The organism is Mesorhizobium sp. LHD-90 (assembly GCF_030929505.1).
Taxonomy (GTDB): domain Bacteria; phylum Pseudomonadota; class Alphaproteobacteria; order Rhizobiales; family Rhizobiaceae; genus Kumtagia.
The window spans coordinates 55,406-110,830 of sequence record NZ_JAVFVV010000015.1; the positions used below are offsets into that span (position 1 = coordinate 55,406).

At 64.0% G+C, this 55,425-nt stretch carries 55 protein-coding genes (2 of these 55 only partly in view); 34 read left to right on the forward strand and 21 right to left on the reverse strand.

Translation table 11 applies throughout. From position 1 onward, the window contains the following. Positions 1–658: the 5' portion of an EAL domain-containing protein gene (locus RB623_RS20650; RefSeq protein WP_308058844.1), read on the reverse strand. Its footprint begins 251 nt before the window's first position; the window shows 658 of its 909 coding nt (coding positions 1–658); it begins with the start codon at positions 656–658; its stop codon lies off the left edge, out of view. Between the two features lie 227 nt (positions 659–885). Here RB623_RS20650 and RB623_RS20655 point away from each other — a divergent pair, with 227 nt between their 5' ends. After that, a complete protein-coding gene (locus RB623_RS20655; protein WP_308058845.1) occupies positions 886–2,088 on the forward strand; it encodes a pyridoxal phosphate-dependent aminotransferase in 1,203 nt (400 codons plus the stop codon). 130 nt (positions 2,089–2,218) lie between these two features. Then, entirely contained in the window at positions 2,219–2,725 is a 507-nt protein-coding gene (locus RB623_RS20660) for an ion channel (RefSeq protein ID WP_308058846.1), read from the forward strand. Positions 2,726–2,790: 65 nt separating this feature from the next. On the opposite strand, the gene RB623_RS20665 is transcribed toward RB623_RS20660, so the two are convergent. Further along, the gene (locus RB623_RS20665) at positions 2,791–3,678 is read right to left on the reverse strand and encodes a LysR family transcriptional regulator (RefSeq protein WP_308058847.1); all 888 of its coding nucleotides are present in this window, start codon (positions 3,676–3,678) and stop codon (positions 2,791–2,793) included. 98 nt (positions 3,679–3,776) lie between these two features. Here RB623_RS20665 and RB623_RS20670 point away from each other — a divergent pair, with 98 nt between their 5' ends. The 6 genes from RB623_RS20670 (at position 3,777) to RB623_RS20695 (ending at position 8,074) form a co-directional block, all read left to right on the forward strand. Next, entirely contained in the window at positions 3,777–4,499 is a 723-nt protein-coding gene (locus RB623_RS20670) for an SDR family oxidoreductase (protein WP_308058848.1), read from the forward strand. 97 nt (positions 4,500–4,596) lie between these two features. Next, on the forward strand, positions 4,597–5,094 hold the full coding sequence (locus RB623_RS20675) for a nuclear transport factor 2 family protein (protein ID WP_308058849.1): 498 nt from the start codon (positions 4,597–4,599) through the stop codon (positions 5,092–5,094). A 92-nt stretch (positions 5,095–5,186) separates the two neighbouring features. Then, on the forward strand, positions 5,187–5,468 hold the full coding sequence (locus RB623_RS20680) for an Atu4866 domain-containing protein (RefSeq protein WP_374121722.1): 282 nt from the start codon (positions 5,187–5,189) through the stop codon (positions 5,466–5,468). 186 nt (positions 5,469–5,654) lie between these two features. Next, on the forward strand, positions 5,655–6,050 hold the full coding sequence (locus RB623_RS20685) for a GFA family protein (protein WP_308058851.1): 396 nt from the start codon (positions 5,655–5,657) through the stop codon (positions 6,048–6,050). 73 nt (positions 6,051–6,123) lie between these two features. Further along, positions 6,124–6,579, forward strand: coding sequence for a cupin domain-containing protein (locus RB623_RS20690; RefSeq protein ID WP_308058852.1), 456 nt, complete (start codon positions 6,124–6,126; stop codon positions 6,577–6,579). A gap of 265 nt (positions 6,580–6,844) precedes the next feature. Next, the gene (locus RB623_RS20695; protein ID WP_308058853.1) at positions 6,845–8,074 is read left to right on the forward strand and encodes an NAD(P)/FAD-dependent oxidoreductase; all 1,230 of its coding nucleotides are present in this window, start codon (positions 6,845–6,847) and stop codon (positions 8,072–8,074) included. Between the two features lie 30 nt (positions 8,075–8,104). Here the strand turns inward: RB623_RS20695 and RB623_RS20700 are convergent, their stop codons facing one another. Further along, complete coding sequence (locus RB623_RS20700) at positions 8,105–8,500, reverse strand: cupin domain-containing protein (RefSeq protein WP_308058854.1); 396 nt, start codon at positions 8,498–8,500, stop codon at positions 8,105–8,107. Between the two features lie 227 nt (positions 8,501–8,727). Here RB623_RS20700 and RB623_RS20705 point away from each other — a divergent pair, with 227 nt between their 5' ends. After that, positions 8,728–9,867 carry a PAAR domain-containing protein gene (locus RB623_RS20705; protein WP_308058855.1) on the forward strand — a complete coding sequence of 380 codons (1,140 nt, stop codon included), beginning with the start codon at positions 8,728–8,730 and terminating at the stop codon, positions 9,865–9,867. A 99-nt stretch (positions 9,868–9,966) separates the two neighbouring features. On the opposite strand, the gene RB623_RS20710 is transcribed toward RB623_RS20705, so the two are convergent. The 3 genes from RB623_RS20710 to RB623_RS20720 all read right to left on the reverse strand — a co-directional run bounded on the left by RB623_RS20710 (position 9,967) and on the right by RB623_RS20720 (position 12,913). Beyond that, positions 9,967–11,853, reverse strand: a complete 1,887-nt coding sequence (locus tag RB623_RS20710) for an MFS transporter (protein WP_308058856.1) — start codon at positions 11,851–11,853, stop codon at positions 9,967–9,969. 338 nt (positions 11,854–12,191) lie between these two features. After that, positions 12,192–12,380, reverse strand: coding sequence for a hypothetical protein (locus tag RB623_RS20715; RefSeq protein WP_308058857.1), 189 nt, complete (start codon positions 12,378–12,380; stop codon positions 12,192–12,194). Between the two features lie 119 nt (positions 12,381–12,499). Next, positions 12,500–12,913 carry a hypothetical protein gene (locus RB623_RS20720; protein ID WP_308058858.1) on the reverse strand — a complete coding sequence of 138 codons (414 nt, stop codon included), beginning with the start codon at positions 12,911–12,913 and terminating at the stop codon, positions 12,500–12,502. Positions 12,914–13,188: 275 nt separating this feature from the next. Here RB623_RS20720 and RB623_RS20725 point away from each other — a divergent pair, with 275 nt between their 5' ends. After that, the gene (locus RB623_RS20725) at positions 13,189–15,240 is read left to right on the forward strand and encodes an elongation factor G (protein ID WP_308058859.1); all 2,052 of its coding nucleotides are present in this window, start codon (positions 13,189–13,191) and stop codon (positions 15,238–15,240) included. Between the two features lie 121 nt (positions 15,241–15,361). Here RB623_RS20725 and RB623_RS20730 read toward each other — a convergent pair whose 3' ends face one another. Beyond that, the gene (locus tag RB623_RS20730; protein ID WP_308058860.1) at positions 15,362–17,089 is read right to left on the reverse strand and encodes a winged helix-turn-helix domain-containing protein; all 1,728 of its coding nucleotides are present in this window, start codon (positions 17,087–17,089) and stop codon (positions 15,362–15,364) included. Positions 17,090–17,304: 215 nt separating this feature from the next. Here RB623_RS20730 and RB623_RS20735 point away from each other — a divergent pair, with 215 nt between their 5' ends. From RB623_RS20735 to RB623_RS20745, 3 genes are all read left to right on the forward strand, one after another. Next, positions 17,305–17,508 (forward strand): hypothetical protein, encoded by a 204-nt coding sequence (locus tag RB623_RS20735; protein WP_308058861.1) that lies wholly within the window; start codon positions 17,305–17,307, stop codon positions 17,506–17,508. A 282-nt stretch (positions 17,509–17,790) separates the two neighbouring features. Continuing rightward, positions 17,791–18,759: a protein-methionine-sulfoxide reductase catalytic subunit MsrP gene (gene msrP, locus RB623_RS20740; RefSeq protein ID WP_308058863.1), complete on the forward strand. Its 969-nt coding sequence runs from the start codon at positions 17,791–17,793 to the stop codon at positions 18,757–18,759. Between the two features lie 718 nt (positions 18,760–19,477). Then, entirely contained in the window at positions 19,478–19,990 is a 513-nt protein-coding gene (locus tag RB623_RS20745) for an isoprenylcysteine carboxylmethyltransferase family protein (RefSeq protein ID WP_308058864.1), read from the forward strand. 140 nt (positions 19,991–20,130) lie between these two features. Here the strand turns inward: RB623_RS20745 and RB623_RS20750 are convergent, their stop codons facing one another. Together RB623_RS20750 and trxB are read right to left on the reverse strand one after the other, a co-directional pair. Then, the gene (locus RB623_RS20750; protein WP_308058865.1) at positions 20,131–21,027 is read right to left on the reverse strand and encodes a LysR family transcriptional regulator; all 897 of its coding nucleotides are present in this window, start codon (positions 21,025–21,027) and stop codon (positions 20,131–20,133) included. A gap of 179 nt (positions 21,028–21,206) precedes the next feature. Further along, positions 21,207–22,181 (reverse strand): thioredoxin-disulfide reductase, encoded by a 975-nt coding sequence (trxB, locus tag RB623_RS20755; RefSeq protein ID WP_308058866.1) that lies wholly within the window; start codon positions 22,179–22,181, stop codon positions 21,207–21,209. A 245-nt stretch (positions 22,182–22,426) separates the two neighbouring features. On the opposite strand from trxB, the gene RB623_RS20760 reads away from it, so the two are divergent. The 4 genes from RB623_RS20760 to RB623_RS20775 all read left to right on the forward strand — a co-directional run bounded on the left by RB623_RS20760 (position 22,427) and on the right by RB623_RS20775 (position 25,795). Next, entirely contained in the window at positions 22,427–22,897 is a 471-nt protein-coding gene (locus RB623_RS20760) for an Lrp/AsnC family transcriptional regulator (protein WP_308058868.1), read from the forward strand. A 265-nt stretch (positions 22,898–23,162) separates the two neighbouring features. Next, positions 23,163–24,011, forward strand: coding sequence for a hypothetical protein (locus RB623_RS20765; protein WP_308058869.1), 849 nt, complete (start codon positions 23,163–23,165; stop codon positions 24,009–24,011). Positions 24,012–24,105: 94 nt separating this feature from the next. After that, positions 24,106–25,092, forward strand: a complete 987-nt coding sequence (locus tag RB623_RS20770; RefSeq protein ID WP_308058870.1) for a mitochondrial fission ELM1 family protein — start codon at positions 24,106–24,108, stop codon at positions 25,090–25,092. A gap of 16 nt (positions 25,093–25,108) precedes the next feature. Then, on the forward strand, positions 25,109–25,795 hold the full coding sequence (locus RB623_RS20775; RefSeq protein ID WP_308058871.1) for a hypothetical protein: 687 nt from the start codon (positions 25,109–25,111) through the stop codon (positions 25,793–25,795). 65 nt (positions 25,796–25,860) lie between these two features. Here the strand turns inward: RB623_RS20775 and RB623_RS20780 are convergent, their stop codons facing one another. From RB623_RS20780 to RB623_RS20790, 3 genes are all read right to left on the reverse strand, one after another. Next, on the reverse strand, positions 25,861–26,532 hold the full coding sequence (locus tag RB623_RS20780; protein ID WP_308058872.1) for a hypothetical protein: 672 nt from the start codon (positions 26,530–26,532) through the stop codon (positions 25,861–25,863). A gap of 130 nt (positions 26,533–26,662) precedes the next feature. Continuing rightward, positions 26,663–27,418: a TylF/MycF/NovP-related O-methyltransferase gene (locus RB623_RS20785; RefSeq protein ID WP_308058873.1), complete on the reverse strand. Its 756-nt coding sequence runs from the start codon at positions 27,416–27,418 to the stop codon at positions 26,663–26,665. A gap of 72 nt (positions 27,419–27,490) precedes the next feature. Beyond that, positions 27,491–28,141, reverse strand: a complete 651-nt coding sequence (locus tag RB623_RS20790) for a glycosyltransferase family 29 protein (protein WP_308058874.1) — start codon at positions 28,139–28,141, stop codon at positions 27,491–27,493. A 110-nt stretch (positions 28,142–28,251) separates the two neighbouring features. On the opposite strand from RB623_RS20790, the gene RB623_RS20795 reads away from it, so the two are divergent. Then, a complete protein-coding gene (locus RB623_RS20795; protein ID WP_308058875.1) occupies positions 28,252–28,953 on the forward strand; it encodes a glycosyltransferase in 702 nt (233 codons plus the stop codon). Between the two features lie 29 nt (positions 28,954–28,982). Here the strand turns inward: RB623_RS20795 and RB623_RS20800 are convergent, their stop codons facing one another. From RB623_RS20800 to greA, 3 genes are read right to left on the reverse strand one after another with little or no spacing between them, the layout of a single operon-like run. Next, positions 28,983–29,723: a glycosyltransferase family 25 protein gene (locus RB623_RS20800; protein ID WP_308058876.1), complete on the reverse strand. Its 741-nt coding sequence runs from the start codon at positions 29,721–29,723 to the stop codon at positions 28,983–28,985. Next, on the reverse strand, positions 29,720–30,811 hold the full coding sequence (locus RB623_RS20805) for a glycosyltransferase family 4 protein (RefSeq protein ID WP_308058877.1): 1,092 nt from the start codon (positions 30,809–30,811) through the stop codon (positions 29,720–29,722). The genes RB623_RS20800 and RB623_RS20805 overlap by 4 nt, the downstream gene beginning before the upstream one ends. Before the next feature lie 19 nt (positions 30,812–30,830). Then, the gene (gene greA, locus RB623_RS20810) at positions 30,831–31,304 is read right to left on the reverse strand and encodes a transcription elongation factor GreA (protein WP_308058878.1); all 474 of its coding nucleotides are present in this window, start codon (positions 31,302–31,304) and stop codon (positions 30,831–30,833) included. Between the two features lie 292 nt (positions 31,305–31,596). Here greA and RB623_RS20815 point away from each other — a divergent pair, with 292 nt between their 5' ends. After that, the gene (locus RB623_RS20815) at positions 31,597–32,712 is read left to right on the forward strand and encodes a PQQ-dependent sugar dehydrogenase (RefSeq protein ID WP_308058880.1); all 1,116 of its coding nucleotides are present in this window, start codon (positions 31,597–31,599) and stop codon (positions 32,710–32,712) included. 45 nt (positions 32,713–32,757) lie between these two features. Here the strand turns inward: RB623_RS20815 and RB623_RS20820 are convergent, their stop codons facing one another. Then, on the reverse strand, positions 32,758–33,297 hold the full coding sequence (locus RB623_RS20820; RefSeq protein ID WP_308058881.1) for a tetratricopeptide repeat protein: 540 nt from the start codon (positions 33,295–33,297) through the stop codon (positions 32,758–32,760). A gap of 91 nt (positions 33,298–33,388) precedes the next feature. Continuing rightward, positions 33,389–33,739, reverse strand: coding sequence for a DMT family protein (locus RB623_RS20825; RefSeq protein ID WP_308058882.1), 351 nt, complete (start codon positions 33,737–33,739; stop codon positions 33,389–33,391). A 146-nt stretch (positions 33,740–33,885) separates the two neighbouring features. Here RB623_RS20825 and RB623_RS20830 point away from each other — a divergent pair, with 146 nt between their 5' ends. The 9 genes from RB623_RS20830 (at position 33,886) to RB623_RS20870 (ending at position 43,251) form a co-directional block, all read left to right on the forward strand. Continuing rightward, a complete protein-coding gene (locus RB623_RS20830) occupies positions 33,886–34,311 on the forward strand; it encodes a DUF3775 domain-containing protein (protein ID WP_308058883.1) in 426 nt (141 codons plus the stop codon). A 52-nt stretch (positions 34,312–34,363) separates the two neighbouring features. Continuing rightward, positions 34,364–35,257, forward strand: a complete 894-nt coding sequence (locus RB623_RS20835; RefSeq protein ID WP_308058884.1) for an extensin family protein — start codon at positions 34,364–34,366, stop codon at positions 35,255–35,257. A 95-nt stretch (positions 35,258–35,352) separates the two neighbouring features. Further along, positions 35,353–36,240, forward strand: a complete 888-nt coding sequence (locus RB623_RS20840) for an extensin family protein (protein ID WP_308058885.1) — start codon at positions 35,353–35,355, stop codon at positions 36,238–36,240. 366 nt (positions 36,241–36,606) lie between these two features. Continuing rightward, positions 36,607–38,019 carry a hypothetical protein gene (locus tag RB623_RS20845; protein ID WP_308058886.1) on the forward strand — a complete coding sequence of 471 codons (1,413 nt, stop codon included), beginning with the start codon at positions 36,607–36,609 and terminating at the stop codon, positions 38,017–38,019. 254 nt (positions 38,020–38,273) lie between these two features. Continuing rightward, positions 38,274–38,618: a type II toxin-antitoxin system RelE/ParE family toxin gene (locus RB623_RS20850; RefSeq protein WP_308058887.1), complete on the forward strand. Its 345-nt coding sequence runs from the start codon at positions 38,274–38,276 to the stop codon at positions 38,616–38,618. After that, positions 38,615–38,908 carry a helix-turn-helix domain-containing protein gene (locus tag RB623_RS20855; RefSeq protein ID WP_308058888.1) on the forward strand — a complete coding sequence of 98 codons (294 nt, stop codon included), beginning with the start codon at positions 38,615–38,617 and terminating at the stop codon, positions 38,906–38,908. Before RB623_RS20850 ends, RB623_RS20855 begins: the two co-directional genes overlap by 4 nt. Positions 38,909–39,009: 101 nt before the next feature. Next, a complete protein-coding gene (locus RB623_RS20860; RefSeq protein WP_308058889.1) occupies positions 39,010–40,776 on the forward strand; it encodes an adenylate/guanylate cyclase domain-containing protein in 1,767 nt (588 codons plus the stop codon). A gap of 384 nt (positions 40,777–41,160) precedes the next feature. Further along, positions 41,161–41,865 (forward strand): LssY C-terminal domain-containing protein, encoded by a 705-nt coding sequence (locus RB623_RS20865; RefSeq protein WP_308058890.1) that lies wholly within the window; start codon positions 41,161–41,163, stop codon positions 41,863–41,865. Positions 41,866–41,943: 78 nt separating this feature from the next. Beyond that, positions 41,944–43,251: a hemolysin family protein gene (locus RB623_RS20870; RefSeq protein ID WP_308058891.1), complete on the forward strand. Its 1,308-nt coding sequence runs from the start codon at positions 41,944–41,946 to the stop codon at positions 43,249–43,251. Positions 43,252–43,904: 653 nt separating this feature from the next. Here the strand turns inward: RB623_RS20870 and RB623_RS20875 are convergent. After that, the gene (locus RB623_RS20875) at positions 43,905–44,510 is read right to left on the reverse strand and encodes an NAD(P)H-dependent oxidoreductase (RefSeq protein WP_308058892.1); all 606 of its coding nucleotides are present in this window, start codon (positions 44,508–44,510) and stop codon (positions 43,905–43,907) included. Between the two features lie 86 nt (positions 44,511–44,596). On the opposite strand from RB623_RS20875, the gene RB623_RS20880 reads away from it, so the two are divergent. Continuing rightward, complete coding sequence (locus RB623_RS20880) at positions 44,597–45,007, forward strand: helix-turn-helix domain-containing protein (protein WP_308058893.1); 411 nt, start codon at positions 44,597–44,599, stop codon at positions 45,005–45,007. A 44-nt stretch (positions 45,008–45,051) separates the two neighbouring features. On the opposite strand, the gene RB623_RS20885 is transcribed toward RB623_RS20880, so the two are convergent. Next, the gene (locus RB623_RS20885; RefSeq protein ID WP_308058894.1) at positions 45,052–45,447 is read right to left on the reverse strand and encodes an acyl-CoA thioesterase; all 396 of its coding nucleotides are present in this window, start codon (positions 45,445–45,447) and stop codon (positions 45,052–45,054) included. A 182-nt stretch (positions 45,448–45,629) separates the two neighbouring features. On the opposite strand from RB623_RS20885, the gene RB623_RS20890 reads away from it, so the two are divergent. The 3 genes from RB623_RS20890 to RB623_RS20900 all read left to right on the forward strand — a co-directional run bounded on the left by RB623_RS20890 (position 45,630) and on the right by RB623_RS20900 (position 50,240). Beyond that, the gene (locus RB623_RS20890) at positions 45,630–47,246 is read left to right on the forward strand and encodes a GMC family oxidoreductase N-terminal domain-containing protein (protein WP_308058896.1); all 1,617 of its coding nucleotides are present in this window, start codon (positions 45,630–45,632) and stop codon (positions 47,244–47,246) included. 16 nt (positions 47,247–47,262) lie between these two features. Next, positions 47,263–48,474 carry a mandelate racemase/muconate lactonizing enzyme family protein gene (locus RB623_RS20895; RefSeq protein ID WP_308058897.1) on the forward strand — a complete coding sequence of 404 codons (1,212 nt, stop codon included), beginning with the start codon at positions 47,263–47,265 and terminating at the stop codon, positions 48,472–48,474. Positions 48,475–49,037: 563 nt separating this feature from the next. Beyond that, on the forward strand, positions 49,038–50,240 hold the full coding sequence (locus RB623_RS20900) for a hypothetical protein (RefSeq protein WP_308058898.1): 1,203 nt from the start codon (positions 49,038–49,040) through the stop codon (positions 50,238–50,240). Between the two features lie 59 nt (positions 50,241–50,299). On the opposite strand, the gene RB623_RS20905 is transcribed toward RB623_RS20900, so the two are convergent. Continuing rightward, positions 50,300–51,283, reverse strand: coding sequence for a DUF3137 domain-containing protein (locus RB623_RS20905; protein ID WP_308058899.1), 984 nt, complete (start codon positions 51,281–51,283; stop codon positions 50,300–50,302). Between the two features lie 215 nt (positions 51,284–51,498). On the opposite strand from RB623_RS20905, the gene uvrB reads away from it, so the two are divergent. After that, entirely contained in the window at positions 51,499–54,555 is a 3,057-nt protein-coding gene (uvrB, locus tag RB623_RS20910; protein ID WP_308058900.1) for an excinuclease ABC subunit UvrB, read from the forward strand. Positions 54,556–54,573: 18 nt separating this feature from the next. On the opposite strand, the gene RB623_RS20915 is transcribed toward uvrB, so the two are convergent. Beyond that, on the reverse strand, positions 54,574–54,801 hold the full coding sequence (locus RB623_RS20915; protein WP_308058901.1) for a hypothetical protein: 228 nt from the start codon (positions 54,799–54,801) through the stop codon (positions 54,574–54,576). A gap of 135 nt (positions 54,802–54,936) precedes the next feature. On the opposite strand from RB623_RS20915, the gene RB623_RS20920 reads away from it, so the two are divergent. Further along, a protein-coding gene (locus tag RB623_RS20920) for a LysR family transcriptional regulator (protein WP_308058902.1) crosses the window boundary here: on the forward strand, positions 54,937–55,425 show its 5' portion. The gene runs 384 nt beyond the window's last position; only the first 489 of its 873 coding nucleotides appear in the window; the start codon lies at positions 54,937–54,939; its stop codon lies beyond the right edge, outside the window.

The following is a 55,425-nucleotide window of genomic DNA, read 5'->3' on the forward strand; positions in this document are numbered from 1 at the left end:
CGATGCCGCGCGTCTTGAAGATCTGCACCATGGCGCTGAGCAGGCCGAAACCCGGTCCCGACTCCATCAGATGGGTGATCCAGTGCGCGTCGAACTTGACGATCTCGGGCCGCAGCGCCTTGATCCGCTCGATGTCGGAATCCTCCGCGCCATAATCGTCGACGGCGATCTTGAAGCCGTTCACCCTCAGCGCATGGACGAAGTCGTGCAGCGCGTCGAGCGAGGCGGACTTCTGTTCGGTCACCTCGCACACCACACGGGAGACCTCGATGCCGACTTCGTTCAGCGTGACGCGCATGTCGTGGAGCGCGCCATCGGCGATCGTCCGGTCGACGAAGACCGAGGGGTCGAAATTGACGAACAGCGCGGTTTCTTTTGGCAGGCAGGCGGCGGCGTTGAACAGGTGCAGCGTCCTGGTAAGCGTCTCCAGGTGGAAACGGTCCATCGCCGGCAGCGCCGCGAAGAACGAGGCGGGCGGCACGGCTACGTCGTTGCGGAAGGGGCGGATCAGCCCCTCGAAGGCCGAGACGGACAGTTTGCCGCCGTGGAAGGCGAAGATCGGCTGGAATGCACTTTTGAGCACGAACGGGCCCCAGACGGCACAGGACGTGCCGTCATCCTCACGGACGATATGGGCGAGTACCGAGCTGCGCGACACGCCTGCCTCTGCTGGCTTCGCAACCATCATAGGCCGGCAAGTTTTATCGACGGTTAAAAAAATCAATCCTGCCGCCGAATTGTCCCGGTTACGATGCAATGCTTGCGCATCTCCCCGCGATCGGACATTAAGCGTCGCCCGCGGCCGGACGTCGTCCGAACGATCGATGTCGCGCGGGCGGTCAACCGCGGCTTTAGCCGATCCGAACCCTTTGGAGACATCCAGTCATGGCATTCCTTGCCGACGCCCTTTCCCGCGTGAAGCCTTCCGCCACGATCGCGGTCACCCAGAAAGCGCGCGAGCTCAAGGCGAAAGGCCGCGACGTCATCGGGCTGGGCGCCGGCGAGCCGGATTTCGACACGCCCGACAATATCAAGAATGCGGCGATCGAGGCGATCCGCCGCGGCGAGACCAAGTATCCCCCCGTCTCCGGCATCGTGCCGCTGCGCGAGGCGATCGCCAAGAAATTCAAGCGCGAAAACAATCTGGACTACAAGCCGGAACAGACCATCGTCGGCACCGGCGGCAAGCAGATCCTGTTCAACGCCTTCATGGCGACGCTCAACCCCGGCGACGAGGTGGTGATCCCCACGCCCTACTGGGTGAGCTATCCCGAGATGGTGGCGCTGTGCGGCGGCAATCCGGCCTTTGCGCCGACCACCGGCGACAACGGCTTCAAGCTGACGGCGCAAGCGCTGGAAAAGGCGATAACGCCGAAGACGAAGTGGCTGGTGCTGAACTCGCCGTCCAACCCGTCGGGCGCCGCCTATACCGAAGCGGAGCTCAGGGCGCTGGCCGACGTGCTGTTGAAGCACCCGCAAGTGTGGGTGCTGACCGACGACATGTACGAGCACCTGACCTATGGCGACTTCGTCTTCAAGACGATCGCCGAGGTCGAGCCCAACCTCTACGGCCGCACGCTGACCATGAACGGCGTGTCGAAGGCCTACGCCATGACCGGCTGGCGCATCGGCTACGCCGCAGGCCCGGTCGAGCTGATCAAGGCCATGGACATGATCCAGGGCCAGCAGACCTCCGGCGCCTGCACGATCGCGCAGTGGGCCTCGGTCGAGGCCCTGAACGGCCCGCAGGACTTCATCGCCAAGAACAAGGCGATCTTCCAGAACCGCCGCGACCTCGTCGTGTCGATGCTCAACCAGGCGCGCGGCATCGTCTGCCCGTCGCCGGAAGGCGCGTTCTACGTCTACCCGTCCTGCGCCGGCCTGATCGGCAAGACGGCGCCTTCGGGCAAGGTGATCGGCAACGACGAGGATTTCTGCGCCGAGCTGCTGGAGGCGGAAGGCGTGGCGGTGGTGTTCGGCACGGCCTTCGGCCTCGGCCCGAACTTCCGCATCTCCTACGCAACCTCGGAGGCGCTGCTGGAGGAAGCCTGCACGCGCATCCAGAGGTTTACGACCTCGCTTAGCTGAGCGGTTCCGACGAACCGAATAGGAGAACCCGGCCCAGCGCCGGGTTTTTCTTTTCCCGGTGCTGGCGCTTGCCAGCCGCGTCGAAGACGGCTTGGGTAACCGTCAAACAGGTCAGAAGGATGTGGTTGCGATGAATGAACTCTCGGCCCCGAACCCGGTCCTGGAAATCGTTCTCGGCACCATCACCTTGATCGTCATCATCTTCGTGCATGGCGCGGGAATCCGCACCATCAACCAGCGCTTCAGCAAGGCCTGGGTCCTGGTGGATCACGCCACCCCGCTGTGGCGCATCAACCTGCTCCTCGCCCTCGCGATCGGCGCCCTGACGGTCCTGCATTTCGCCGAAACGCTGCTTTGGTCGATCCCCCTTTCAACGCTGGGACTGATCCCTTCCATGCGCGACAGCTACTACTTCGTCCTGCAGAGCTATACGACGCTTGGCGAGGGAAACGTGAGCCTGCCCGATCAATGGCGCCTGATCGGGCCGGTCATAGCCATGTCGGGGCTGTTCACGTTCGGTTGGACCGCAGGCGTGCTGGTGACCATCATGACCGAGTTCGGCAAGCTCGACAGGGTGCGCGCCAGGGGACTGACGAACAAAGGCGGTGCCGAGGGACCCCGCTCCAACTCTCCATGACGGAACCATAGTTTCCCAACGGCTCCTGCATCCACAACAAGCGCGCGGCGGCCGGACGGCAGCCGTCAGCTCCAGCGGCGCACATGCTCGACCAGGGCGCGGAGTTTTGGCGCCATGTTCCGCCGCTGCGGATAATAGAGGAAGAACCCCGGAAAGGGCGGCAGGAACTCCTCGAGCAGCCAGACCAGCTCGCCTCTTTCCACATGGGGCTGGAACGTCCCCCGTGGCGCGAAGGTGATGCCGGCGCCGCACAGCGCCGTGCGCAGCATCAGGCGCAGATCGTTGGTGGTGATCTGCGGCTCCACCGCGACGTCAAAGGCGACGCCGTTCTCCTCGAACTCCCAGCGATGCGGCGCGACGTTGGGCGCGCGGCGCCGGCCGATGCAGCGATGTTGGACCAGTTCGCGGGGGTGGGTAGGTGCGCCGTGTGCGGCGAGATAGGCCGGGGCGACCACCACCGCCTCGCGCTGGTCGCCCGTCACCGGCACGGCGATCATGTCCTGCTCGATCACCTCGCCCAGCCGGACGCCGGCGTCGAACCCCGCCGCCACGATGTCGAACTCCTCGTCCGTCACCGTCACGTCGATGGTCACGGCCGGATTGGCCTCGGCAAAGCCGGCAAGCAGCGGCCCTGACAAGAACGTTTCGGCGATCGAGGTGACCGCCAGTTTCAGAACCCCGCGCGGCCGATCTTCATGCGCCGCGTGCTCCAGTGCCGCCATGACGTCCGACATGGACTGCGACAGCGCGGCGTGCAGCCTTTCTCCCGCCTCGGTCAGCCGCACCGAGCGCGTGGTTCGGCTTACCAGCGTCGCACCAATCCCATCCTCCAGCCGCCGGATGCCCTGGCTCACGGCCGAACGCGTCACCCCGAGACGGTCGGCGGCGGCACGGAAATTGTGTTCTTCGGCAACGGCCTGGAACAGCGGCAGGAGGTTCATGTCCATGGTCATTGTCAAACTCAGCTAACCATCCAGTCCATGAATGGATGGATACTGGCGACAGCCGGAAAGGTCCACCTATTCCGCGAACCCACGGAAAGGAGCAGATCATGGACAAGATCATTCTCGTCACCGGCGCCTCGGGCGGCATCGGCGAGGGCATCGCCCGCGAGCTTGCCGCGCATGGCGCAAAGGTGCTGCTGGGCGCGCGCCGCCACGACCGCGTCGAGGCAATCGCGGCCGAGATCCGCGCCGCCGGCGGCACGGCGGAGGCCCGCGCGCTGGACGTCACCGACCGCGCCTCCATGGCCGGTTTCGCGCGGGCCGCGCTCGATCTCTGGGGCCGCATCGACGTTCTGGTGAACAATGCGGGTGTGATGCCGCTGTCGCCGCTTTCCGCCGGAAAGCAGGACGAATGGGAGCGCATGGTCGACGTGAACATCAAGGGCGTGCTCTGGGGCATCGGCGCGGTACTGCCGGTGATGGAGCGGCAAGGCAGCGGCCAGATCATCAATATCGCCTCGATCGGTGCATTGCGTGTCGTGCCGACCGCCGCGGTCTATTGCGCCACGAAATTCGCCGTACGTGCCATTTGCGACGGGCTGCGCCAGGAAAGCAGGAACATCCGCGTCACCTGCGTCAATCCCGGCGTCGTCGAAAGCGACCTTGCCTCGACCATCACCCATGAAGAGACCAAGGCGGTGATGGACGAATACCGGGCAATTGCACTGCAGCCGGCCGACATCGCGCGCGCCGTGCGCCAGGTGATCGAGGCGCCGGACAGCGTCGACACGACCGAGATCACCCTCCGTCCCACCGCCTCGCCCAATTGATGCGATACCGGCCCCGCAGGCCAGCCTGCGGTCATTTCCCGCCAACCGTCCCCCAACGATCCAGGAAAGGATCCGACCGATGACGTCTTTACGACTGATGCACCACCTCGCCCGTTCCGCACGCGCCCTTGTGATCGCTTCGGTTCTCGTCGCAGCCACCGCGCCAGCCCGCTCCGATCAGACGGATATGACTGCCCGCAACGAAACCATCGTGCGCGAGGCCTTCGACAACTGGCGTGCCGGCGGCAACGTCTTTGCCGAGCTGCTGGCCCCGGACATCAAGTGGACGATTCACGGGTCCGGGCCTGTTGCCGGCACCTACGTTGGGGTCGAGGATTTCGTCGAACGGGCCGCGGCGCCGCTGACCAGCCGTCTCGCGACGCCGATCGTTCCCGAGGTCCACGGCATCTGGGCATCCGGCGACACCGTGATCGTCCGCTTCGACGGTTCGGCCACCACCACCTCGGGCGCACCATACACCAACCAGTTCGCCTGGATTTTCCGGATGAACGACGACCGCGTCACCGAGGCCGAAGCCTTCCTCGATCTCGCCGCCTACCAAGCGGTCGTCGACAACGCACCGCGGGCGGACTGAGTTTTCATTTTGGCAGCGCCGGATGGGCGCCGCTGCCCAGCTCGGCATCAGGAGACGAAACCATGCACAAACCTCTGGTAACGCTTGTTGCGATGACCCTGCTCGGGCAGTCCGCAGTGGCACAAGACACCGCCGCGACGGCGGATCACCCCTATGTCGGCATGTGGGTCACCCAAGATGGCAATATCCGCCACGAACTGCTGCCCAACCACCGCTACATCGAGGCGCGCGGCAGCCGCGAGCGCGCCTATGAGGGGCGCTACGAGGTGACCGGCACCCATATCGAATACTGGGACGATACCGGCTTCACCGCGGACGGCGATTTCATCGACGGCGTGCTCCACCATGCGGGCATGATCCTCTACCGGCGGTAGATCCAGTCGGGCTGCCGGATCGTCGGATGGAGGTATCGTCCGTCAGAGCCTCGTGTCATCGCCGCGGCCGCAGCCGCTGATGGAGCCCGCCTTCCTCGACCGTCAGCAATACCTGCCGATCCGGCTTGGCGAATGGACGGAAGTACGGATACTGTTGGCGCCGCGGGGTGAGCAGCGAGGCAGACCATGGTCACCGGCGGCTGTCATTGCGGAGCGGTGCGCTATTCGATTGGCGGCGAAGCCTTGCGCAGCGCGCTGTGCGCGTGCGCCGACTGCCGCCGCTCGGCGGGCGCGCCGGCCGTTTCATGGGCACTGTTTGCGCGCGATGCGGTGGCGATCGACGGCGATCCGGCGACCTACAACAGTTCGGGCGACGTGCGGCGCAGCTTCTGCGGCCGGTGCGGCACGGGACTGTTTTTCGAGAGCGACACGAGGTTGCCCGACATGATCAATGTGCGGACGGCGACGCTCGATGATCCAGCAAAGATCGCGCCTCGCGCCTGGGTGCAGATGGCGGATGCGCCGGAGTGGCTGCATCATATCGACAGCCTGCCAAAGTTCGATCGATACTCCGGGCGCTGACTTCCATCGCACGCTGGCCGGGCGTGCACGGATTGCAGGCGCGGTCGCGTGCCCGGCTCGAAGGAGGCTTGCCATGCCGAAGATCAATGTCGCCGACGTTCCGAAGGTCAGGGGTTCGGGCTATCCGTCGCCGTTCGACGCACCGTGCGCCGAGCGCGTGCGGCAGCGGCTGGGCGATGCAGGCAGGTTGCGTGATTTCGGCGTCAATCTCATGCATCTGCCGCCGGGCAACTGGTCCTCACAGCGCCACTGGCATTCGCACGAGGACGAACTCGTATACGTACTGGAAGGCGAGCTGGTGCTTATCGAGGACGGCGGCGAAACCGTGCTGCGCGCCGGCGACTGCGCCGCCTTCGCGAAAAACAGCGGCAACGGCCATCACATGATCAACCGGTCGGGCGCAATGGCTGTCTATCTCGAGGTCGGCTCGCGTGCGCCGGCCGACGTGACCATATGCTCCGACATCGACATGATGAGCACGAATGCCGACGGACGGTTCGTCCACAAGAACGGCGAACCCTATTCGTAGCAGAGCAGTATTGTCGCCCATCAGCACCCTCGAAGGCCCTGCCCTGCCGTTTCGGGCGGCGGCTCGGCACGCGGCCCGCATCAGGTTTCCGAGATGGGAGCAGCGGAAACTGGTGCCTTCGTCTTGGCGTGGCGCCAAGGAAGTAGTCCAGCGTAAAAATAGCTGAGCAATCTTTTCGCCTGCAATAGTATCCGCGATTTGCTGACGATGATATGCTTGGATTTTCAGATTACTTTATTAGGCCGCAGATGAGCTTGGGGGCTCGATGGACACTGTGGTGATCGGTGCCGGATGGGCAGGCCTGGGCGTCAGCTACGAACTGACGCGACGCGGTATCCCTCACATCGTTCTCGAGCGGGCGCGCATCGGCGAGACTTGGCGAACGCAACGATGGGACACGTTCCGGCTGAACACGACCACCGCCGACACGCTGATGCCGGGCGAGACCTACGACGGCCCCGACCCCGACGGCGCGCTGACGCAGACCGAATTCATCGCCCTGCTCGAAGACTACGCGCGCCGGCACAAGCTGCCCGTCGAGGAGGGGCGCGCGGTGACGGCGCTGTCGGCCGACGCGAACGGCGGCTTTGTGGTCGAGGCCGGCGGGCCGGCAATGCGCGCCCGCAATGTGGTGATCGCCAGCGGCAGCCTCAACCGTCCGCTGCCGCGCCCCGAGTGGGCGGCGCCCTTGCCGCTGCCGCAGATCGACGCCTGCGACTATCGCAGCGCCGGCAGCCTGCCGGCCGGGCCCGTGCTGGTGGTCGGCTCCGGCCAATCCGGAGCGCAGATCGCCTATGACCTGGCTTCTGCCGGCAAGTCCGTTTACCTGTCGACCGGCCGGGTCGGCCGCCTGATCCGCCGCTATCGCGACAAGGATACCTTGCGCTGGCTCGACGATAGCGGCTTCATGGACGTGACCCGTGCCGAACTGATCGCCGCGGCACCGGACGGCCGCCTGCCGGGCCGAGGCGTGATCGGCGCGACCCGTACGCTGTCTCTCCAGTTCCTGTCGGCCGAAGGCGTGATGCTGGCGGGCCGGCTGACCGGGCTTTCCGGCGGCCGGATGCTGACCTTCCGTGACGACGTCGCCGCCAATGTTCTGCTCGGCGACGAGGCGTCGGCCCGCGTCAAGCATTGGATCGACGCCTATATCGAGCGGTCGGGTATCGATGCGCCGCCGGCCGAGGAGGATCCGGCTGAAACGGTCGCGCCGCGCCTGCCCGATCCGCCGGTCCTTGCGCTCGAAGCGTCGAGCCTTGGCTGCATCGTCTGGTGCACCGGCTTTCGCGGCGACTACGGCTATGTCGACATAGCCGGGGTGCTCGACGGGAGCGGCCAGCCGATCCACGTCGATGGCGCGGGAACCGTGCCGGGCCTGTATTTTGCCGGCCTCGATTTCGGCATCACCCGCAAGTCGGGAACGATCAGGGCAGTCAACGAAGAGTCGACCCGCTTCGCCACGCTGATCGCCGAAAGGCTCGCCGCGGATCGGTAATTGAAGCTGTCCACCGGCGTTCGCGCTTGCTCACGCGCCGTACTGCTCGTCGCTCACCTTTTCCAGCCAGTCCACTGACTTGCCGTCGAGCGCTTCCTGCATGGCGATGTGGGTCATGGCGGTCTTCGGCCCGGCGCCGTGCCAGTGTTTTTCGCCGGGCGGGAAGAACACCGTGTCGCCGGCTCTGATCTCGCGGATCGGCTCGCCCCAGACCTGCGCCCGTCCCGCGCCGGACACGACGTAAAGCGTCTGGCCGAGCGGATGGGTGTGCCAGGCTGTGCGCGCGCCGGGCTCGAACGCGACGGTGAGCGCCCGCAGCCGCGCCGGCGCCTCCGCCTCGACGATCGGCGTCTGCAGGACCTTGCCGGTGAAATAGCTTTCCGGGGCATAGACGGTGGCGGCGCCGCCGCAAGGGGTGATCTTCATCGAAGCCTGCCTGTGTTTGGCGTTGCACCGTCGGCGTCGCCGACCAGGACGCGAGGCCGGCTGCGGCCCGTCGGCTGTTCGGCTGCCGCGGCAGGGTACAGAAAAACGCGTCCGAACACCATGCTGGACAAGTTCGCCTGGAGAGGCGATGATGAACGAGTCCGCCTCATGGGGCAGTGAGGATGGACGGGGCAAACTCGCAACCTGATCGATTGGGGATTGAGCCCATGCCTCCTGCTGCCCGCCTCACAGACATGCATGTCTGCCCGATGCAGACGCCCGCCGTCGTTCCGATCCCGCATGTCGGGGGGCCGATCGTCGCGCCCGGCGCGCCGACGGTGCTGATCGGCAATCTTCCCGCCGCCCGCATCACTGACATGTGCATTTGCGTCGGCCCGCCGGACGTGATCGTGCGCGGCTCGGCTGGCGTCTACATCCTTGGCCTGAATGCTGCTCGGATCGGTGACAACACCGTCCATGGCGGCGTCATCGTGCAGGGCTGGCCGACCGTCCTCATCGGCGAGATCGGCGTGGTGTCGCCGCAGATGCCGAGCATGCCGGCCATTCCCGGCGTGCCGATGCCGGATATACCGGTGCCGGCGATGCCTGCATTGCCGGACGCACCCTCGATCCCGGCGCCGGAAACCGCGCTGCTGGCCACGATGGCCAAGGCGGCGCTCGACCTCAAGCCGCCGCCGCTGCCCGAAATGCCGGCCGTGCCCGATGCCGCTTCTCTTGCTGCCGCCGCGCCACCCGATCCGCCCGACCTGCCGGTGGTGATGGAGGCGATCGCCAAGGCCGTTCCGGCGGCGGCGCAGGCGATCGAGAAGGTCAAGGCCCTGCCCGCCTCGCCGTTCGCCGATCACGCCATGCCGGCGCTGAACGCACTGGACGCCGCGCTGGCGGGCCTGCCGCCCGGGCTGGTGCCGCCCGAGGTTCAAAAGGCCCTTGCCGAGTTGAAGCAGGGGCTGGCCGAGGCCCAGCAGGCCTATGACGAGGCCGCGGCGCGCGTCGCCGAGCTGATGGCGAAGGCGCAGCAGAAGGTCGATGAGTTGAAGCAGCGCTACAACGAGCTGCTGGCCGAGAAGAAGAAGATCGAGGACCGCATCGCCAAGGCGAAAGCCGAGGCCCAGAAAAGACTGCAGGAAGCCCGCGACAGATACGAGGCGGCGAAGGCGAAGTACGAAGAGGCGAAAGCCGAATACGAGGCCAGGAAGGCCGAGTTCGAACAGAAGAAGGCGGAACTGAAAAAACACGTCGACGACGCCAAGAAGCTCGGCAAGGAATTGTCGAAGCAGGCGCGCGAATGGGCCGACAAGAAGCCGCCGGCGTTGCCGTCGCTGCCGAAACTGCCCTCCTTCCGCTGACGACCGCGATCCCGGGGCAACCGGCGTCACACCATGATACCAAAACAAAACCGGCAGGCGTCGCCGCCTGCCGGTTTTTTAGTGATCGGTCGAAGGGGACTATTCCTTCGCGTGCAGGTCGGTGCCCAGCGTATCGCGCACGAAGATCATGCCTATGACCAGCGACATGGCCGAGATCGCGATCGGGTACCAGAGGCCGTAATAGATGTCGCCAGCCGCGGCACTCATGGCGAAGACGGTCGCCGGCAGCAGGCCGCCGAACCAGCCGTTGCCGATGTGATAGGGCAGCGACATGCCGGTGTAGCGGATGCGGGTCGGGAACATCTCGACCAGGATCGCCGCGATCGGCCCGTAGACCATGGTCACGTAGAGGACCAGGATGAACAGGATGCCGATGATCATCGGCCAGTTCACCTGGGCGGGATCGGCGATCATCTTGAAGGCGCCGGCGCCCGGAACCGAGAAGACGGCGACTTCCGTTGCGCCGGCGGCTTCCTCGGCAGTGACCAGCTTGTCCTTGATCGCCTGTTCGACCGGAACCATCGTCTTGTCGCCGGCGCGGATCGCCGCGGCGTCGAGCGCCAGCTTCGGATTGGCCGCGACCAGCGCGTCGAGTTTCTGGTCGGCGACCTTCACCGGATCGCGGATCAGCGGATAGCCGTTCTCCTTGAGCGCGTTCAGCACGGCCTTGGAGAATGCCGCGTCCTTGGCCTTGGCTTCCTCGCCCGCAGCGACGGCGTCGAACGAGGTGATCGTCTCGCCGCCGATGGCGACCGTTGCCGGCGTGCCGGGAGCGGCCGTCGCCACGACGTCAAACGGGACCGAGTTGCGGGTCAGGAACGAGGTGGCGATGTCGCAAGAGGTGGTGAACTTCGCCGTGCCGGTCGGGTTGAACTGGAACCGGCAATCTCCCGGGGCGGCCGTCACCGTTGCCCGCACGTCCTGTTGGGCGGTGGCCAGCGCCGGATTGGCGGCCCAGGTCAGCGCCTTGAACAGCGGGAAGTAGGTGACGATGGCAAGCGCCAGGCCGACCATGATGATCGGCTTGCGGCCGACCTTGTCCGAGAGCCAGCCGAAGAACACGAAGAATGGCGTACCGATGGCAAGCGAGATGGCGATCATCACGTTCACCGAGAAGGCGTCGACCTTGAGCACGTTCTGCAGGAAGAACAGGGCGTAGAACTGGCCGGAATACCAGACGACGGCCTGGCCGGCGGTGAGGCCGAGCAGCGCCAGCAGCGCGATCTTCGCGTTCTTCCACTGGCCGAAAGCCTCCTTCAGCGGCGCCTTGGAGCCCTTGCCCTCGTCCTTCATGCGCTGGAAGGTCGGCGATTCGTTGAGCGACAGCCGTATCCACACCGAGATGCCGAGCAACACCACCGAGACCAGGAACGGAATGCGCCAGCCCCAGGCCTTGAACGCGTCCGGCCCCATCCACGTCTGGATCGCCAGGATGACGAGCAGCGACAGGAACAGGCCGAGCGTCGCCGTGGTCTGGATCCAGGAGGTGTAGTAGCCGCGGCGGTCGTCCGGCGCGTGCTCGGCGACATAGGTCGCAGCTCCGCCATATTCGCCGCCGAGCGCCAGGCCCTGCAACATGCGCAGCCCGATGAGGATGATCGGGGCGGCGATGCCGATCGCCGCCGAACCGGGCAGCAGACCGACCAGGAAGGTCGACAGGCCCATGATCAGGATGGTGATGAGGAAGGTGTATTTGCGGCCGACCAGGTCGCCGATGCGACCGAACACCAGCGCGCCGAAGGGACGGACCAGGAAGCCCGCCGCGAAGGCGAGCAGCGCGAAGATGTTGCGCGTCGCTTCCGGATATTCACTGAAGAAGGCCGCGCCGATGAAGGCGGCGAGCGATCCGTAGAGATAGAAATCGTACCATTCGAAGACGGTACCCAGCGAGGAGGCGAAGATGACCTTCTTCTCCTCTCTGGTCATGCCGCGCCTCCTTGCGTCGGCCGTTCCTGCCATTGCCATCGTTGTCCTCCCTTGGCGATGCGCCGAATCCGGTCGCGACTCGCAGTCCCGTCCGGCTGGAGGAAAAAATGCCAGAAACAGCCCGCGAAAATGAGAGCGTCTTTAGGATTATGACTATGGGATTACGACTTTGGTAGCAGGAGTTTCGCGCCGTTATTTACGGGCACTGTCTCGGCGCATCCTCGACAACTGCAACAAGCGATGCCGGAGCCAGTATCCGAGCAATGTCGCGGCGCTGACGACTTCCCGGCCGGCAACCGGGGGCCAAAGCATGTCGCGCCTCATCTGCTTCAGTCTGCCGGGCCGGCGGTGGCGCCGGCCCGGATCGCCGAAAACGGTCAGGCGTCGAGCATCGGGCGCAGCACGCGCTCCTGCTTGCCGGCGAGATAACCGTTCTCGCGCAGCCATTTGGCGATGATCAGCTCGACCAGCGAGGAGACCGAACGGTGGTCTTCCTTGGCGGCGACGGTCAGCGCCTGCTTGATCTCCTGTTCGATGCGGAAGCCGAGGGGATGTGTCTTGGCCATATGTGGTCCCTTGTCGTGATGGCCGGCGAAAACCCGTGTCAGACGGAGCGCGGCCCTGGAGTAAGATGCTTGGAAAAGAAAGAACCGGCGTCGCCCGGGCGACAGGCCGGCATCGGCCGTCAGGCGGTGGGCGCCGGAGGACCGCGGGCCTGCATCCCCGCCAGTTCGGGTCGCTCGCCATGAGCTCGCGACAGGCTCAGCCCGAGCGCCAGCCGCGGGCCGTATCCCGTCGCATAGGGCTGGGGCGGCAGGCCGGAATGGTCGCCGGTTTCTGCCGCGTCGTGGCCGGGAGCGGGTCCGTCGGGATCGTCAAGCGCCGCGACGATACAGGCTTCGTGTCCCGCCGCACCGCCGATCGGATCGGTACTGAAGCCGGAGAACGAGCTTTCCGCGACATAGCGGAAGCCGGAGCGCCCCGACTGCTCGGAGGCCGACGGCGCCTCGCCTAATGCAATGACGGCGACAAGCCACAGCATCGCCCGGTAAAGGGCGGTCAGAAGGCGCTTGTTCGGTTGCTTGTCGCTACCTGCCATCGACCTGAGCTGCTTCGTCCTGATTCCCCGCAATTTCGGGGAGCCCTACCCATACGCGTTGATGGCTGTCGTGATCAACGTTGCGGAGATCATACAAAGTAGGAGCATTGCTTTGCCGGCGCAAGCCGGGGTTTTTCCTTGCCCTCCCGCCAAATCGGTGTGACGATGCTTTCAGGCAGGCGGCAGTCCAAAAATGCCCCGCCCGCGACGGTCGCAAGGCCGGCCGCCGCTCGGAAGCCCCGTAACGGGTGGAAACGCTAGAGTGGAGGTCAGCCATGGGAACACGCGCCGGAGGCAGGCGTACGGGACCGAAGTGCATCGCCATTGTCGGTCCCTTTGCCAGCGGAAAGACTACTCTTCTTGAAGCCATCGTCGCGCGCGCCGGCGCCATTCCCCGCCAGAATCCGGTCGGGTCCGGCAGTTCGGTCGGAGACAGTTCGCCTGAAGCCCGCGCCCACGCCATGAGCGTCGAAACCACCGTCGCCACGGTCGATTTCATGGGCGAGCAGATCACCTTCATCGATTGCCCCGGCTCGGTCGAGTTCGCCTTCGAGGCGCAGCCCGTGCTTGCCGCCTGTGACGCCGCCATTGTGGTCACCGAGAACGACGAGAAGAAGATCCCGGCGCTGCAACTGATCATGCGCAAGCTGGACGATCTCGGCATTCCCCGCATCCTCTTCCTCAACAAGATCGACAAGTCTTCCGCCGGCGTGCGCGACACGCTGAAACTCCTGCAGCCGGTGAGCGAGACGCCGCTGCTGCTGCGCCAGATCCCACTGCGACGCGACGGCATCGTCGTCGGCGCCATCGATCTGGCGCTGGAGCGCGCCTATGTCTGGCGCGAGCACGCCGCGAGCGAAGTGACCGAAATTCCCGACGACGAGAAGGGCCGCGAGGTCGAGGCGCGCTTTTCCATGCTGGAGACGCTGGCCGACCACGACGACCATCTGATGGAGCAGTTGCTGGAAGAAGTTGCGCCGCCGCAGGACGAGGTGTTCGACGACCTTGCCGCCGATCTGCGCGAAGGCAACGTGACCCCGGTTCTGATCGGCACGGCCGAAAAGGGCAACGGCGTGCTGCGGCTGCTGAAGACCATCCGCCACGACGTTGCCGACGTCGAATCCACCCGCAGGCGCCTTGGCGTCGCCGACAATGCCGGGCCGCTGGTGCAGGTGATGAAGACCATCCACACGCCCCACGGGGGAAAATTGTCGGTCGCCCGCATCCTGTCCGGATCAGTCAATGACGGCACCGAGTTGACGCTGCCGGACGGCGGAACGGCACGGATATCCGGCATCTACCGGCTGCTCGGCAAGGACCAGGCCAAGCAGGCCTCGGCCGGGCCCGGCGACACGGTGGCGCTGGGCAAGCTGGAGGGCGCGCGCACCGGCCAGACGCTGGGCGCGGGCAAGAGCGCGGCGGTGCAACTCTTCACCGACGAAGCGCCGCAGCCGGTCTTCGCCATCGCGCTGCGCCCCAGGGAGCGCAAGGACGATGTGAAGATGTCGGCGGCGATCCAGCGGCTGGCGGAGGAGGATCCGTCGCTTTCAGTCAGGCACCAGGATACCGGCGAGACCATCGTTTCCGGCCATGGCGAGATGCATCTGCGTGTCACGGTCGAGCGGCTGGACGGCAAGAACCAGATCGCGGTCGAGCAGTCAGCGCCGGGCGTGCCCTACCGCGAGACCATCCGCAAGGCAGCGCAGCAGCGCGGCCGCCACAAGAAGCAGTCGGGCGGCCACGGCCAGTTCGGCGACGTGGTGATCGAGATAAAGCCGCTGCCGCGCGGCACCGGCTTCCAGTTCAGCGACACAATCACCGGCGGCGTGGTGCCAAAAACCTACATCCAGTCGGTAGAGACCGGCGTGCGCGATTTCCTGAAGACCGGTCCGCTCGGTTTTCCCGTGGTCGACGTGGCGGTGAACCTGTCGGACGGCTCGTACCATTCGGTCGATTCCTCCGACATGGCGTTCCAGATGGCGGCGAAGCTGGCCATGAAGGAGGGTATGCCGGCCTGCTCGCCGGTGCTGCTGGAGCCGATCATGAAGGTGCAGATCTTCACGCCGTCCGAGGCCACGGCGAAGATCACCGGCATCGTGCCGCAGCGGCGTGGCCAGATCCTCGGCTACGATGCCCGCCCCGGCTGGAAGGGCTGGGACGTGGTCGAGGCAACCATGCCGCAGTCGGAGATCGGCAACCTGATCGTCGAGCTGCGCTCGGCCACGGCCGGCGTGGCCAGCTATCAGGCGAGTTTCGACCACATGGCCGAACTCACCGGGCGGCTGGCCGACGAGGTGATGAACAACGCGCGCAGCCGGGCGGCATGACGCTACCGGGCGCGCGAAACCTCGCGCGCCCGGCGTCGAGCCGGCACCATCTGCGTGTGCCCCTTCCAGGCCGCGAAGGAAACCTGGCGACGTCAGGATGTGAAGACCGGCCGGGCGAGCCTCACAGCCGTGAAGCTTGCGGAGAGGCGGCGTCTCCATTGCGTCGGCCGGATGCTGCGCGCGCCCGCGCCTCCTCGCACGGCCTGAACCGGAAGGGGCTGGTATCGGCCTTGACCTGCGCCGCCGTCATGCACACCGGCAGACCTGCTTTGGCGGCGCTCTCGGGCAGCAGGGCCTCATCCTCGAAATTCTGGTAAGGAAACATGCTCTCCGCGGTCCAGTCCGGATTGAGTTGCAGCACCTTGGCGGCCGCCTCGGCCGCCTCCGTCTTCTTTCCGAGCCGCGCTGCGGTCATCGCGACATAGGCGGCCTGATTGGGCGACACGCCGGCCTGCTTTGCGAATTCGTAGGCCTTGTCGAACCGCCTCGCCGCGAAATAGGCTTGGGCGATGGGGAAGTTCCACCAGGGCGGATGGCGCGGGCTAAGCTTTTGCGCACGATCGACCAGTTCGATGGCCCGGTCCGTTTGCCAGCCACCCCAGGCCCAGACCAGGCACATCAGATTGTCCGCGTTGTTGGGATTGAGTTGAAGGGCTCGCTCCTTGAAGCGCCCTTCCCCCTCAAAGTCACCCTCGTTGGCACGAGCCACCCCCATCTGGAAATTTGCGCTCGCATCGTTCGGCTCCAAGGCATATGCCTTTTCGGCATACGTCCTGTGAAGGCCAACGGCAGCCGCGTAATCGACGCCCGAGCCAAGGTCCAACTCGACCGAGTAGCTGACCGCCATGTCGCGTAGCAGCGGCATGAAGTCCGGGGCGAGCTTCAATCCCTTCTCGAAATACACCCGTCCCTGGGTCAGGCCTTGGGGAGTCATCTTGTGCTTGGCCTCGGTTCCGAGCAGCCAGTAGTCGCTTGCGTCGAGATCGGCCGCATTCTTGCGCCGCGCCAGGGCACGTTCGGCCTCCACGATCTGCCCCTGCCAGCCGGTCAGCGTGACCGCGATCTTTTCCGTGATCTCGTCCTGGATCGGGAAGAACTCGGCGGCGTCCCGGTCATAGCGTTCCGACCAGACATGCACGCCGGTTCTCGTGTCGATGAGCTGAGCCGTCACGCGCGTGCGGTAGCCGTCGACCTGCAGGCTGCCTTCCAGCACATAGTCCGCGTTGAGCGCCCTGCCGACCTCGCGCACGTCATAGGCCTTGCCTCTATAGACCTCGGTCGACGTACGGGCGACGACCGGAACATCGCGGAAACGCGCCAGATCGGTGATGATGTCCTCGGTGAGGCCGTCGGCGAGCCGGTCCCAACTTCTGACTTCGCTGAGATTCTGGAAAGGCAGCACGGCGATGACCGGAGGCTCGGCGCCAGGCTTTTCCGTCGGCCACAGGTAAACACCCGCCAGCGCGGCCAGCACCGTCGCGCCGGCGGCAAGCGCTATCCAACGCCGGCGTGGCAGCGTCCAGGCCCGTTCCGTCCGCACCGGCTCGAGCACATAGCCGCGCTTGTGAACCGTCTTGACAATCTCATGCGCTTCGTCGCCGAGCGCCTTGCGGATTTCCTTGATGCATTGGACCAGGCTGTCGTCGGTGACCGCGATCGATCCCCATACCGCCTGCACCAGTTCATCCTTGCCGACGAGTTGACCGGGTCGCGCGGCCAGCACCTTCAGCACTTCCGCCGCCTGCGCCCGCAGCGTGATCTTGTGTCCGGCCGCGTCCGCAACGGTCCCGCGCTGAAGATCGACCGTGCGGTCGTTAAGGCGAAGCAGCGCGTGCGCCGGGCTGTCCATCGAAGTGCTCCCCCTGAGGGTGAGGCTACCCAAGACTTCTGTATCTCAAGTTACTCCAAAGTCTGTCGCCCCGCCAGTATCCGGAAAAATTCTCGCCGATCATCGGGAAAATTTCGTCTGGTTTCATTTGCCGATCGCACGGTTTTCATTACCGGCCGCGTCGCCGAGCGCACGCTTTTCTTCGGCCGCACCAACGTATCGAACGGAGAGGAGCCATGATCGAACTCATCATTGCAGCATGCCTTGCGACAGGCGAGTGTAAGGAAAGCCGGTTGACCTACGACGCGCGCGACGTTTCGCTGATGACATGCATCGTAGCCGGCCAGGCCGAGGTCGCCCGTTGGCAGCAGCGGCACCCCATATGGCGGATAAAGCGCTGGCGCTGCGGTGTCGCCCGGCAAGATGGTTGGGCTCTCTGAGCCCGTGGCCAAATCGTCATGAAACCGATGGAAAGGCGGGCGCGTAGTCCCTGGCGGCAGGCGGCCGACACTTAGGCGGTTGCCTTGCCTATGCTCGCTGGACCCGGTCGGTGTCATACGACCATCGTGCCGCGGACATGATCCACACGATCTCGTGACAGGCGGAAAAATCCGATCCTCTGTAACGTTTCTACCTTGCCGCGCGAACAGCAGGATGAGGCCGGCCGAGCCGGCTTCCGTCGGCATCGCGCCGACGCCGCGCCCGTCCCAGGAGGATTTCCCATGGCCTTTTCGATCCATCGCCGCCCGTCCTGGGCTATTCCGGAATCGCAGGCGACGCCGGTATCCGCCTTCGTCAATCGCCGCGCGCTGCTGGCCGGCATGGGGCTCGGCCTCGCCGGAGCGACATTCGGTCTGACGCGAAAAACCCGCGCCGCGGACGCCGATCCTACCGGCGATCTCTATCCGGCCAAAAAGAACGAGGCTTTCAAGCTCGACCGAGAACTCACGCCTGAAGAGGTCAACGCCAACTACAACAATTTCTACGAGTACGGCACCTACAAGCAGGTCGCCGAGGCGGCGCAGGCGCTGAAGACCCGGCCGTGGGACATCGAGATCGGCGGACTGGTGGAAAAACCCTTCACCATCGCCTTCGACGATCTGGTGCGAAAGATCCCGCTGGAGACGCGCCTCTACCGCCACCGTTGCGTCGAGGCATGGTCGATGACCATTCCCTGGGCCGGTTTTCCCTTGAACAGACTGGTGGCACTGGCGAAACCGCAGGCCTCCGCGAAATACATCCGCTTCGAGACCTTTCTCGATCCCGAAATGGCGCCGGGCCAGAACGATTTTCTGTATCCCTGGCCATACGTCGAAGGCGTCACGGTCGAGGAAGCCGCCAACGACCTCGCCTTCGTGGTCACCGGCGCCTACGACAAGCCGGTGGCGAAACAGCATGGCGCGCCGATCCGGCTGGCGCTGCCGTGGAAATACGGTTTCAAGTCGATCAAGTCGATCCGCAAGTTCGACTTCGTCGAGGAGCGTCCCGTGGGCCTGTGGGAGGCGATCCAGCCGCAGGAATACGGCTTCTGGGCCAACGTCAATCCGGAAGTGCCGCATCCGCGCTGGAGCCAGGCGATGGAGCGCGTGCTGCACAGCGGCGAGTTCGTGCCGACGCAGCTCTACAATGGCTACGGCGCCGAGGTCGCCGGCCTCTACGCAAATCTCGGCAACGAGCGGCTGTTCATGTAGCGGGCGGGCACTGCCCAGAGTTGAGGCAGCCCGTCAGCTTGCCTCACCTTTTGGCGCAGGCCGAAACGTCGGCGGGTCTGGCCCCACGGATGAAGGTGCGCCGCAACATCAAACTTTTGCAATGCAACAGAAAATGCAGGAATTCCAATGCCCAAGAATCAAAAAAGCCGGATCTGAAAGACCCGGCTGAGTTGATTGGAAGCGCCTGTAACAGGCAAAACCTCCAGAGGGGAACACTCAAGGGCGCTAATGGGAGGAGGAACGCGCCCTGGAGATGGTCAATATATGTGCCCATCCTGCCCAAGAAACAAGCATGGTGTTTGCAAGGCACCCATGCAAAAACGATACCTCTGTGGTCCAATTTTACGGCGGCGTTCAATAGCACAGGATGACGTTGGGCATGCGTCAACGGTACTGCGAGCGAGGCGGATTTAGAGCGTGTCGCGCCCAATCGGGTTCATTCTGTTTCTCGTTTGGCGAGGCGAACCACGAGGAGGATGGCGCCGGTCGTGCTGGTGGCACGGCCAAGTCCATCCGACGACGTGGGCGCCCGCCAAACGGAAACCCGGAGGGCCGTGCCGGTTTGGGCCAAATCCATCGGGCTTTGTCTTGTCCGGGCCACCAGCCCGACCTGCGACGAAGCCCTCGACCTTGGCCCAAACCGTCACCGGCAGAATGAATCCGATTGAGTGCGACACGCTCTAGGGAGGCGCAGGCATTGCGAAAAGGCTCGGCGGCGGTTGGCAGCATCCTGTTCTTTCTCTGCGCGCCCTGCGTCGTCGCCGGGCTGATCCCGTTTCTGTTGACGGATCGCTACCGGATGCCGGTCTCGACGCAGCCGGCCTTTGTCATCGTCGCCGCTCTCCTCGTCGCCGCGGGACTAGCCCTACTGGTCCACGCCTTCGTGCGTTTTGTCGTCGAGGGATTGGGCACCCCGGCTCCGGTGGCGCCGACCGCGCGACTGGTCGTCGGCGGCGCCTACCGTCACGTCCGCAATCCGATGTATCTGGCTGTCCTGTCGATCATCCTCGGTCAGGCCCTGCTGTTCGGCTCGTTTTCGGTGGCCGTCTACGCAGTGGTGGTCGCGGCTGCGGTGGTGTCCTTCGTGCACTATTACGAGGAACCCGTGCTCGCGAAGCGCCACGGCGCCGAATACGAGACCTATCGCCGCGCCGTTCCCGGCTGGCTGCCGCGCCTCACGCCATGGCGGCAACCAACCGAGCGAACTTAGAGATCGCCCTGAAATGGCTCAGGGCGTGGCGAAAACGGTGGTTTGCGAGCACCGAAGCGGAGCGTACGTTAAGTACGTGAGCATCGGAGCGCAGCAAAACGCTGTTTGCAGCCCGCCCTCGGCCATTTCAGGGCGATCTCTCAGAACGACCAGTTGCGCGCCTTGGAAATCACGAAATCGCGGAAGGCGTGCAGCTTCGCCTGGTTCTTCATCGCGTCGGGATAGCAGAAATAGGTGTCGAAGGACGGCACCTCGGTCTCCGGCAGGAGCTGCACGAAGCCGGAATCCTTGTCGACGAGATAGTCGGGCAGCATGGCGATGCCGGCGCCGCGCTGCACCGCCCGCTTGATCGAGATGATGTCGTTGATCTGCAGGGTGGCGATGCGCTGGCCGCCCTCGAAGTCGCCGATCGTCTCCAGCCAGTTGAGTTCGCTGAGATGGGTCGGCACCGGCAGGCCGAACGTGACGATACGGTGGTTCTTGAGATCCGCCATCGAGGCCGGCTTGCCGTGCTTGTTGACGTAGGCGGGCGAGGCGAACAGGTGGAAATGCACGGTGAACAGCCGCCGTTGGATCAGGTCCGGCTGCTGCGGCTGGCGCAAGCGGATGGCGCAATCGGCCTGCCGCATGGTGAGATCCAGTTCCTCGTTGGCGAGGATGAGCTGCAACTGGATGTCTGGATAGAGGTCGAGGAATTCGGGGATGCGCTCGGTCAGCCAGCCGGCGCCGAGCCCGACGGTGGTGGTGACGCGCAGCACGCCCGATGGACGGTCCTTCGCCTCGGTCAGCCGCGAGCGCACGCTTTCCAGCTTCATCAACACGTCGTGCGCGGTGCGGTAGAGCAGTTCGCCCTGTTCGGTCAGCACCAGCCCGCGCGCGTGCCGGTGGAACAGCGGCACGCCGACATCGTGCTCCAGGGCGCTCACCTGGCGCGAGATCGCCGATTGCGACAGCCGCAGAGTCTCGGCGGCATGGGTGAAGGATCCTGCCTCCGCCGCGGCATGGAACACGCGCAGCTTGTCCCAATCCAATGACATTGTGTTCCCCTGCTCCGCCGGCATTGGACTGCCGGTCTAAAATCAATCGATACTCACGCCCCGTCGCCCGACAACGGGCACTCGGCGCTTCCGTTGCGTATATGCCCCCGCACCGCGCACGGTTCTTCAAAGCCACCCATTCGGCTCGCCGCGGCTTTCCGGCCGCGGCTGGCCGCCGTCTACTCCGCCGCCTCGCGATGTTCCTCGAGGCTTGCGATGTATTTTTCCGCGTCCAGCGCTGCCATGCAGCCGAGCCCGGCCGCCGTCACCGCCTGGCGATAGATGTCGTCGGCCACGTCGCCCGCGGCAAACACGCCCGGCACGTCGGTGTTGGTGGTGCCCGGCGCCGTCCACAGATAGCCGTTCGGCTTCTGCCTGAGTTTGCCGACGAACAGTTCGGTCGCCGGCGCGTGACCGATGGCGACGAAGATGCCGTCGACCGGCAGGTGCGACACCTGTCCGGTGACCGCGTTGCGCAGCTTTAGCCCCTCCGCCGTCGGCGGCAGCGGCGCTTTGCCCGGCCGGCCGGTGATCTCGTCCACCACCGTGTTCCAGATCACGCGCACGTTTTCCTTCTTCATGAGCCGCTCGCGCAGGATGCGTTCGGCGCGGAACTCGTCGCGCCGATGGATGACGGTCACCGATTTGGCGAGATGCGAAAGGTAGAGCGCCTCCTCGACAGCCGAGTTGCCGCCGCCGATCACCGCCACGTCCTTGCCGCGATAGAAGAAGCCGTCGCAGGTGGCGCAGGCCGACACACCGAAACCCTTGTAGATTTCCTCGCTGGGGATGCCGAGCCATTTGGCCTGCGCGCCGGTGGCTATGATCAGCGCATCGCAGGTAAAGGTGAGCCCGCCGTCGGTCTTGACCCGGAACGGGCGCAGGTCGATGTCGACATGGGTGACGATGTCGTTGACGATCTCGGTGCCGACATGCTCGGCCTGCTTCAGCATCTCGCCCATCAGCCAAGGGCCCTGGATCGGCTCGGCGAAGCCCGGATAGTTTTCCACGTCGGTGGTGATGGTGAGCTGGCCGCCCTGCTGCAGGCCGGCGATCAGCACCGGCTTCAGCATGGCGCGCGCCGCATAGATCGCCGCCGTATAGCCGGCCGGACCGGAGCCGATGATGAGGACAGGCGCGTGTCTCGCGGTCATGAACAGCCTTCTTTCGAGAACCCCCCATACAATCCGGGGCATTTGTTTGCAGCGCGGTCAAAAGCCGCGCCTAATCTAGGTGTTGGCCGGCCTGCCAGCAAGGCGGCGGCTGCCATCGTCCCCGGAAAGCTTACGGTTTCCAGACAATCGACGATTCGCGGTTAAATACCGTCGCCAAGACCTGACGTGCGCGCCTTCTTTCGTCTATGCACGGTATCCACGGCTCCTCTTTACCCGGACACGGCATGCCAATCAGGGCGGAACTAGACGCGATCGACTGGAAGATCCTGCGGGAATTGCAGGATGATGGGCGCATGACCAATGTCGAACTGTCGCGCCGGGTCGGAATTTCCGCGCCGCCATGTCTGCGCCGCGTCAAGCGGCTGGAGGACGCCGGCGTGATCCGCGGCTACCGCGCGCTGCTCAACGGACCGGCGCTGGGCATGGACGTCGTCGCCTTCTGCCTCGTCGGCCTGAAGCACCAGTCGGACTCCGATCTCAAGGCATTCGCGGAAAAGACCCGCGCCTGGCCGATCGTTCGCGACGCCTGGATGGTTTCGGGCGAGTCCGACTTCATGTTGCATTGCGTGGCGAGCGACCTCGCGGCCTTCCAGACCTTCGTCATCGAGGAACTGACCTCCTCGCCCAATGTCGACACGGTGCGCACCGCACTCACCATCCGCCAGGTCAAGGACGAGGGGCTTGTGGCGATTTAGGCGAGCGACCGGGGGCAGCTTGCAGGATTGATCCATATCTGTTTGACGGCACGCCTGCCGCCCATTCCAAGGTAATCGTTTGGATTGTGGTGATGAAATCACCAGCATATAGACTTGAAATCGGAGGACAGCCGGTTTTGTCGCGCAGGTCGTGGCAAACAAGGGCGAGGAGATTTTCGGAGCCATCCTCATGCAAAACGCGATATTGCACCGCATATTCCTTTCCAATCCGCGCGGCTGACGCGTTTGAGTTGACGGCTTTCGGATGGCATTTCGCGTATCATTTCATACCTACCCAGCTTTTTGGCCGTTCCCTATCTCCTGGAAGCGGTGGTCCACGCTCAGCTACAAATACGAGTATGGCGATGCGCTTCGGCAGGGCATGAAGCGCCATGGGATAGCGACGTCGAAAGCGAAAAAGGATGAACTCCCGAACAGCGACATCGCTGTCGTCTGGTCCTGGAAACAGCACCGTCTCATCGAAGGCATGCTGTCGGCGGGACGCCATGTTTTGGTGATGGAACGAGGGTTTCTGCCGAATCGCCGTGACTGGTGCAGCCTCGCCTTGGACGGCTTCAACGGGCGCGGGAGGTTCGCGCCCCCAGGGGATGATGGCGAGAGATGGGAGAAAAATTTCGCACGCTTCCTCAAGCCTTGGAAGCAAACGGAAGGCGACTATGCATTGATAATCGGGAAAGGCGAGAACGATGTTTCGCTACACGGCGCCGATTTCAAAGCCTGGGTCAACAAGCAAACCGAGCTCTTGCGCAATGCAGGCCATCGCGTGATCTATCGGCCGCATCCGGACCGGCCGACCCCTTGTCCCCAGGGGGCCGAGCTATCGACGGGCAGCTTGCAATCCGATCTTAGCCGGGTATCGTTTGTGGTGTCTTTCAACTCATCGACGGACGTCGAGGCAATTCTTGCCGGCATTCCGGCAGTCATAACCGATGTCGGATCGTTGGCTTACCCGGTAGCCTCCCACTCGGTCTCGGAACCGATTTTGCGCCCGGACCGATCCGAATGGTGCAACGAGATGGCGTGGCGGCAATGGACGCTTGCGGAACTGAGAAATGGTGACGCATGGGACCACGTCCGGCAACTCCTGCCATGACCCAAACAGGAAACGATACCTTGGCAAGCTTTCTCGCCGTTGCTGCCTTGATGAACCGAAAACAGAATAGCTGCGAATTCGAAGCTCCATCCCATTGAAGGAAATCACCTCCAAGATGCGCATCTGGACCGTAAGCGAACGTAAGGCCGGCACTCTGACGCAATGTCTTGGCGTCAGCCGGCCGATCGACCCGGTTCCCCACAAAGTGATCATCGAAAAGAAACTTCCGCGCTGGCGCAAGGGAATTCTGTCTCCTTACCGGAGCCTGGAAGGGCCTGAGCCGGACATCATTGTTTCGTGCGGAAGCATGTCCCCCAGCCACGTCCTCGCGATCGCCGCGGCATGCCGAAAGCGCCCCTTCACCGTGCATCTTCAAACGCCGCAACCCAGATTCTCGAAATTCTATGATCTGGCCTTTATTCCGCGGCATGACTGGACGGAGGAGAAGTCGAAATCGCCGAACTTCCGGCCGATGTTGGGTGCGCCCCATCAATTCACGCCCGCGGCCCTGGAAGGCGCTCGGCCCGCGGCCAGGGAAAAATGGGGCAACGGAGCTCAGAAGATGCTTGCGGTTCTGGTAGGTGGACCCAATGCCGCCTACCATTTCGACGGGCCGACGCTGGAGCATTTGGTCGAGTCGATTCGCGGACTGGCGGCCGGGGGCTGGCGGCTGCTGATCTCGACCTCGCGTCGCTCCCCGCCATCGTTGTTAGCTCGATTGCTGGATCTGCGTTCGGACAACATCGTCGTCTGGGACAATACGGGCCACAATCCCTATTCGGAGTTCCTCGCAGCCGCCGACGCATTCCTCATCACCAAAGATACGATCACGATGACATGCGAAGCGCTGACTACGGGCCGCCCCGTCTACATTTTCGATCTGGCAAAAACGCCTTGCAAAAAGTTGGATGAATTCGAATGGTTTCACACCGACATGGGCAAAACCCACGGCCTGACAAGACCATTCGAGGGAAGCATAGAACCCTATAGCTATACGCCGCCGAACGAAGCTCAGCGTATCGCTGATTTGATCAGCGAGATGAGCTCAGCCAATAAAAACCCGGCTTCAAAGCGGTTCTGATCGGAATATGGCTGACATGGATTGGAACATCAAACCATCCGAGATCGCTCGGTGGTCGAACTTTCGTGACCGTCAACGCAGATGGCTGTCGGATCTCGGCATGGTCGACAAGCCTTGGCTGATCTTGGGCGCCGCGCCGTCCCCCACCATCCCCGAAGGGATTCTCTCCAGCCATGCGCGAGTGGACATAAACAACGCCGGGCTGACGGCGAAGTCCCTCGGCCTCGGGCGGGCGGATTTGACCATCCGAAAGAAGAGCAAATCCTGGGACGAGCATCCCGCTCTGAATACGCGGGGCCTACTCTGGTATCACACCAGGCCGAGTTGGGTGCTGAAGATAAACCTCATGATGATGCCTCAGGTCCGGGTTGACAGCGTCATGAAGGTCACGAGATCCGAGCGCGACGCTCTGGTCGATATCGTGGCAGGCGAAACTGTCGGCGGCACGGGGGACATCGGCAAAGCCAGCAACGGCATAGCTGCCGCCTGCTATGCCCTTTTTGTCGGAGTGCCGGAGATCGTGCTCTGTGGCATCTCCCTGTCCAAACACGGCCATTCCTACACCGACCTCGTAAAAACTCGTTTGCAGGTTTCAGAGGACGCGTTGGTGCTGTCCCGGCTGAAAACGAGGCCTGACATATTTACGACCGAACGGGACCTGGCGGCCGAAGCCGGCATCAAGTTGTGGCAATCCGTCGACTAGGGTCTGATCAGATCGCGACAATACGCTGTCCGGTCGTGAGATGCGGCACAGTCCGCCGTTTCTCCTTACCCTTGAAAAAGCGGGACGCCGGTCAGCGCCGACAATTCCGGTTCGGAGGTTGAAAGCGACGGAAAACGCGTTGCAAGATGCGCAAACGAGGCCTGATCCTCTTCCTTGTGCAGACGCTGAAACTTCTTGCGATGAGGATTGGAATGGCCATCGTCGGTAAGTGACATTCCGGACACGATGATCTTCGGGATGTCGAAAAGGATTGCGTAGCAAATCAGTGCAATGCCGTTCGAGGGCCGGACCATCTTGCCCACACCCCTGAACGCGTCGCCGAGAACCGCGCCGCAGATGAGGTCGCGCTCACTGTCGCTGAGATGCATGAGGCGCGGCTCAAGAAAGGGGATTCGGTGCCGGAAACGATCAGCGACGACCTTTCTATCCTTGGGGGTGAGCGCGAGCAAACGATGGCATCGCAGACCAGCCGTCTGACGATCGATATGGTGATCGTTGACAAGAATAAGGTCCGGCTCCGCAAGGCCGCGGGCCCGCCCGGCGAACCCCGAGAATTTGATGTAGATGTGGGCAGTCCGGGGCGGCAAGGATGACGGAAGTGTAGCGCTAGGGGAGGACGCAAAGAACAGCCAGGGCCGGTCGAGGAGGCCAGCCCGCTCGAGCCATCGACGATGACGGCGCATGAACTCGCCAAGCCGTGCGTCGTCTTGCGTCATGGCGCTGTGTGGCTCGTGCCGGCCAGGCAGTCTATCAACGTGATCACGGCTTATCTTCCAATACAATGCCTGCGACTCCGGCAGTCGCGCAGTCCCAGATCTCTTCTTCCGGGAAAATCACCAAACCCCATCAAATCGCGACGATGCACTGGCCGGTCGGGAGATGCAGCACAGTCTGTGGCTTGTCCTGAAAAAACTCATCGAACGCGCGCTTGGCGCCGGGGCAATTCTCGGATCCGTAATCGTCACAAACGACGAATCCCCCTTTGGTCATTCGCGGATAAAAGAACTCGAGGCTGTCCAGTGTCGGCTGGTAAAGGTCCACATCGATGTGAACCAGTGAAAAAGACCTGTCCGCAACCTCAGCGAAGCGGTCGGGTATCCAGCCTTTCATGACATGCACCTGCCGATAATCCTTCAGATTTTCCTGCAAGATGTCGACGGGGGCTAAAATGTCACCCTTGCGCCAGTATATCTCTCCATCATCCTTCGCATCAGCCGATGTGGGTTCGGATAGGCCTTCGAAGGAATCGAACAGAAACAGGGACTTCTCAGTAGCCTGGCCACACCCGGTCAGCATGAAGGAAGCCGACCTGCCGAAGCGCGCCCCGCATTCCGCTATGTCGCCCGCGACCGAACGCGTTCGCCTCGCAATCTCAAGGAGCACAAAGCATCTGTCGTCGGGAATGCCCGTAATTTTCTTAGCCTTTGCTTCAAGAAAATCGCCATCCTGCGTCCATATCAAATTCTTCTTATAGATCTGGAAATTATTCTTTCTCGCAATTCTTTTAAGAATCCTGTACTTGGCGACCCTCCTCAACGCAGGAGAGGAAGAATACTGCTGAATATATTTAGTGCGCAGAATTCTGGAGATTAGTTTGTTCATATTGTCTCCAACCGGAAAGACTTGAATCAGATGGGTGCAGTCGCAGCAGTAAACGCCTAAGTTTACAGCACATCAGCCGAGAACAAGCGTCCCTTCCTCGACCTTTCGCCTCACCCAGCTTTTCTCCCGCTCCCAATCATGGCGTTTCCAGCCCGTCCAGCCGAAGCCGCGGAGTTCTACATGCCATTCGGGCGAAAGAAAGCGATCGAGCGCATAGCGGATAGCGATAAATCCGGTACTTGGGAAGAGTTTTCGCATCTGCGTCCGTGGAATGCCCAATTCGTCGCAACTTTTTTCGTACAAGGAAGCCGGCAGCACGGTTACCGGCTTACCCCGTTTGCCCAATGCCTCGATCGTCTGCCACGTCCAGTCGGCCCGCCGTCCCTTGAGCCAGGAAAGAAGATTTGGCCGCCCGTGATATTTCGCGATCACCGACGGATGGTACGGCAGAATGATTTCTTTGGCCTCCCGAAACAGCTTCGAATCCAGGTACCGCTCATTCGCAAGCCGCGCCTGCATCGACTTGCCGGAGTTCACCAAGAACAGGATGTCGGTCTTTGAACCAATTTCGTCAGGCGACTGCCACGGTTCATTGAATCGGATCACCACGTCGGCCGCATTGATTGCCGCGCCCGAACCGGCACTCACGGGACCGTTGCCTACAATGCTGACCCGTTTGGACATGCCCATGGTGCCGATCGCTGCCCCGACAACTGAGAGCACCTCTAGTCATCGGGTCCCGTTTTATCAACTGAATGGTGCCTTCAATGATTGAATGAGCGACATCAAGCGGCTATTCCCGGGCGGGAATTGAGACGATCACGAGGATTGCCATGAGTGATAATTTGCAGGTTTTCGTCGGTTGGGATTCGCGAGAGCCAATAGCATTCGACGTCGCCGAGCACTCACTCCTCAAGCATGCGAGCATCCCGGTAGAGGTTGTTCCGATCAAGTTGCAGGCTCTTGTGGAGCAGGGCCTCTACACAAGGGAGGTCGATCCCCTCGCCTCGACGGAGTTCACCTATTCGCGGTTCTTCACCCCGTACCTCGCAGGCTACAAGGGGTGGGCGCTGTTTTGCGACTGCGACTTTCTGTTTTTCGGCGACGCGGCCGAACTCTTGACCTACCGCGACCCTTCCAAGGCGGTTCTTTGCGCCCAGCATGACTATCAGCCCAAGGACGCCGTGAAGATGGATGGCAAGATCCAGACTGCCTACCCGCGCAAGAATTGGTCTTCATTCATGCTTTTCAACTGCGAACATCCTTCGACCCAAAAGCTGACGCCCGATGTGATCAACCGGGAGAGCGGCGCTTATCTGCACCGCATGCAATGGGCGGCCGATAAGGAAATCGGCATGTTGCCGATTGAATGGAACTGGCTTGAAGGATGGAATGAAAAGCCGGCATCCGGCTATCCGAAGGCAGTTCACTTCACCAGCGGCGGCCCTTGGTTCAAGGACTGGCAAGATGTCGATTACGGCGACGAATGGCGCAAGGAGGCCGATGAGGTTCAGCCGGGCTGGAAGGCGATCTGACACCCGGGAAAACCGTTTCGGCCTTTCTCTCAGTTCCCCTTCCTTTGCTTGGAATTGCGTCTCCGCAACGCCAGCCGATACCACGCCCGCTTGATCTCGCGTGACAGCACCTCACCGAGCGGCTTCACCTTCTTCTGGACGACGGTGCCGCCGAGCAGGTGCCCGATCTGCCGGACCGCCGGCGGCCGCACGGCCAGGATGCGGATCTTCACCAGCCAGCGCATCTGGATCGTCGTGTCGACCGGCCGGTCGAATGTCTCGGTCATCTTCAGAAGCTCGGCCGCTGCCTGCCGCCCGACAAGCTGCATCTGCATCCCGAGTCCCACATGCACCGGCTCGACCAGCGTCACCTCGCCGGCTTTGGCGGCCTCCGCGCCGCTGTCGGTATGACTGCGATAGGGAAACCGGATGTAGTCGCCGGCCCGGATCGTCCTCATGGCCAGCGCCAGCGCCGGCCCGAACGATCCTTCGATCGGCTCGACATCGTCCTCGACGATCAGCCCGGCGTCGAGCCCTCCGTCGACGATCGCCTGCCAGGCCTTGCGGTGCGACAGGAAACAGCCGATCTCGGCCTTGCGTAGCGCGAACGGATAGCGCGGACCATGGAGATGGCGGCGATAGGCCGCTTCGATCTCGTCGTCCCCCAGCGCCAGCCCGTCGACCGCATCGACGACATTGACCGGCAGCGGCAGCGTGGCCGTCAGCCGGTCGACCTGGACCTTGCGTGCCTCGGCGCGCCCGAGATGGATGATGAACGCTTCGGCTTTCATCCGCGACGCGCCCAGATCTGTTCGTAGACCCTTTGGATTGCATCGGCCTCGCGCTGCAGCGCAAAGGCGTCGTGGACATGCGCCAGCCCGTTCCGGCCATGCGCCCTGGCGACCGCCGGATCGTCGAGATAGCGGGCGACCGCCGCCGTCAGCGCCGCGCCGTCGCCGGCGGGCACCACCGAACCGGTCCGGTCCTCGACGATCATCTCGGCATAGGCGCCGGCGTCGCTGGCGACGACGGGAGTGGCGGAGGCCATCGCCTCCAGCGGCGTCAAGCCAAATCCCTCGTTGCGCGACGGGGCCACGTAAAGCGAGACCCGGCGATACCACAGCTTTATGTCCGGAACCTCGCCGAGGAACAGGATGCGCTTTTCCAATCCCGCCGCGGCGATGCGGCGCTTCAGATCGTTGGCGAAATTCTGGTGCTCGACGGTGACGCGCCCGGTGATGACAGCCGTCCAGTCCGGCCGCGTTGGCAACAGCGCGATCATCGCCTCGACGAACAGGTCAGTGCCCTTCTGCGCCCGCACGCGGCCGAAGCAGCCGACCGCATATTTGCCGGGCAGGCCGGCTGCGGCGAATTCATCGTCCGGCGTGCGCGCCGGGTGAAAGGCGTCGAGGTCAACGCCGTGCATCACCACCGTATGCGGGACTTCGAGAAACGACCCCGATCGCGCACTGGTGGCGATCACCGCCTCCATGCGACGGATCAGCCGTTTGGTAAAGGGGCGGTGATCGCGCTGCGCGGCGGAGGTGAAGAGAAGATGCAGCGGCATGCGCAGCACGTGGCGCAGCACGATGCCGCCGATCATCTCGACGTTGCGGCGCGCATGCCAGATGCGCTTTCTGCCCGAGGCCGACCGGCGCCACAGGCCGAAAACCTGCCACCAGCGCAGTTTAGGCAAGAAGTCCGGCAGGCCGGGACCGAGCGTCGCGATGCCGATCGCCTTCGCCTGCAACGGCACGAGCTGCACGATCGTGCTGGTGACGCCCGACAGCCGCTTCTTGAAGTTCGGCGCGATCACCTCGACCCGCGCCAGGTCGGGCGCCGCCGTTCCGTCCGAAAACGGCTGCGCGGAAGCGGTCATGCGAAAGGCCGACGGACGCTCAGACGAAGGAGAGCTTTACGATCTCGTAGCCGCGCGGGCCGCCCGGCGCGTTGACCTCGACCGAATCGCCGACTTCCTTGCCGATCAGCGCGCGGGCGATCGGCGACGAGATCGAGATACGGCCGGACTTCACGTCGGCCTCCTGGTCGCCGACGATCTGGTAGGTTTTCGTTTCCTCGGTGTCCTCGTCGACAAGCTGCACCGTGGCGCCGAACTTGATCTTGGAACCCGACAGTTTCGAGATGTCGATCACCTCGGCGCGCGCCACCAGATCCTCCAGCTCGTTGATGCGGCCCTCGTTGAGGCTCTGCGCTTCCTTGGCGGAATGGTATTCGGCGTTCTCCGAAAGGTCGCCATGCGAACGCGCCTCCGAGATCGCCTCGATGATGCGTTGGCGTTCCTCCTGCTGACGCCAGCGAAGCTCCTCCTTGAGCGTCGTGAACCCGCCCGCAGTCATCGGAACCTTGATCATTTCAACACGGCCTTTCCGTCCCAGACATACGACCCGGCGCCTCCACCAGTCCCGATGGACAAGGGGCCGGGCAAAAAAAGAAAACGGTCCGCAAGCCTTGGCGACGAACCGTTCTCAGCCCATTCCGGCGTAATATATAACAATCCGCGGACAATTTTCACGACAAAAAACATCGAGCTTCACAGGAGCCGTGATTTTCCGGCCCGCCGCCTTCACCGATACGTGAAGGCGAGCGCGCGTGAAAACCGGCTGCCGCGCTTGCACCCTTTGCTCTCGAACCTAAGTCGCTTGCATGCAGATCTCCACGAAGCTCCTCGCCCTCGCCTCGTTCCTCCTCGCCTCTGCCGCGCTTCCGGCAACGGCCCAGACAGCGAGCATCGACGCCGACATCGTCGCCGACGGCCTGCGCAATCCCTGGGGCCTCGATTTCCTGCCGGACGGCAGCGTCATCGTCACGGAACGTCCGGGTCGAATCAGGCTCTTGGCCGACGGAAAGCTGTCGGAACCCATCGGCGGCGTCCCGAAAGTTGCGGCGCGCGGCCAGGGCGGCCTGCTCGACGTTGCCGTCTCGCCGAACTTCGCGGCCGACAATCTCATCTTCTTCAGCTTTTCCGAGCCGGGCCGCAACGGCGCCGGCACGGCGGTCGCCCGGGCAAAACTCGTCCGCGACGCCGGCGGCGAGCGGCTGGAGGACGTAAAAGTCATTTTCTCGATGAGCAAGACGACCGGCACGACCCGGCACTTCGGTTCGCGCCTAGTGTTTTCGCCCGACGGCACGCTGTTCGTGACGACCGGCGACCGCGGCGACGGCAAGCGCGCGCAGGACATGCAGGATCACGCCGGCGCGGTCATCCGCATCAACACGGACGGCTCGGCTCCAGCCGGCAATACGGCGCCGCGAGGCTGGTTGCCGGAACTGTGGTCGAAGGGCCACCGCAATATCCAGGGCGCCGCGCTCGACCCGGCGACCGGCGCGCTGCTGACGGTCGAACACGGCGCGCGGGGCGGCGACGAGATCAACCGGCCCGAAGCCGGCAAGAATTACGGGTGGCCGGTCATCTCCTACGGAAAAGACTACTCCGGCGACAAGATCGGCATCGGCACGGCGGCGGAGGGTTTCGAGCAGCCGCTGCATTACTGGGATCCGTCGATCGCGCCTTCCGGCATGGCGGTCTATGACGGTGACATGTTCCCGGAATGGAAGGGCGACCTTCTGATCGGCTCGCTGAAATTCGCCTATCTCGCCCATCTCGACCGCGACGCTTCCGGCGCTATCGGCGAGGAAACGAGACTGCTGGAAGGCCGGTACGGGCGCATCCGCGACGTCAACGTCGCGCCCGACGGGTCGGTCTGGCTGCTCACCGACGAACGTGACGGAGCGATCGTGCGCCTGTCGCGGGCGGATTGATCGGAAACAGGCCGGCGTGCAAGCCGGCCCGTTCCAAGCTTCAAATCACCCCTTATAGGCGTCGATCTGCTCGGCCAGTTCCTTGTATTCCTCGCAGGAGACGCCGCAGCGCTTTTCGATTTCCGCAAGCTGGTTCCTGGCGGCAGCGACGTTGCCGAGCTGCAGATGCGCCTCGCCCAGATATTCGTAGACCACGGTGTAGTTGGGGTCGGCGCGCAGCGCCTCTTCGTAATAGCCGAGGCCGACCAGGATGCGGCCGGCCTTGCGGTGCGAATAGCCGAGATAGTTGAGGATGCGCGGATCGTTCTTGTTTTCGGCGAGGCTCAGCACCTTGATGGCTTCCTCGTAGTCGCCCCCTTGCGCAAGCTGGCGTCCGGTCCAATAGATGGTGTCATCGTCGACGACGCCGCTCTTCTGGGTCACGCATTTTTTGGTCCTCTTGTCGTAGATCTTGCCGGCGGCGCATTTGGGAGTGCTCCCGCTTCCGCTCCCGCCGCTGTCTCCACCGCCGCCGCCGGCCGTGAAAGCCGGACCGGCCGCCAGCATCAGCGCTGAAGCGACGATAAGGGCATAACGGTATTGCATCTGCCTTCTCCTCGGAGTGATTCCTGAACCGATACGAGCGTCAACGCTGCCGGTCGGCCGGTTCTTCCCGGCGCTCGATCGGTTCCGAGGGTCAGGCGCGGAAGATGAAGGCGGCGCCGCCGCAGATCATCGCGAAACCGATCACATGGTTCCAGGTGATGCTCTGCCCGAGATACAACACCGAAAACACCATGAAGACAACGAGCGTGATGACTTCCTGGATGGTCTTCAGCTCGGCGGCCGAATAGACGGCGCTGCCGAAGCGGTTGGCGGGCACGGCCAGCCAATATTCGAAGAAGGCGATGCCCCATGAGAACAGCACCGCGGCATAGAGCGGGGAGGCCTTGTATTTCAGGTGGCCGTACCAGGCGAAGGTCATGAAGACGTTCGAGGCGAGCAGCATCAGGATGGGCAGGATTTTCGGCGACAGGATCATGGTCATGGACGGCACCGGACTGGAGGGACGCGCCATTTCGGTCGAACGCTTTTCGCTGTCAATCCGCGTGTCGCTAACCGTGCCCGCTCGCGGGACGTGACCTTGCGCGCAATTTCTGTATCATCGCCGATGCGCTACCATGGAGACCACTGGTGCACCGCAAACTCGAAAAGGACTGGGACCTGACGATCGGTCCGGACACGGTCCGCCTTTTCATCGAGAAGGCGAAGTCGATCAGCGCCGCCGTCAACGAGGATTATGCCGGCGGCCAGGAGCACGAGGTCGAGTTCGACGGCGACGCCCGGGACAACCACCGTCACGACGGACTGGCGGAGGAAGAGGCGGAAAACCTCACCGAGGAGGAACTGCGCGAACTGATCAACGACCTCAATGTCGACGAGGCGGCCGAACTGGTGGCCCTGGTTTGGGTCGGGCGCGGCGATTACGATGCCGCCGAATGGGCCGACGCGGTGACCGCGGCCAGGGAGCGCGGCAACAGGCGCACGGCAAAATACCTGATGGGCATGCCGATGCTGGGCGACTGGCTGGAGGAAGGGCTGGAGGCGATCGGCGCCTGAGGCGCCGGCTATGCCGCCCGCAACCAAACCGCGTCGCCACCGTTGAGCGGCGATGGATTTTCGCGCCTGCCTCCGCTTCCTGACCGTTCTTGGCCTGAGCGCCGCCTGCCTGGCGGGTGCGTCGGCGCAGACGCCAAAACTTCCTGAAAAGGTGCCGGCGCCGAAAGTCCATGCGCCGCCGGCCGGCAACATTCCGCCGGAACATCTGGGCGACACGCCGGTGCCGGAAGCGCGTCCTGGAGATGAAGCCTCCGGAGCCGAAAAGGCGAAGAAACCGGCGGAGGACAAGAAACCGGCCGGCGAGCCGGTGACGCCTGCAACCGCGCCGCTGCCGACGGAACCGCCGCCCGCCGCAAAGCCCAAGATGCAGGCCGATCCGCGCTCGGAGGAAAAGCCGCTGTCGCCGATGCCGGCCGCCGAGCTGGCCTGCCGCTGGCGCTTGCGCGATCTCGGCGTCGCTTTCGAGGATCGCCCGGCCGAGGCGGACGAGGCTGGCTGCTCCATGCCCTACCCCGTCTCGGTCCGCGGCCTGGGCAAGGACGTCGCGCTCGAACCGGCGGCGCTGATGAACTGCGCCACGGCGGAAGCCGCCGCGCGCTTCGCCAGGGACATCATCGCGCCGGCAGCGAAACGTGAATTCGGCACGGGATTGAAATCCGTCACCCATGCTTCCGCCTATGTCTGCCGCCCGCGCAACGGCACGACAAAACTGTCGGAACACGCCTTCGGCAACGCGCTCGACATTTCCCGCTTTTCGCTGGCCGACGGCAAAACCGTCGACGTCATCCTGCGGCCGGAGGAAACCGAGGCGCGTTTTCTGGGCGCCGTGCGAAAAGCCGCCTGCGGGCCGTTCAAGACGGTTCTCGGCCCCGGCAACGCGGACCACGACACCCATTTCCATCTCGATCTCGCCCCGCGCCGCAATGGCGGGACGGTCTGCGAGTAGCAGCCACAATCGCGCCGCAGGCGTGAACGCTGCCACTGACCTTTCCTTTACGCTTGCCGCCTAGACTTTGCCGCGACGGGACAGGGAAATCATCGATGCGCCGAATTGCTCCGCGCGCGCTTCGGCGCGTCTGCGCGGCAGGGCTTGCCGCCGCCCTCGCCGCCTGTTCGACGGAAAGCGTGATGTCTCTCAGGCCGGACGTCGACGTCGGCGCGCAGACCGCCGGCGTGCCGGCCGCCGTCGCCGTGGCGCCCGTCCCGACCGCTCCGATCGAGTCGATCGAGCCCGTCGAGCCGGTTGAACCGACCCCCATCGATCCCACGGTTCCGACTGATCCCATGACGCCGGTTCCAGCCGACCCGATGACGCGAGCGCCAGTCGATCCGAGGCTCGCCGCCTATCCGCATTTCGAGGTTCCAGCCGACCCGCCGGACGTCATGCCGGCCGGCGAGGTCGATTGCCGCCGCGACCTGAAGCGGCTTGGGGTGCGCTTCCGGGACGTGTCCCCGATCCACGAGGGAAGCTGCGGCATCGACTGGCCGGTCGAGGTCTCGGCGATCGGCAGCGTCCGGATGAAACCGGCCGCCACGCTGAGTTGTTCGATGGCCGCGACCTTCTCGCGCTGGACGAAGAAGGAACTCGTGCCCGCCGCCCGCTGGCGCTATCTTTCGGGCGTGAAGACGATCCACCAGGGATCGAGCTATTCCTGCCGCAACATCCGCGGCTCGCGCGGCACGCCCTCGCAGCATTCGCGAGGCAACGCACTGGACGTGATGCGCATCGAGCTGAACAACGGCAAGGACATCGACGTGCGCAAGCCCGGCTGGTTCGCCTTCCGCCAGCGCGGCTTCCTCAACACGGTGCGGCAGGACGGCTGCGACTATTTCACCACCGTGCTCGGGCCCGGCTACAACGCCGACCACGCCGACCATTTTCATTTCGACATCATGCAGCGCCGCAACGGCTACGTGGCGTGCAGATAAGCCCTGCGCGTTATGTGACCTGGTCCTCTTTCCGTCGACGTGCAGCACAGTAACTATGGTAAATGAAACGTTTGCCGGCTGAATGTCGATGCCTCACCAATACCGATACGGCACATATATCGTTCTGCCGAACGAGAGATTGTGGTCCTCGATACTGAAGACCGCTCAACGAAATCCTGGCTGCACCGATGTGAACGCAGTTGAGCAAGGTAAAGCCAGCGGCGAAGGCAGCGAAGATTCGCTTGCCATCGTCCGTCCCCGGCATCAATCTTGCGGCGGCGGAAGCATCGTGGCTGGCGGATGCCGGGTGGTCGGCTAGCCGCAGCGGGTACGTTTCTCCGGCAGTCCGGAACGAGGGAGAACCCAATGGCGAAGCTGGCCTGGAGAGTGCCGTTCGGAATGGTCGTCGACCAGAATACCGCGAGTTCCTTCGGCTCGAAGGTCGCGGAGGGGCCGATCCTCGATCGTATGAAGAACGCCGTCACGCTCGGGAACCCGGGTGATTTCGGGTTGTACGCCGACAAGGGGACCAATGACTCCGACCCGGAGATGTTTGTCTTCATCGGGCTGCGCAACGACCTTCCGACGGAACGCATCACCCAGATGCGGAACTACAGGGCTTCCCTGGCGGCCGGAAACTGGTCTCGGCCGGACGCGCTCATCCACACCAGGACAGCCCGCGAATACTACGAAATCAAACCCGAATCCGCCCCGAGCATGACCGGGGGACAGAACAAGCTGCCGAATATCAACGCCTTCATGGATCATTTCAAACTGCCGTACCGGCCAGGGAGCAGGTATCTCGTCGGCGACGTTACCGACGAGGCTCTGCTGCTTGAGAACAACGCCTGGTTCCAGGCGGAGATACGGGCTTTGCAGACCATGTTGGGCCTGCGCAACATCAAACTGTTCATCCAGTGGGAGAGACCGGTGGACGGATTGATCGTCTACCGTGCCAAGGTCACTGCGGAAACGGAGGATCCGGAGCCGCGCAACTTCCCCATGCAGGAACTCGCCGCCTGGGTGTTGAAGCTCGGCGTCCAGGCGGCCCTTCCGGGCGCGGTGCTCGGGGCCTCGGCCAGCGCTGCGCTCACTGCCGTCCTGAGCAAGATCCGCGAGCCGCTCGATCGACTGAAGAGAGACCTCGACACCTTGAGGGGCCTGCACCAGTTGCTGCTGAAGGAAGCAACGCCCAGCACGCTCCAGAAGGTCACGACAGCGGTCGGCCTCCTCACTCCCGGCCTGGCCATTCCGACATTGGTCGACCTCGCGGTCAACCCCGCCAAGCGGCCCGTTGTCGGCGCTGGCGTGCAAATGCTGAACCCGGCCAAGCACACCCTCGACATATGGAAGCCCGTCCAGGAGGCCATAGACGCCGCGGAGGCAGCCATGCAGGCGCGTAACGCCGCCAAGGCGATGGAGCAACTCGCCGTCGGAAGGGCGAGTTACGCGAAGGCCGCGGAGCAGTTCAAGGCTTTCCAGAGCGGGACCGATCTCGCCGGACGCCGGGCACAACTGCTTATCGGTGCTACCGCCGCGGTGGCCATACTGGCTGCGGTGGTCGCCTACTCCGCCGCGGGTGTCGCGGCGGGTGCGGGGGCCGGGGCGGCGACTGGCGCGGGAGCTGCGACGCAAACCCAGGTGCGGGTTGCCGGCGAGTTGTTCAAGGAGGGAATGACCCGCATCGTGCTGGCGGAGTCGCCGGAAGCGTTCGATGCGGGCGTACGCCTCTGCATGGAGGATGCTCCGCAGGCGGTGATGCGCATGGCCGCGAAGTAAGCCGTCGCAAGCAGACGCACGGATGGAGCCGGTCCGGCTACCACGCCGACCATTTTTATTTCGACATCATGCAGCGCCGCAACAGCCGCGTGGCGTGCAGGTAGACTTTCGGGCAGGCCGGCTCCGAGCGGGGGCAAGACGGCGAGAACCGACTGTCGAACATCGATATCCCTTGGGCGACTTGAAACCGTATCGTCGTTGCGGAAATTCCGTATTCGCTCTTGCTGAGTTACGGAAATTCCTTAGTATATGCCATGCATACGGTGATTGAGCTTCCTCCTTATCTTGCTGCCGCGAAGGCGGCAGGCATGACTGCCCAGGAGATGGAAGACGCTGTCTTCATGGTGGCGAGCGACCCGCAGGGCGGCGACATCATTCAGGGGACCGGCGGTTGCCGAAAGTATAGATTGGCCGGCCGAGGCAAGGGCAAAAGCGGCGGCTACCGGATTATCACGGTATTCGGCGGGCGGGACATGCCGGTGTTCATGCTCACCGTGTTCGGCAAGGGCCAGAAAGATAACCTGTCCAGAGCTGAACGGAACGAATTGGCCATCGTGACAAGAAACCTTATCGAGACATACCATCGGAGGCGCAGATGACACGCACCGCTTTCAATCAGATCATGGAAGGTCTTCAGGCCGCTGTGCGATACGCGGAGGGCGACGAGGCGGGTGCCGTTGTGCATGTCCCCGAAACCATCGACGTGCGCGGGGTCCGCAAGACCTTGAAGCTCAGTCAGGAACAGTTCGCCGCCCGATACAACATCGGGCTTGCCCGTCTGCGAGATTGGGAACAGGGCCGATCCTGGCCGGATAGCGCGATGCGCGCCTACCTTACCGTGATCCTGAAAGAGCACGAAGCCGTGGATCGGGCGCTGCGCGCCGCATAGGCCCAAACGCGCCGGCGTCCGGCACAGATCACCGGACATTAATGGCTTGGAGGACGGAGCGGGACGATTTACAAAGCAGTCCTGCAAGGCGCCTGCCAGACATGTCGAATCCGCAAATCCGGCGGCGGCTCGCCGCCATCCTCGCCGCCGACGTCGTCGGCTACAGCCGGCTCATGGAGCGGGACGAGACCGCTACGCATGCCGAACTGACGGCTCGCTGGCGCAACGTGCTCGACCCGCTGGTCGCCCGCCACCGGGGCCGCATCTTCAAGCGCATGGGCGACGGCATCTTCATCGAATTCGCCAGCGCCGTCGATGCCGTCGAGTGCGCCGCGCAGTTGCAGCGCGACATGGCCGCGGCCAACGACGGCGCGCCCGAAAGTCCCGCCATCGTTCTGCGCGTCGGCGTCAACCTCGGCGACGTGATGGTGGACGGCAGCGACCTGTTCGGCGACGGCGTCAACCTGGCGTCACGCATCGAGACTTTGGCGACGCCCGGCGGCGTCGCCATCGCGGACAACGTCCACCAGTATGTTCACGGCCGGGTCGGCGTCGACTTCGCCGACAGCGGCCATCACGAGGTCAAGAACATCGAGCGGCCGGTGCATATCTGGAGCTGGTCGCCGGACGGCGCGGTGGTGGCCGCGCCCCTGCCCGCACCGGAGCCGCCGCCGGGACTGCCCGAAAAACCCTCGATCGCGGTGCTGCCTTTCGACAACATGTCCGGTGACCCGGAACAGGGCTACTTCGCCGACGGCATCACCGAGGACATCATCACCGACCTGTCGAAGGTCTCGGGGCTGTTTGTCATCGCCAGAAACTCCTCCTTCGCCTATAGGGGCCAGAGCCCGGACGTGCGCAGGGTCAGCCGCGAACTCGGCGTCCGCTACGTGTTGGAGGGCAGCGTGCGGCGCGCGGCGAACCGCATCCGCATCAACGCCCAGATGATCGACGGAACCACCGGCGGCCACCTCTGGGCCGACCGCTTCGACCGCCAGGTCGAGGACATCTTCGAGGTCCAGGACGAGGTGACGCGCACCATCGTCAGCGCGCTGAAGGTCAAGCTGACCGCAAGCGAAGCGGCCATGCGCGAGGTCAAGGGCAAGGTCGATCCGGCCGCCTACGACCTGTTGGTGCGCTCGCGCCAGACGGTTCTGCAGCTTTCTCCCGGGACGGCGCTGGAAGCCAGCCGGATGCTGGAGCATGTGATCGAGATCGATCCGACCATCGCGCTGGCTTATGCGCGTCTGTCGATGATCGCTTTCGCCGACTATGCCAACCAGTGGAACGGCGCGACGGTCGAAAATCTCGATCGAGCGCTGAAGCTGGCCAGAAAGGCGATCGAAACCGACGAGACCGAACCCCAGGGCCACATCGCGCTGGCGCTGGCTTTGTCCTGGATGAAACGCCTCGACGAGGCGGAGCCGGCGGCGGAGCGGGCGCTGGCGCTCAGCCCCAACCTTGCCGATGCCTATGTCGGCCTTGGCAACATCCGCGATTTCCAGGGCCGGCACGAGGATGCCGTGGCGCTCTACACCCGCGCCCACCGGCTCGACCCGCAATTCGACATGGCGCTGAATTTCCTGGGCCGCGCGCTGCTGGCGCTGGGACGCTACGACGAGGCCGAAATCGCCTTCAAGCGCCGCCTGCTGCTTGCCCCGCGCTCCGACATGACTCGTTTTTATCTGGCCTGCCTCTATGGCCTGACCGGCCGGCACGCGGAAGCGCGACGCTACTGGAACGAGACGATGGAGGTCAACCCGACTTTTTCCGTCGACCATTTCAGGCGGGCGCTGCCCTACCGCGACCCGCATCTGATCGACCGCTGGGTGGAAGGTTTGCGGCAGGCGGGAATCGAAATCGCCTGACCTGCGTCGCGCCTGGCGGTCGTCTCCGGCGGCAGCGGAGAACAACGATCTGACGTTTCGGGCGAAGCCCGCCGTCCACGGCAGGGCGTGCTTCCCCCGATCTTGAGGGCATGAAGGAAAGCGCGAACGGCGGGTTTTCTTCAACGGTCCGGCCATCCCCTTGAAATGGCTCGAACTTCCGGACTTCACGCACGGCCCAGCCGCATCGGCTCCAGTGTCTGCCCGCTCCTCGCGCAGATGACCGCCCGCCTTGCGGCAAGTGATGCAAGCTGCTGAATTCATTCAATATCCCTCGACAGATGCTTCACAGGACAATGGCGGGAAAAAGCCTTTCAGGCGGCAGCGGCGACCGCTATTGTGCTCTTCGGCATCGAGCGGGGACTCATGCGCCGCAAAAAACTGAAGACCGCGATTTCAGCGCTGCTGGCTATCGGCGTCGCCTATGGCGCGACCGCCTATCTTGCGCTTCCCGAGTTCTGGACGGTGCATGACCGCCACCTCGCCGACCGCATCGGCAACTTCCTCACCACCACCCCGCAAGGCATTCCCGGCGACCCGATCAATGTCGGCCTGGTCGGCACGAAAGAACAGGTATTGCGCGCCTTCGCCGCCGCCGGCTGGCATGCGGCCGACAGCATAACCCTACGTAGTTCCTTGGATATCGGGCTCAGTGTGGCCCTGGACCGGCCCTATGCGGACGCCCCCGTCAGCACGCTGCTCTATGACGGACGAAGACAGGATGTGGCCTTCGAAAAGCCCGTCGGCGACAGCGCCGACCGCCGCCATCACGTCCGCTTCTGGCAGACGAAGGAGCTTGACGGCGACGGGCGACCGCTCTGGCTCGGCTCCGCCAGCTTCGACCGCGGCGTCGGCTTCAGCCACGACACCGGCCAGATCACCCACCACATCGGCCCGGACGTCGACGCCGACCGCGACTTCGTCATCCAGACATTGACCCAGGCCGGAATGATCGTCTCGGTAGACGAAGCGAAAGGCATCGGCGCGACGACCACCGGCCGCAATGGCGGCGGCGATACCTATTTCACCGACGGCATGATCAAGATCGGTGTGCTGGCGGGCGAATCCTGAACGCCAGCAGCGGCTGCGCGACCCAATATCGCGGTCGAACCCTTTTCGCCGATGCCTCGCGGATGCTAAGCAGCAGCCATGCTATACGTCGAAATCGGCATCGTGGTCGTCCTCATCTGCGTGAACGGCCTGCTCGCAATGTCGGAGCTTGCCGTCGTCTCGTCCCGCCCGGCGCGGCTCAAGGCAATGATCGACCGCAACGTCAAGGGCGCGGCAAGCGCGCTGAAACTCGGCGCCAACCCCGGAAAATTCCTGTCCTCCGTGCAGATCGGCATCACGCTGGTCGGCGTGCTGTCCGGCGCCTTCTCCGGCGCGACGCTGGGCGACCGCCTGTCGATGACGCTCGCCGAATCGGGCGTCCCGACCCGCGTCGCCGACTGGCTCGGCGTCGGCATCGTGGTTGCCGTCATCACCTATGCATCGCTGATCATCGGCGAACTGGTGCCCAAGCAGATCGCCCTGCGCAATCCCGAAGGCATCGCCTCGCGTGTCGCACCCGCCATGTCGCTGCTGGCGATCATCGCCGCGCCGCTGGTGTTCCTGCTCGACATTTCCGGCCGCGCGGTGCTTTGGCTACTCGGCCAGAAAGGCGAATCGGAGGAAAAGGTCACCGACGAGGAGATCAAGATGCTGGTGGCCGAGGCCGAGCACCACGGCACCATCGAATCCGACGAACGCCGCATGATCGCCGGCGTCATGCGGCTGGGCGACCGCGCGGTGCGCGCTGTGATGACGCCGCGCACCGACGTCGACTGGCTCAACCTTGCCTGGGACGAGGCGGCGCTGCGCAAGGCGCTGATGGAGACGCAGCACTCGCGCCTGCCGGTGGGCGACGGCTCGGTCGATGCGATGGTCGGCGTAGTGCAGACGCGCGAATTGCTGGCTTCGCTGCTGGCCGGCGACAGGCTGGACCTCAGGCGCCACACCCGCGAGGCGCCGATCGTGCACGACCAGGCCGACGCGCTGGACGTGCTGGCCACTCTGAAGGAATCGGAGGTTCCGGTGGCCCTCGTCCATGACGAGTACGGTCACTTCGAAGGTATCGTCACCCCCGCCGACATACTGGAAGCGATCACCGGCGTGTTCCGCTCGGACCTGGAGGCGGAGGAGGAGCCGTCCGCCGTGCAGCGCGAGGACGGCTCATGGCTGCTCGCCGGCTACATGCCGGCCGACGAGATGCGCGACCATCTCGGCATCGACATTCCGGAGAACCGCGACTTCGAGACGGTTGCGGGCTACATCCTGTCGCAACTTCACCACCTGCCTGCGACGGGCGAATGCGTCGACGCGCAGGGCTGGCGCTTCGAGGTCGTCGATCTCGACGGCCGCCGCATCGACAAGGTGATCGCGTCGAAACTGCCCGGTGTGCATCGCCGCGCCGGCTGAGGAGCGGCGAAAAATCAAATGGTTGCTGGGCGGATTTGAATCGATCCGGCAGCAATTTGATCCTGTTTGCGAAGAACACCCTCAATCCCGACTCGCTTCGCCGGAAGGCCGGAATCATGCAGATTCCGGCTGCCGGATGCCCATTTGCATCCGCTGCCTTGATTTGAACGCGATCGATCCTTACATGGGCTCCATCGGCCGCCGGGTTTCGGGTCGAACGTTCCTCCGGATTGGAGGTCAAGGTTCCCCGGCGAGGCGGCTGAATTGATCCGACGGACGGTCCGTCGACCGTGGATGTATCGGCGGCGAAGACAAGTTTCGGAAACGAGGGAAGCGGGCTTTTCGGCCCGCTTTTTTGTTGCTCGGATCTCTTTGCCTTGGGCGGCCAACGCCCTTCAAAGCTTCCGTTGGGTAACCGCGACTTTCGGCTAAACGCCCTGTGGTTAAGGCAATTTTCACCATGGCTGCGCATTGTCGCGGGCCTGCGGTGATGTAATGAGTACCGCGGTGCTTCGGCACCCAGGCAACAGCCCGTCGTCCCGCAAGGGCCGACGGGTTTTCCATTTGGAGCTTCCCCCGGCCGACCGGAAAACATGAGGGCGGCACGAAGGCCGCCCTTGCAAAAATCCGGACTGACAAACAGCAACGGCGCGTCAGGCCGCGCGAACCTCTTCGGCCACGGCATCGGCTTCCCGCGCCGCCTTCAGCGCCTTCGCCCACCAGGTGATGTCGTTGAGCAGGCCCTTGGCGGCTTGGTTCAAATGCTCGAACTCTTCCAGCTTCTTGGAGCCGTTCATGACCTGCGCCATGTCAGCCCATACGATGTGGACGGCATTGCGCACCGGCGCCATCTGCAGCTCCACCGCATGCAGCCGGAGCTGCTCGATGGCGCGCGCGCCGCCAACGCCGCCGTAACCGACGAAGCCGGCCGGCTTCTTGTTCCACTCGCTATAGGCGTAGTCGAGCGCGTTCTTCAGCACCCCGGTGGGGCCGCGGCTGTATTCGGCGGCGGTGAAGATGAAACCGTCGCAGCTCGCCACCTTCTTCTGCCAACGCTGCGCGACCTCGCTTTTGGAGGGCACATAGAGCGAGGATGAAACCTCGTCGAAGAAGGGAAGCGGAAAGTCGCGCAGGTCCACGACCTCGATTTCGATGTCGTGGTGCTCGCGGGCAAGCTTGGCGAACCATTCGGCGGGCTTGTCGGCAAAGCGGTTGGCGCGTGTGGAGCCTATCACCAGCGCGATTTTCGGTTTAGACATTGCAAGTGACCTCTTGAAATCTGGTATCGGAAGGATACCGACACTATATAAGTTACTGACAAGGACTGCCGCAAGGAGGCACTTTTTTGAAACCTAGGCACCTGCACCTCAGCGAGGATTGCCGCGCCGTCAGCGGCGTGCTCAATCGCGTCGGCGACAAATGGACCGTGCTGGTCGTCACCAAGCTGGGTCCGGGCCGCATGCGCTTCAGCGAATTGCGCGGAGCGGTCGGCGGCATCTCGCAGAAGATGCTGACGGCGACGCTGCGCGGGCTGGAACGCGACGGGTTCGTCGTGCGCGAGCAGTTTCCGACCATCCCGCCGCGCGTCGACTATGAACTGACCGACCTAGGCCGTGAATTGCTGGAGCCTGTCACCGCGCTTGCCGAATGGGCGCGCAGGAACGGCGAGCGAGTCGCCCGTGCCCGTGAGCGATTCGACAGAATGACAGGCAATGTCGAGGTTGAATGGGAAGAGCAGAAGGAGATGCGGCCTTAGCCGGAAGGCATTTTTGGACAGCGGAGAGCGGGGTCCCTACTGCCCTACTCCGCCGGCACCGCCTTTGGCCGGCCTTCCGCATCCAGCGCCACCATGATGAAATCCGCATCGGTGACCTTTTCCATCACGTCGCTGAGATAGCGCTGCGCCCAGGCTTCGACTTTGAGCGTCATCGAGGTGCGGCCGACGCGGGTGATATGGGTATAGATGCAGAGCGTGTCGCCGATCTTCATTGGCTTGGCGAAGGACATCTCCTTGACCGCCGCGGTCACCACCCTGCCCTTGGCGCGCTCGGCGGCGCGGATGCCGCAGGCAAGGTCCATCTGCGCCATCACCCAGCCGCCAAAGATATCCATGGCTGCGTTGGCGTCCGACGGCATGGCCAGTGTGCGCAAGGTGAGTTCGCCCGTGGGTTCCTGCCCGTTCGCGTAGTGAACCATCGCGCTCCCTCTCTTCTGGCTTTCCGGATTGCCCTAGCCGCCGCGACCGGAACGGTCAACGCGGCATGGCGCGGTCCCGCCGGTCGCTTTTCTCACAGCCGATGCCGGAAGCCCCGCCTGCCGCCCGCGCGGCGCCCCGCTACACTGTCGGCACTGCCGCCCACCGGGATCACCGCGCCTCCATGCAGAGCTACGACTTCGTCATCGTCGGCGCCGGCTCCGCCGGCTGCGTGCTGGCCGAACGGCTGTCGGCAAGCGGCCGCTTTTCCGTGCTGGTCCTGGAAGCCGGCCGCAGCGACCGCCGCTTCTACGTGCAGATGCCGCTCGGCTACGGCAAGACGTTCTACGATCCCGCCGTCAACTGGAACTACAAGGCCGAGCCCGATCCGGGGCTGGCGGGAAACGCCGACCATTGGCCCCGCGGCAAGGTTTTGGGCGGCTCCAGCTCGATCAACGCCATGGTGTGGATTCGGGGCCATCCGGCCGACTACGACTCCTGGCGCGACCAGGGCAATCCGGGCTGGGGATTCGACGACCTGCTGCCCGCCTTCAAGGCGATCGAGGACAATCAGGCCGGCGCGGACAATTGGCGCGGCAAGGGCGGGCCCGTGCACGTCACGGACTGCACAAAACTGGTCCATCCGCTGACCACGCGGTATCTCAAGGCCGGCGAGCAGGCCGGGCTTTCCCTCAATCCCGATTTCAACGGCGAGGCGCAGGAAGGCGTCGGCGTCTACCAGATTTCCACCCGCGACGGACGCCGCATGTCGGCAGCGCGCGCCTTCCTGCGCCCGGCGATGCGGCGAGACAACGTGCGCGTCGAGACCAACGCGCTGGCGACAAGAATCCTGTTCGAGGGCAAACGCGCGGTCGGCATCGAATATGAGCAGAACGGCGCCACGAAAACCGTGCGCGCCGCCTGCGAGGTGATCCTGTCGGCCGGTTCGATCAACTCGCCGCAGCTTCTGCAATTGTCCGGCGTCGGCCCGGCGGACCATCTGAAAAGCCTCGGCATCGACATCGTCCACGACAACCGCAATGTGGGCGCCAACCTCGAGGATCATGTCGGCGTCAACTACACCTACAGGGGACGCGAGGCGACGCTGAACCAGATCCTGAGGCCCTGGTGGGGCAAACTGTGGGTCGGCATGCAGTACTTGCTGCTACGCAGCGGGCCGCTGTCGCTGTCAATGAACGCCGGCGGGGGATTCTTCCGCACCGATCCCTCGCTGCCGCGCCCCAACATGCAGCTCTATTTCCAGGCCTTTTCCACGGTGAAGCCGAAGGCCGGAGAGCGTCCGATCCTGACGCCCGACGACTGGCCGGGTTTTTCCATCGGCCTTTCCAATTGCCGGCCGACCAGCCGCGGCGAGATCATGATCCGCTCGAAAAACCCGCGCGACTATCCAAGGATCGTCGCCAATGCCTATTCGACCGACGAGGACGTCGCCGAGATGCTGGCGGCGGTGAAATTCGTGCGGCACATCGCGGCGCAGCCCGCCATGGCCGAAGTCATCGTCGAGGAAGTGCTGCCCGGTCCGTCCATCACCTCCGACGAGGATCTGATCCTGGATTTCCGAAAGCGTTCCGGCACGGTCTACCATCCGGTGTCGACCTGCCGCATGGGTCCCGATCCGGCGAAGGCCGTGGTCGATCCGCGGCTGAAGGTTCATGGACTCGCGGGACTGCGCGTCGTCGACGCCTCGATCTTCCCCGACAACATTTCCGGCAATACGAACGCCCCGTCGATCATGACCGGCTGGAAAGGCGCGGAGCTGGTGCTGGAGGATTCTAGATGACGGCTGAGGGCACAAGATGAAAATCACCGACGTGAAAACCTGGGTCGTCGGCAATCCGCCGCCCGGCATCGGCGGCCGCTACTTCATCTTCGTGAGGCTGACCACCGACTCCAATGTCGTCGGCTTTGGCGAGGCCTATAGCGCCACCTTCGGCCCGCATGTCACGGCAAGGATGATCGAGGATATCGCCGCGCGCTACCTCGTCGGCCGCGACCCGCACGACATCGAGACCTTCTTCCGCCGTGCCTACTCCTCCGGCTTCTCGCAGCGGCCTGATGTTTCCGTCATGGGCTGCGTCTCGGCGCTGGAGATCGCCTGCTGGGACATCATCGGCAAGGAGGCGGGGAAACCGGTCTACAAGCTGCTCGGCGGCCAGGTGCACGAGACGCTGCGCAGCTACACCTATCTCTATCCGACCGCCGGCAGCGTCGTGCCGGTCGAGGCCGGACCGGTCAATGTCTACAACGATCCCGATCTCGCCGCCGCCTGCGCCATGGAATATGTGCGCCAGGGTTTCAACGCGGTGAAACTCGATCCGGCCGGGCCCTACACGGTCTATGACGGCCACCAGCCCCGCCTCTGCGACATCGACCTTTCGGCCCGAATGGTGAAGGCGATCCGCGAGGCCGTTGGCACCAAGGCCGACATATTGTTCGGCACGCACGGCCAGTTCACCGCGTCCGGCGCGCTGCGCATGGCGCGCGCCATCGAGCCCTACGATCCGCTGTGGTTCGAGGAGCCGGTGCCGCCGGACATGCCGGAAGTCATGGCCGAGGTGGCGCGCGGCACCAGCATCCCGATTGCCACCGGTGAGCGGCTCACGACAAAATTCGAATTCGCCCGCGTCATCGAACAGCGCGCCGCAACGATCCTGCAGCCCGACCTCGGCCGCTCCGGCGGAATCTTGGAGACCAAGAAGATCGCGGCGATGGCCGAGGCCTACCATATCCAGATCGCGCCGCATTGCTATTGCGGGCCGATCGTCGGTGCCGCCAACATCCAGTTGGCGGTGACGCTGCCCAACTTCCTGATCCTGGAATCGCTGAAGCAATGGGACGGATTCCACGAGACGCTGCTGAAAAAGAAGATCGAGTGGCAGGACGGCCACGTCATCCCTTCGAAAGAGCCCGGCATCGGCGTCGAACTCGACGAAGCCGTGTGCGATGCGCATCCCTATGATGGCGCCCTGCTGCATCTCGAAATGACGCAGGAAGCCTTGTTTCCCTGACCGCGATGGGGGAAGCGGAAGGCCAACCGTGCCGCCTCCAAGGTTCCCCCGAGCAAAAAATCGCTCGACGATTGGGCGGCCCGGTGGAGCGCCGCGCAACCGGCACGCGCAGCGGATTTTCAGAAATTCAGAGTATATCGTCAATATTTCTATAAATTTCCACACCCCGCAATAGTTTTTTATATTGAACCCGCAACTCACCCTCGATGCGGGCCTCAACGCAGCCAAATGCCCGTTTACTATACGAAAACCTCCTCTCAAGGGGGCTATTCCCAAGCCCATCAAACGCGGTATGCTTCCTTAACAATTTGTAAACGACTGCCGGTGCGTTCCAGTATGATAGTATCAAGGGGGTTGTAGCCATGAATCTCGCAAACATCCTTACCAGGCGGGATCCGTTGAAGAGGGCGTTCGTCACGCTCGAGGACGGCATGTCTGACGTTCTCAACGAGGAGTTTTTGCTCCCGCCCGAAGAGACCGCGGACGTTCCTTCATTGGAGCTGGGGGATGATCTTTCCCCGGAGATGCAAGAACAGCCCAGCCTACCATTGTCGGAACAGCCAGTGCCGGAACAGCCAGTGGCGGAGCAAGGCGATCGACAGTCCGCCCACACCCAGGGCCGCCTCGCCGGCTACTCCGCTTTCGAGGAGGCGCGCGCCCGCACCCAGGACGACTTGAACCGCATCGGCGAGGCGCTGGCAAGCATTCTGGCCACCCAGCATATGAGCCGCGACTTCCTCAACGATGTCTACGCAGACATCCATCGCGCCAACGACCTGGAGAACGGTAATGGCGCCTATGCCGCCGAGAACCGCCGCCTGGTGGAGCGGGCCGACAAGCTGGAGCGCCTGCGCACCCGCTACGACCAGTTGGTCGAGGTGCTGAAGCGGCGCGAGGCGAAACTGCTCGCCGAGGCCGAAACCATGCGCGAGACCATCGGCGGGCTCAGGCTCGACGTGGTCGAAGCCCGCAACGCGGTGGTTCGCGCCGAGTCGCTCTATGGCGAGGCGCAGGCCGCCCACGCCGCCCGCACCAACGAGGCCGAGCGCTACATGCGCGAATCCGAGATGCTGCGCGAGAAGAGTGTCGGCCTTTCGGTCGAACTCGACCTTGCCCAGAAAAGACAGGCCGAATCCCGCCGCCGGGTCGAGGAGCTTTCGGCCATGCACGCCAGCGACTCCGCCCGCCTTGCGGAGATCATGTCGCGGCTGATCGCCGAAGAGACCGACGGCACGCGGCTGCAGAAACTCAACGACGCGCTTGAGGCAAAGCTGATCGAAGCCAACGAAACCAATTCCCGGCTGGCCTCGGAACTCTCCGAGCGCGACAAGCGCTTCCAGAGCGAGAACCAGGCGCTCCGCAACGAGATCCAGAGCCTTGGCGGCCGGCTGCAGGGGGCGGCCAACGAGCAGCGCGACTTCATGTCGGAGTTGACGATGCTGCGCTCGAGGCTGAACGACATGGAAGCCGAGCGGCAAGTCCTGGAGAGGAAATTCTCGGCCGTTGCCGGCGAGTTGGACGAGGAGCGCCGCCAGGGCATGCAGGCGCCTGACGAGGCTGCGTCGGATCCGCAGACGCTGACCGAGCAGATGCGCGACGAAATCGTCGAATTGCAGGCCACCGTCGCCCAGTTGAAGCAGTATGAGAGCCTCTATACGGCCTCCAAATCACGCAAGGCCAAGGCCGAGGTCGCCAATAGTTTCACGGTCGAAGGTGGCAAGGTCGTGCCGGAATTCGTCGAGATGAAGCAAGCCGGACGCGCGTGACCCTCAGGCGCAGGCGGCTTCCGCGCGGCCCGCGCCGGTGAACGGCAGCGGCCCGCGTCTCAGGCTTGTGCCTCTGGCCCTGCCTCGCCGCCGCTGCCGACCTTGCGCACCAGCGCCGCCGTGGCGAGCAGTGACGCCATGTCGGCGATGATCGGCTCGACATGCGCCTTGTAGTCCAGCGGCTCGGAAATCGGCGGCAGTTCGAAGAAGTTCTTCGGCGTCGGCAGCAGCAGGAAACCGTCGCCGCCGCGCAGCGCCACCCGCGCCGGTTCGCCCGGCCAGGCCTCCGCCAGCCATTGCAACGCCCGCGCCAGCCGGCCGCGCACCAGCGTCTCGGCCGCCTCGGTGTTGTCGGTGCGGAACTCGTAATTCTCGTCGATCGTCGGAATGCCGCTCTCGATCTCGTCAATCGAGGCGCCGAACAGGCCGCGGAAGAAAGGCACCACCTGCTCCGCCTTGCGCGTCGCCACCAGCAGGCCTGGAAACGGCCTTTCGGTTTCGAAGGCCATGACCACGCCATGGAACAGGGTCGTCTCGCCCGTGCCGATCCTATTCTTGAAGACGGCTTCGTAGAGTTCGAAGCTGAAGCCGCCATGGGTGCCGGCAAAGACGTCGTCGAAGGTCACGCGGTCGAAATCGCCGACAGTTTCCGGCGGCAGCCGGTCGAAGGATTCCGGCCGAACACCCCTGCCGTAGCGCAGATTGCCAATGAAGCCGAAAACGATGGGGAGCAGTTTCAAGCGGAACGAATGCTGCAAATTGGCCACCGGCTTGCGCGCCCACCAATAGAGGATCAAAGCCAGGATGGCGCCAAGAACGTAGAGGAAGACGTGCAGCGTCGACGTCCATTGCTCGAACGGATCGGCGATGGCATTGAGAAGCAGCGCCAGCAGCCAGACCACGGCGACCAGCAGCACGAGCAACAGCGGTACGCGCCAAAGAACCTTGCGGCGCGCCGAGACCCGCCCGGCTTCATAGGCCGCGATGTCCCGGCGAATTGCGGCGACCGCGTTTTCGTCCGGCAGGAACTCCTGGGCGTCCATGAAACCGCTCCCGTGATCCTGTGCATCTTTTGGCGATCCCGGCCGGCTTTGCAAGCAGCGGCGAACAGGGCGTCGCCAGCGCGCCGTGGCGCGGCGGCGGACGTGACCGGACCGTAGCCTCCTCCTGACACCCTCGTGTCAGGATTTGTCTGCCGCTTCGCGCGGTTTCCACCGCCGCTCTTCCCATTCGCGCGGACTCTGCCTAGATTCGGCCCATGGCCAGATCTCCCGACAAGAAAACCCCGGCGGCGAAGGACGACGGTTACCGCAAGCGTGGCAACCCGCTTTCGGATTACCTCGACGCGTCCGAACCCTTGCATCGCGGCGGCTTCGAGGAAGCGCCACAGACCGGGTTTGAAGGCGCGCCGCTGGCCGGCCCGGTGTCCGACTGGGCGCGGCAGATCGAGATGGAAGCCGAGCTGCAGCCGAAAGCCAAGGCACCGAAGAAGGTGCCCGAACGCTCGTCCGCCCCGACCAAGACGGCGCGCGGCACCTCGATGGGCGGCGCCGCCAGCGCGCGCGAGCGCGCCGCCGCCGGCCTCAACCCTATCCCCGGCCTCGACATCAGCCTGGAGGACGCCGAGGCGCTGCCGAAGAGCGGCGTAACCGCCACCGTCGAGGCGCTGTCGGCACTGATCGAGAGCGGCAACCCGCTGCACAAGAACGGCCAGATCTGGACGCCGCACCGCCCTGCCCGCCCGGAAAAGTCGGAAGGCGGCATCACCATCCAGATGGTCTCGGATTTCCAGCCGGCCGGCGACCAGCCGACCGCAATCAAGGATCTCGTCGAGGGCGTCGACAATGCCGACCGTACGCAGGTGCTGCTCGGCGTCACCGGCTCCGGCAAGACGTTCACCATGGCCAAGGTGATCGAGGAGACGCAGCGCCCGGCCCTCATCCTGGCGCCCAACAAGACTCTGGCCGCGCAGCTCTATTCCGAGTTCAAGAAATTCTTCCCGGACAACGCGGTCGAGTATTTCGTCTCCTACTACGACTATTACCAGCCGGAGGCCTACGTCCCGCGCACCGACACCTACATCGAGAAGGAAAGCTCCATCAACGAGCAGATCGACCGCATGCGCCATTCGGCGACGCGCTCGCTGCTGGAGCGCGACGACGTCATCATCGTCGCCTCTGTCTCCTGCATCTACGGTATCGGCTCGGTCGAGACCTATACGGCGATGACCTTCCAGATGACGGTCGGCGACCGCATCGACCAGCGCCAGCTTCTCGCCGACCTTGTGGCGCAACAATACAAGCGGCAGGACATCAACTTCGTGCGCGGCTCGTTCCGGGTCCGCGGCGACACGATCGAACTGTTCCCCGCCCACCTTGAGGACCGCGCCTGGCGCGTCACTCTGTTCGGCGACGAGATCGAATCGATCACCGAATTCGACCCGCTGACCGGCCAGAAGACCGGCGACCTGAAGAGCGTGAAGATCTACGCCAACTCGCACTACGTGACGCCGCGGCCGACCTTGAATCAAGCTATCAAGTCCATCAAGGAAGAGTTGCAGTACCGCCTGCAAGAGCTTGAAAAGGCTGGACGCCTGTTGGAGGCGCAACGGCTGGAGCAGCGCACGCGCTTCGACCTGGAGATGCTGGAGGCGACCGGCTCCTGCGCCGGCATCGAGAACTATTCGCGCTATCTGACCGGCCGCATGCCTGGCGATCCGCCGCCGACCTTGTTCGAATATGTGCCCGACAACGCGCTGATCTTCATCGACGAGAGCCACGTCACCGTGCCGCAGATCGGCGGCATGTATCGCGGCGACTTCCGGCGCAAGGCGACGCTGGCGGAATATGGATTCCGCCTACCCTCCTGCATGGACAACCGGCCGCTGCGCTTCGAGGAATGGGACGCCATGCGCCCGCTTTCCGTCGCCGTTTCGGCAACGCCGGGCGGCTGGGAGATGGAGCAGGCCGGCGGCGTGTTCGCCGAGCAGGTCATCCGCCCGACCGGCCTGATCGACCCGCCGGTTGAGGTGCGTCCGGCAAAGAGCCAGGTCGACGATGTCTTGGGCGAGATCCGCGAGACGACGGCGAAGGGCTATCGCACGCTGGTGACGGTGCTGACCAAGCGCATGGCGGAGGATCTCACCGAGTATCTGCACGAGCAGGGCGTACGCGTGCGCTACATGCATTCCGACATCGACACGCTGGAACGCATCGAGATTCTTCGCGATTTGCGGCTCGGGGCTTTTGATGTGCTGGTCGGCATCAACCTTCTGCGCGAGGGCCTCGACATCCCCGAATGCGGCTTCGTCGCCATCCTTGACGCCGACAAGGAAGGTTTTCTGCGCTCGGAGACTTCGCTGATCCAGACGATCGGCCGCGCGGCGCGCAACGTCGACGGAAAAGTCATTCTCTACGCCGACACCGTCACCGGCTCGATGGAGCGGGCGATGGCAGAAACCAACCGCCGCCGCGAAAAGCAGATGGCGTGGAACGAGGCCAACGGCATCACGCCGGAAAGCGTCAAGTCGCGCATCGCCGACATCCTCGACTCGGTCTACGAGAAGGATCACGTCCGCCCCGACATTTCCGGCTTCGCCGCGAGCGGCGCGATGGTCGGCAACAATCTCAAGGCGCATCTCGAACATCTGGAAAAAGAGATGCGCAACGCCGCTGCCGACCTCGACTTCGAGCGCGCCGCCCGCCTGCGCGACGAGATCAAGCGGCTGCGCGAGACCGAGCTTGCCATCGCCGACGACCCGCTGGCGCGCGAGGCAGAGGGCCTCAGCCCCGTGTCGGGGCGCGAGAAGGGCAAGCACAACAAGGGTGTCGCAAAACACCGCACAGCGGAGGAGCAGGAGCGATTCCGCAAGCTCGACGCGGCGCGCGCGGCGGAAGCGGCGGAAAAGGCGGCGCGGCCCAACCTGTTCCGCAAGCCGGAGCTCGACGAGATGGGCCGTGCCGGCGACTATGCCACGCCCGCCAAGGGCAAGTCGCTGTTCGCAAAACCGTCGATCGACGACATGGGTCCCGGCACCGACATGACAACCCCGGCCGGCGCCGTGTCGCGCTCCCTGTTCAAGAAGCAGTCGCATGCCGAGGCGCACGGCTCCGATTACGGCGTTCCGGACGACGGCGGAAAGTCGCTCTTCCGCAAGAACACCCTCGACGAGATGACGGTGCGCCGCACTGAAAAACCGGTCGACAGCGTCAAGCCGGTGAAGCGCGAGAAGATCGGCATCGGCAGCTACGAGGAGCCTGCCGACGAACGGGCGCACGGACGTCGGCCGAAGAAGAGCGGCCGGCCGGGACACTGAGGGCGCTACGGCACCCCTTCATCGGCCATCCTGCCGTCCATTGCGAACCAGCCAATCGACGTTGCCGCGCGAGACGCCGATATCCTTGAACAGCGTGTAGTCATAGGCGCCAAGCTGTCGCGCGGCTTTCCACGAGCGCAACGAGTGGGCCAAGCCTTCAAGCATTTCCCGGCCGCGGAACCCCCAAAAGCCCAGCATTTCGGCGGCCCGTGGGCTCGACGAGGCTCGACCGATGTCGACAAACATCCTGTCCGTCATGGCACGCTCCATCGCTATTGGATGGATGGAACCTACCTGCCGCCGTTGAATAACGGAAACGAATGTGTATGATGTTGGCGATTACGATTCCTTATAGAGGCCGACGATAGCAGTCTGGTAGCCATGCCCCGTAACATCGACATCTCCCTGCTCCGCGCCTTTGTTGCCGTGGCCGAGACCGGCGGCATGACCAAGTCGGCAAAGCTTCTCAATCTCACTCAAGCCGCGATCAGCCAGCAGGTGAAGCGGCTTGAGGAAAGCTTCGGATGCCTGCTTTTCGAGCGCGACCGTGCGGGAATGCGGCTGACGCCGAGCGGCGAGCGCCTGCTTGCGCAGGCACGACGCCTCCTGCACAACAACGACGAGGTTTGGGCGATGATGACCGCGCCGGAATTTGCCGGCGAGGTGCGCCTCGGTATGCCTTCCGACATCGTCCGCGCCTATGGCACGCCGGTGTTAAAGCGCTTCGACCAAGCGTGGCCGCGCGTGCGGGTGTCGATCATCTGCGACACCAGCGGTCGGCTGCTGGAAAAACTGGACAGAGGCGAGGTTGATCTGACCTTCACGGTGCAGAAGACATGTTTCCCGCATGGCGAGGCGCTGCTCTCGGAC

What these genes read in the sequence shown, in the direction of transcription:
- msrP (WP_308058863.1), top strand. Translation starts at nt 17,791, where the DNA reads ATGGCCTTTTCGATCCATCGCCGCCCGTCCTGGGCTATTCCGGAATCG.
- RB623_RS20705 (WP_308058855.1), top strand. Translation starts at nt 8,728, where the DNA reads ATGCCTCCTGCTGCCCGCCTCACAGACATGCATGTCTGCCCGATGCAG.
- RB623_RS20825 (WP_308058882.1), bottom strand. Translation starts at nt 33,739, where the DNA reads ATGACCATGATCCTGTCGCCGAAAATCCTGCCCATCCTGATGCTGCTC.
- RB623_RS20865 (WP_308058890.1), top strand. Translation starts at nt 41,161, where the DNA reads ATGCGCCGCAAAAAACTGAAGACCGCGATTTCAGCGCTGCTGGCTATC.
- RB623_RS20890 (WP_308058896.1), top strand. Translation starts at nt 45,630, where the DNA reads ATGCAGAGCTACGACTTCGTCATCGTCGGCGCCGGCTCCGCCGGCTGC.
- greA (WP_308058878.1), bottom strand. Translation starts at nt 31,304, where the DNA reads ATGATCAAGGTTCCGATGACTGCGGGCGGGTTCACGACGCTCAAGGAG.
- RB623_RS20785 (WP_308058873.1), bottom strand. Translation starts at nt 27,418, where the DNA reads ATGAACAAACTAATCTCCAGAATTCTGCGCACTAAATATATTCAGCAG.
- RB623_RS20845 (WP_308058886.1), top strand. Translation starts at nt 36,607, where the DNA reads ATGGCGAAGCTGGCCTGGAGAGTGCCGTTCGGAATGGTCGTCGACCAG.
- RB623_RS20730 (WP_308058860.1), bottom strand. Translation starts at nt 17,089, where the DNA reads ATGGACAGCCCGGCGCACGCGCTGCTTCGCCTTAACGACCGCACGGTC.
- uvrB (WP_308058900.1), top strand. Translation starts at nt 51,499, where the DNA reads ATGGCCAGATCTCCCGACAAGAAAACCCCGGCGGCGAAGGACGACGGT.
- RB623_RS20765 (WP_308058869.1), top strand. Translation starts at nt 23,163, where the DNA reads ATGGCATTTCGCGTATCATTTCATACCTACCCAGCTTTTTGGCCGTTC.
- RB623_RS20760 (WP_308058868.1), top strand. Translation starts at nt 22,427, where the DNA reads ATGCCAATCAGGGCGGAACTAGACGCGATCGACTGGAAGATCCTGCGG.
- RB623_RS20820 (WP_308058881.1), bottom strand. Translation starts at nt 33,297, where the DNA reads ATGCAATACCGTTATGCCCTTATCGTCGCTTCAGCGCTGATGCTGGCG.
- RB623_RS20780 (WP_308058872.1), bottom strand. Translation starts at nt 26,532, where the DNA reads ATGACGCAAGACGACGCACGGCTTGGCGAGTTCATGCGCCGTCATCGT.
- RB623_RS20690 (WP_308058852.1), top strand. Translation starts at nt 6,124, where the DNA reads ATGCCGAAGATCAATGTCGCCGACGTTCCGAAGGTCAGGGGTTCGGGC.
- RB623_RS20710 (WP_308058856.1), bottom strand. Translation starts at nt 11,853, where the DNA reads ATGGCAATGGCAGGAACGGCCGACGCAAGGAGGCGCGGCATGACCAGA.
- RB623_RS20905 (WP_308058899.1), bottom strand. Translation starts at nt 51,283, where the DNA reads ATGGACGCCCAGGAGTTCCTGCCGGACGAAAACGCGGTCGCCGCAATT.
- RB623_RS20915 (WP_308058901.1), bottom strand. Translation starts at nt 54,801, where the DNA reads ATGTTTGTCGACATCGGTCGAGCCTCGTCGAGCCCACGGGCCGCCGAA.
- RB623_RS20725 (WP_308058859.1), top strand. Translation starts at nt 13,189, where the DNA reads ATGGGAACACGCGCCGGAGGCAGGCGTACGGGACCGAAGTGCATCGCC.
- RB623_RS20700 (WP_308058854.1), bottom strand. Translation starts at nt 8,500, where the DNA reads ATGAAGATCACCCCTTGCGGCGGCGCCGCCACCGTCTATGCCCCGGAA.
- RB623_RS20675 (WP_308058849.1), top strand. Translation starts at nt 4,597, where the DNA reads ATGCACCACCTCGCCCGTTCCGCACGCGCCCTTGTGATCGCTTCGGTT.
- RB623_RS20815 (WP_308058880.1), top strand. Translation starts at nt 31,597, where the DNA reads ATGCAGATCTCCACGAAGCTCCTCGCCCTCGCCTCGTTCCTCCTCGCC.
- RB623_RS20795 (WP_308058875.1), top strand. Translation starts at nt 28,252, where the DNA reads ATGAGTGATAATTTGCAGGTTTTCGTCGGTTGGGATTCGCGAGAGCCA.
- RB623_RS20685 (WP_308058851.1), top strand. Translation starts at nt 5,655, where the DNA reads ATGGTCACCGGCGGCTGTCATTGCGGAGCGGTGCGCTATTCGATTGGC.
- RB623_RS20835 (WP_308058884.1), top strand. Translation starts at nt 34,364, where the DNA reads ATGGATTTTCGCGCCTGCCTCCGCTTCCTGACCGTTCTTGGCCTGAGC.
- RB623_RS20805 (WP_308058877.1), bottom strand. Translation starts at nt 30,811, where the DNA reads ATGACCGCTTCCGCGCAGCCGTTTTCGGACGGAACGGCGGCGCCCGAC.
- RB623_RS20660 (WP_308058846.1), top strand. Translation starts at nt 2,219, where the DNA reads ATGAATGAACTCTCGGCCCCGAACCCGGTCCTGGAAATCGTTCTCGGC.
- RB623_RS20735 (WP_308058861.1), top strand. Translation starts at nt 17,305, where the DNA reads ATGATCGAACTCATCATTGCAGCATGCCTTGCGACAGGCGAGTGTAAG.
- RB623_RS20850 (WP_308058887.1), top strand. Translation starts at nt 38,274, where the DNA reads ATGCATACGGTGATTGAGCTTCCTCCTTATCTTGCTGCCGCGAAGGCG.
- RB623_RS20695 (WP_308058853.1), top strand. Translation starts at nt 6,845, where the DNA reads ATGGACACTGTGGTGATCGGTGCCGGATGGGCAGGCCTGGGCGTCAGC.
- RB623_RS20715 (WP_308058857.1), bottom strand. Translation starts at nt 12,380, where the DNA reads ATGGCCAAGACACATCCCCTCGGCTTCCGCATCGAACAGGAGATCAAG.
- RB623_RS20870 (WP_308058891.1), top strand. Translation starts at nt 41,944, where the DNA reads ATGCTATACGTCGAAATCGGCATCGTGGTCGTCCTCATCTGCGTGAAC.
- RB623_RS20800 (WP_308058876.1), bottom strand. Translation starts at nt 29,723, where the DNA reads ATGAAAGCCGAAGCGTTCATCATCCATCTCGGGCGCGCCGAGGCACGC.
- RB623_RS20885 (WP_308058894.1), bottom strand. Translation starts at nt 45,447, where the DNA reads ATGGTTCACTACGCGAACGGGCAGGAACCCACGGGCGAACTCACCTTG.
- RB623_RS20665 (WP_308058847.1), bottom strand. Translation starts at nt 3,678, where the DNA reads ATGACCATGGACATGAACCTCCTGCCGCTGTTCCAGGCCGTTGCCGAA.
- RB623_RS20720 (WP_308058858.1), bottom strand. Translation starts at nt 12,913, where the DNA reads ATGGCAGGTAGCGACAAGCAACCGAACAAGCGCCTTCTGACCGCCCTT.
- RB623_RS20860 (WP_308058889.1), top strand. Translation starts at nt 39,010, where the DNA reads ATGTCGAATCCGCAAATCCGGCGGCGGCTCGCCGCCATCCTCGCCGCC.
- RB623_RS20875 (WP_308058892.1), bottom strand. Translation starts at nt 44,510, where the DNA reads ATGTCTAAACCGAAAATCGCGCTGGTGATAGGCTCCACACGCGCCAAC.
- RB623_RS20840 (WP_308058885.1), top strand. Translation starts at nt 35,353, where the DNA reads ATGCGCCGAATTGCTCCGCGCGCGCTTCGGCGCGTCTGCGCGGCAGGG.
- RB623_RS20655 (WP_308058845.1), top strand. Translation starts at nt 886, where the DNA reads ATGGCATTCCTTGCCGACGCCCTTTCCCGCGTGAAGCCTTCCGCCACG.
- RB623_RS20750 (WP_308058865.1), bottom strand. Translation starts at nt 21,027, where the DNA reads ATGTCATTGGATTGGGACAAGCTGCGCGTGTTCCATGCCGCGGCGGAG.
- RB623_RS20895 (WP_308058897.1), top strand. Translation starts at nt 47,263, where the DNA reads ATGAAAATCACCGACGTGAAAACCTGGGTCGTCGGCAATCCGCCGCCC.
- trxB (WP_308058866.1), bottom strand. Translation starts at nt 22,181, where the DNA reads ATGACCGCGAGACACGCGCCTGTCCTCATCATCGGCTCCGGTCCGGCC.
- RB623_RS20775 (WP_308058871.1), top strand. Translation starts at nt 25,109, where the DNA reads ATGGATTGGAACATCAAACCATCCGAGATCGCTCGGTGGTCGAACTTT.
- RB623_RS20855 (WP_308058888.1), top strand. Translation starts at nt 38,615, where the DNA reads ATGACACGCACCGCTTTCAATCAGATCATGGAAGGTCTTCAGGCCGCT.
- RB623_RS20670 (WP_308058848.1), top strand. Translation starts at nt 3,777, where the DNA reads ATGGACAAGATCATTCTCGTCACCGGCGCCTCGGGCGGCATCGGCGAG.
- RB623_RS20680 (WP_374121722.1), top strand. Translation starts at nt 5,187, where the DNA reads ATGACCCTGCTCGGGCAGTCCGCAGTGGCACAAGACACCGCCGCGACG.